Source organism: Klenkia sp. AC732 (assembly GCF_979256525.1).
In genome coordinates this window covers 1-55,189 of record NZ_CEEDOS010000013.1, presented here as the reverse complement: position 1 = coordinate 55,189, position 55,189 = coordinate 1, and the positions used below count along the sequence as shown (strand labels likewise).

The 55,189-nt window shown below is 76.1% G+C and carries 61 protein-coding genes, 2 pseudogenes and 2 riboswitches (1 of these 65 cut by a window edge); of the genes and pseudogenes, 31 read left to right on the top strand and 32 right to left on the bottom strand.

The window, feature by feature from the left end; translation table 11 throughout:
• From cobN to AC0IVP_RS08250, 5 genes are all read right to left on the bottom strand, one after another.
• Positions 1-1,368, bottom strand: the beginning of a protein-coding gene (gene cobN, locus AC0IVP_RS08270) for a cobaltochelatase subunit CobN (RefSeq protein WP_471755832.1). Its footprint begins 2,289 nt before the window's first position; the window shows 1,368 of its 3,657 coding nt (coding positions 1-1,368); its start codon is at positions 1,366-1,368; its stop codon lies off the left edge, out of view.
• A gap of 53 nt (positions 1,369-1,421) precedes the next feature.
• Positions 1,422-1,488: riboswitch (cobalamin riboswitch) on the bottom strand.
• A 90-nt stretch (positions 1,489-1,578) separates the two neighbouring features.
• Complete coding sequence (locus AC0IVP_RS08265) at positions 1,579-3,240, bottom strand: class I adenylate-forming enzyme family protein (RefSeq protein ID WP_056293683.1); 1,662 nt, start codon at positions 3,238-3,240, stop codon at positions 1,579-1,581.
• 7 nt (positions 3,241-3,247) lie between these two features.
• Positions 3,248-4,216, bottom strand: a complete 969-nt coding sequence (locus AC0IVP_RS08260; RefSeq protein WP_471755830.1) for a cyclase family protein — start codon at positions 4,214-4,216, stop codon at positions 3,248-3,250.
• Between the two features lie 100 nt (positions 4,217-4,316).
• Positions 4,317-5,228 (bottom strand): TetR family transcriptional regulator, encoded by a 912-nt coding sequence (locus AC0IVP_RS08255; RefSeq protein WP_471755828.1) that lies wholly within the window; start codon positions 5,226-5,228, stop codon positions 4,317-4,319.
• Between the two features lie 100 nt (positions 5,229-5,328).
• The gene (locus AC0IVP_RS08250) at positions 5,329-6,333 is read right to left on the bottom strand and encodes a phosphotransferase family protein (RefSeq protein WP_056293697.1); all 1,005 of its coding nucleotides are present in this window, start codon (positions 6,331-6,333) and stop codon (positions 5,329-5,331) included.
• Between the two features lie 158 nt (positions 6,334-6,491).
• On the opposite strand from AC0IVP_RS08250, the gene AC0IVP_RS08245 reads away from it, so the two are divergent.
• The 3 genes from AC0IVP_RS08245 to AC0IVP_RS08235 all read left to right on the top strand — a co-directional run bounded on the left by AC0IVP_RS08245 (position 6,492) and on the right by AC0IVP_RS08235 (position 9,634).
• Positions 6,492-7,727, top strand: a complete 1,236-nt coding sequence (locus tag AC0IVP_RS08245) for an acyl-CoA dehydrogenase family protein (RefSeq protein WP_471755826.1) — start codon at positions 6,492-6,494, stop codon at positions 7,725-7,727.
• Positions 7,728-7,731: 4 nt separating this feature from the next.
• Positions 7,732-9,264 (top strand): acyl-CoA synthetase, encoded by a 1,533-nt coding sequence (locus AC0IVP_RS08240; RefSeq protein WP_471755824.1) that lies wholly within the window; start codon positions 7,732-7,734, stop codon positions 9,262-9,264.
• 79 nt (positions 9,265-9,343) lie between these two features.
• Positions 9,344-9,634, top strand: a complete 291-nt coding sequence (locus AC0IVP_RS08235; RefSeq protein ID WP_056293706.1) for a hypothetical protein — start codon at positions 9,344-9,346, stop codon at positions 9,632-9,634.
• Between the two features lie 6 nt (positions 9,635-9,640).
• Here the strand turns inward: AC0IVP_RS08235 and AC0IVP_RS08230 are convergent, their stop codons facing one another.
• The 3 genes from AC0IVP_RS08230 to AC0IVP_RS08220 are packed head-to-tail and all read right to left on the bottom strand — an operon-like array spanning position 9,641 to position 10,859.
• Positions 9,641-10,183: a TetR/AcrR family transcriptional regulator gene (locus AC0IVP_RS08230; RefSeq protein ID WP_056293708.1), complete on the bottom strand. Its 543-nt coding sequence runs from the start codon at positions 10,181-10,183 to the stop codon at positions 9,641-9,643.
• Positions 10,180-10,506, bottom strand: coding sequence for a DMT family transporter (locus AC0IVP_RS08225; protein ID WP_082556776.1), 327 nt, complete (start codon positions 10,504-10,506; stop codon positions 10,180-10,182). The genes AC0IVP_RS08230 and AC0IVP_RS08225 overlap by 4 nt, the downstream gene beginning before the upstream one ends.
• Entirely contained in the window at positions 10,503-10,859 is a 357-nt protein-coding gene (locus tag AC0IVP_RS08220) for a DMT family transporter (protein ID WP_162245551.1), read from the bottom strand. The genes AC0IVP_RS08225 and AC0IVP_RS08220 overlap by 4 nt, the downstream gene beginning before the upstream one ends.
• 112 nt (positions 10,860-10,971) lie before the next feature.
• Here AC0IVP_RS08220 and AC0IVP_RS08215 point away from each other — a divergent pair, with 112 nt between their 5' ends.
• Positions 10,972-11,937 (top strand): NAD(P)/FAD-dependent oxidoreductase, encoded by a 966-nt coding sequence (locus AC0IVP_RS08215; protein WP_471755822.1) that lies wholly within the window; start codon positions 10,972-10,974, stop codon positions 11,935-11,937.
• Between the two features lie 85 nt (positions 11,938-12,022).
• Positions 12,023-12,247 (top strand): hypothetical protein, encoded by a 225-nt coding sequence (locus tag AC0IVP_RS08210; protein WP_471755820.1) that lies wholly within the window; start codon positions 12,023-12,025, stop codon positions 12,245-12,247.
• 22 nt (positions 12,248-12,269) lie between these two features.
• On the opposite strand, the gene AC0IVP_RS08205 is transcribed toward AC0IVP_RS08210, so the two are convergent.
• From AC0IVP_RS08205 to AC0IVP_RS08195, 3 genes are all read right to left on the bottom strand, one after another.
• Complete coding sequence (locus tag AC0IVP_RS08205) at positions 12,270-12,644, bottom strand: STAS domain-containing protein (protein WP_056293720.1); 375 nt, start codon at positions 12,642-12,644, stop codon at positions 12,270-12,272.
• Positions 12,645-12,831: 187 nt separating this feature from the next.
• Positions 12,832-13,668, bottom strand: a complete 837-nt coding sequence (locus AC0IVP_RS08200) for a putative protein N(5)-glutamine methyltransferase (protein ID WP_471755818.1) — start codon at positions 13,666-13,668, stop codon at positions 12,832-12,834.
• Positions 13,665-14,054 (bottom strand): DUF1801 domain-containing protein, encoded by a 390-nt coding sequence (locus AC0IVP_RS08195; protein WP_471755816.1) that lies wholly within the window; start codon positions 14,052-14,054, stop codon positions 13,665-13,667. Before AC0IVP_RS08195 ends, AC0IVP_RS08200 begins: the two co-directional genes overlap by 4 nt.
• 62 nt (positions 14,055-14,116) lie before the next feature.
• Between AC0IVP_RS08195 and AC0IVP_RS08190 the strand changes: the two genes are divergently transcribed.
• The 4 genes and pseudogenes from AC0IVP_RS08190 to AC0IVP_RS08175 all read left to right on the top strand — a co-directional run bounded on the left by AC0IVP_RS08190 (position 14,117) and on the right by AC0IVP_RS08175 (position 18,828).
• Entirely contained in the window at positions 14,117-15,862 is a 1,746-nt protein-coding gene (locus tag AC0IVP_RS08190; protein ID WP_471755814.1) for an RNA polymerase sigma factor, read from the top strand.
• Positions 15,859-16,596, top strand: a complete 738-nt coding sequence (locus tag AC0IVP_RS08185) for an IclR family transcriptional regulator (protein ID WP_471755812.1) — start codon at positions 15,859-15,861, stop codon at positions 16,594-16,596. Before AC0IVP_RS08190 ends, AC0IVP_RS08185 begins: the two co-directional genes overlap by 4 nt.
• 100 nt (positions 16,597-16,696) lie before the next feature.
• A pseudogene (locus tag AC0IVP_RS08180) lies at positions 16,697-17,614 on the top strand (PDR/VanB family oxidoreductase); the annotation flags it as partial.
• Positions 17,615-17,625: 11 nt separating this feature from the next.
• Positions 17,626-18,828, top strand: coding sequence for a cytochrome P450 (locus tag AC0IVP_RS08175; RefSeq protein WP_471755810.1), 1,203 nt, complete (start codon positions 17,626-17,628; stop codon positions 18,826-18,828).
• A 67-nt stretch (positions 18,829-18,895) separates the two neighbouring features.
• Here AC0IVP_RS08175 and AC0IVP_RS08170 read toward each other — a convergent pair whose 3' ends face one another.
• Positions 18,896-19,720: a helix-turn-helix domain-containing protein gene (locus AC0IVP_RS08170; protein WP_471755808.1), complete on the bottom strand. Its 825-nt coding sequence runs from the start codon at positions 19,718-19,720 to the stop codon at positions 18,896-18,898.
• Positions 19,721-19,757: 37 nt separating this feature from the next.
• On the opposite strand from AC0IVP_RS08170, the gene AC0IVP_RS08165 reads away from it, so the two are divergent.
• Positions 19,758-20,300 carry a TIGR03086 family metal-binding protein gene (locus AC0IVP_RS08165; protein WP_471755806.1) on the top strand — a complete coding sequence of 181 codons (543 nt, stop codon included), beginning with the start codon at positions 19,758-19,760 and terminating at the stop codon, positions 20,298-20,300.
• Between the two features lie 2 nt (positions 20,301-20,302).
• On the opposite strand, the gene AC0IVP_RS08160 is transcribed toward AC0IVP_RS08165, so the two are convergent.
• A complete protein-coding gene (locus AC0IVP_RS08160) occupies positions 20,303-20,626 on the bottom strand; it encodes a tetratricopeptide repeat protein (RefSeq protein ID WP_056293743.1) in 324 nt (107 codons plus the stop codon).
• An 80-nt stretch (positions 20,627-20,706) separates the two neighbouring features.
• Between AC0IVP_RS08160 and AC0IVP_RS08155 the strand changes: the two genes are divergently transcribed.
• The 5 genes from AC0IVP_RS08155 (at position 20,707) to AC0IVP_RS08135 (ending at position 26,596) form a co-directional block, all read left to right on the top strand.
• Entirely contained in the window at positions 20,707-21,942 is a 1,236-nt protein-coding gene (locus tag AC0IVP_RS08155; RefSeq protein WP_471755804.1) for an MFS transporter, read from the top strand.
• A gap of 13 nt (positions 21,943-21,955) precedes the next feature.
• Entirely contained in the window at positions 21,956-23,104 is a 1,149-nt protein-coding gene (cobG, locus tag AC0IVP_RS08150) for a precorrin-3B synthase (protein WP_471755802.1), read from the top strand.
• Positions 23,101-23,730, top strand: coding sequence for a precorrin-8X methylmutase (locus AC0IVP_RS08145; protein WP_471755800.1), 630 nt, complete (start codon positions 23,101-23,103; stop codon positions 23,728-23,730). Before cobG ends, AC0IVP_RS08145 begins: the two co-directional genes overlap by 4 nt.
• On the top strand, positions 23,727-25,262 hold the full coding sequence (locus AC0IVP_RS08140) for a precorrin-2 C(20)-methyltransferase (protein ID WP_471755798.1): 1,536 nt from the start codon (positions 23,727-23,729) through the stop codon (positions 25,260-25,262). Before AC0IVP_RS08145 ends, AC0IVP_RS08140 begins: the two co-directional genes overlap by 4 nt.
• Before the next feature lie 107 nt (positions 25,263-25,369).
• On the top strand, positions 25,370-26,596 hold the full coding sequence (locus AC0IVP_RS08135) for an MFS transporter (RefSeq protein ID WP_471755796.1): 1,227 nt from the start codon (positions 25,370-25,372) through the stop codon (positions 26,594-26,596).
• On the opposite strand, the gene AC0IVP_RS08130 is transcribed toward AC0IVP_RS08135, so the two are convergent.
• From AC0IVP_RS08130 to AC0IVP_RS08120, 3 genes are all read right to left on the bottom strand, one after another.
• The gene (locus tag AC0IVP_RS08130) at positions 26,583-27,197 is read right to left on the bottom strand and encodes a PilZ domain-containing protein (protein WP_157519264.1); all 615 of its coding nucleotides are present in this window, start codon (positions 27,195-27,197) and stop codon (positions 26,583-26,585) included. The genes AC0IVP_RS08135 and AC0IVP_RS08130 overlap by 14 nt on opposite strands.
• Positions 27,198-27,316: 119 nt before the next feature.
• Positions 27,317-27,952: an HAD hydrolase-like protein gene (locus AC0IVP_RS08125; RefSeq protein WP_235564718.1), complete on the bottom strand. Its 636-nt coding sequence runs from the start codon at positions 27,950-27,952 to the stop codon at positions 27,317-27,319.
• Positions 27,949-28,668, bottom strand: coding sequence for a cobalt-precorrin-6A reductase (locus AC0IVP_RS08120; protein WP_200938826.1), 720 nt, complete (start codon positions 28,666-28,668; stop codon positions 27,949-27,951). Before AC0IVP_RS08120 ends, AC0IVP_RS08125 begins: the two co-directional genes overlap by 4 nt.
• Positions 28,669-28,688: 20 nt before the next feature.
• Here AC0IVP_RS08120 and AC0IVP_RS08115 point away from each other — a divergent pair, with 20 nt between their 5' ends.
• The gene (locus AC0IVP_RS08115; protein WP_056293765.1) at positions 28,689-29,780 is read left to right on the top strand and encodes a cobalt-precorrin-5B (C(1))-methyltransferase; all 1,092 of its coding nucleotides are present in this window, start codon (positions 28,689-28,691) and stop codon (positions 29,778-29,780) included.
• A 44-nt stretch (positions 29,781-29,824) separates the two neighbouring features.
• On the opposite strand, the gene cobM is transcribed toward AC0IVP_RS08115, so the two are convergent.
• From cobM to def, 3 genes are read right to left on the bottom strand one after another with little or no spacing between them, the layout of a single operon-like run.
• Positions 29,825-30,565 carry a precorrin-4 C(11)-methyltransferase gene (gene cobM, locus AC0IVP_RS08110; protein ID WP_056293769.1) on the bottom strand — a complete coding sequence of 247 codons (741 nt, stop codon included), beginning with the start codon at positions 30,563-30,565 and terminating at the stop codon, positions 29,825-29,827.
• Positions 30,562-31,755 (bottom strand): precorrin-6y C5,15-methyltransferase (decarboxylating) subunit CbiE, encoded by a 1,194-nt coding sequence (gene cbiE / locus AC0IVP_RS08105; RefSeq protein WP_471755794.1) that lies wholly within the window; start codon positions 31,753-31,755, stop codon positions 30,562-30,564. The genes cobM and cbiE overlap by 4 nt, the downstream gene beginning before the upstream one ends.
• Positions 31,752-32,309: a peptide deformylase gene (gene def / locus AC0IVP_RS08100; protein ID WP_056293777.1), complete on the bottom strand. Its 558-nt coding sequence runs from the start codon at positions 32,307-32,309 to the stop codon at positions 31,752-31,754. Before def ends, cbiE begins: the two co-directional genes overlap by 4 nt.
• A 33-nt stretch (positions 32,310-32,342) precedes the next feature.
• Between def and AC0IVP_RS08095 the strand changes: the two genes are divergently transcribed.
• Positions 32,343-33,311 (top strand): cobalamin biosynthesis protein, encoded by a 969-nt coding sequence (locus AC0IVP_RS08095; protein ID WP_471755792.1) that lies wholly within the window; start codon positions 32,343-32,345, stop codon positions 33,309-33,311.
• Here the strand turns inward: AC0IVP_RS08095 and AC0IVP_RS08090 are convergent.
• The 4 genes from AC0IVP_RS08090 to AC0IVP_RS08075 form a co-directional block, all read right to left on the bottom strand.
• Positions 33,265-33,939 carry a pyridoxamine 5'-phosphate oxidase family protein gene (locus AC0IVP_RS08090; RefSeq protein WP_056293782.1) on the bottom strand — a complete coding sequence of 225 codons (675 nt, stop codon included), beginning with the start codon at positions 33,937-33,939 and terminating at the stop codon, positions 33,265-33,267. The two genes, AC0IVP_RS08095 and AC0IVP_RS08090, sit on opposite strands and share 47 nt — an antisense overlap.
• A gap of 4 nt (positions 33,940-33,943) precedes the next feature.
• Complete coding sequence (locus AC0IVP_RS08085; protein ID WP_056293785.1) at positions 33,944-34,939, bottom strand: carbon-nitrogen hydrolase family protein; 996 nt, start codon at positions 34,937-34,939, stop codon at positions 33,944-33,946.
• Positions 34,940-35,021: 82 nt separating this feature from the next.
• A complete protein-coding gene (locus tag AC0IVP_RS08080; RefSeq protein ID WP_056293787.1) occupies positions 35,022-35,996 on the bottom strand; it encodes an AraC-like ligand-binding domain-containing protein in 975 nt (324 codons plus the stop codon).
• Positions 35,997-36,050: 54 nt separating this feature from the next.
• On the bottom strand, positions 36,051-36,317 hold the full coding sequence (locus AC0IVP_RS08075; protein ID WP_471755790.1) for a hypothetical protein: 267 nt from the start codon (positions 36,315-36,317) through the stop codon (positions 36,051-36,053).
• Between the two features lie 61 nt (positions 36,318-36,378).
• Between AC0IVP_RS08075 and yczR the strand changes: the two genes are divergently transcribed.
• The 6 genes from yczR (at position 36,379) to AC0IVP_RS08045 (ending at position 41,905) form a co-directional block, all read left to right on the top strand.
• Positions 36,379-37,827 carry a MocR-like transcription factor YczR gene (yczR, locus tag AC0IVP_RS08070; RefSeq protein ID WP_471755788.1) on the top strand — a complete coding sequence of 483 codons (1,449 nt, stop codon included), beginning with the start codon at positions 36,379-36,381 and terminating at the stop codon, positions 37,825-37,827.
• A gap of 166 nt (positions 37,828-37,993) precedes the next feature.
• A complete protein-coding gene (locus tag AC0IVP_RS08065) occupies positions 37,994-38,788 on the top strand; it encodes an ANTAR domain-containing protein (protein WP_056293793.1) in 795 nt (264 codons plus the stop codon).
• 89 nt (positions 38,789-38,877) lie between these two features.
• Positions 38,878-39,261 carry a hypothetical protein gene (locus AC0IVP_RS08060; protein WP_471755786.1) on the top strand — a complete coding sequence of 128 codons (384 nt, stop codon included), beginning with the start codon at positions 38,878-38,880 and terminating at the stop codon, positions 39,259-39,261.
• A 106-nt stretch (positions 39,262-39,367) separates the two neighbouring features.
• On the top strand, positions 39,368-40,012 hold the full coding sequence (locus AC0IVP_RS08055) for a lysophospholipid acyltransferase family protein (protein WP_056293799.1): 645 nt from the start codon (positions 39,368-39,370) through the stop codon (positions 40,010-40,012).
• A complete protein-coding gene (locus AC0IVP_RS08050) occupies positions 40,009-41,508 on the top strand; it encodes a cobyric acid synthase (RefSeq protein WP_056293803.1) in 1,500 nt (499 codons plus the stop codon). The genes AC0IVP_RS08055 and AC0IVP_RS08050 overlap by 4 nt, the downstream gene beginning before the upstream one ends.
• Positions 41,498-41,905, top strand: coding sequence for a DUF1810 domain-containing protein (locus AC0IVP_RS08045; protein ID WP_471755784.1), 408 nt, complete (start codon positions 41,498-41,500; stop codon positions 41,903-41,905). Before AC0IVP_RS08050 ends, AC0IVP_RS08045 begins: the two co-directional genes overlap by 11 nt.
• On the opposite strand, the gene AC0IVP_RS08040 is transcribed toward AC0IVP_RS08045, so the two are convergent.
• The gene (locus tag AC0IVP_RS08040; RefSeq protein WP_471755782.1) at positions 41,892-42,281 is read right to left on the bottom strand and encodes an acyl-CoA thioesterase; all 390 of its coding nucleotides are present in this window, start codon (positions 42,279-42,281) and stop codon (positions 41,892-41,894) included. The two genes, AC0IVP_RS08045 and AC0IVP_RS08040, sit on opposite strands and share 14 nt — an antisense overlap.
• A gap of 77 nt (positions 42,282-42,358) precedes the next feature.
• Between AC0IVP_RS08040 and AC0IVP_RS08035 the strand changes: the two genes are divergently transcribed.
• Positions 42,359-42,952, top strand: coding sequence for an MSMEG_1061 family FMN-dependent PPOX-type flavoprotein (locus AC0IVP_RS08035; RefSeq protein WP_471755780.1), 594 nt, complete (start codon positions 42,359-42,361; stop codon positions 42,950-42,952).
• Positions 42,953-42,995: 43 nt separating this feature from the next.
• Here AC0IVP_RS08035 and AC0IVP_RS08030 read toward each other — a convergent pair whose 3' ends face one another.
• Both AC0IVP_RS08030 and AC0IVP_RS08025 read right to left on the bottom strand, forming a co-directional pair.
• Positions 42,996-43,505, bottom strand: a complete 510-nt coding sequence (locus tag AC0IVP_RS08030; RefSeq protein ID WP_471755778.1) for a class I SAM-dependent methyltransferase — start codon at positions 43,503-43,505, stop codon at positions 42,996-42,998.
• 53 nt (positions 43,506-43,558) lie between these two features.
• Positions 43,559-43,768, bottom strand: coding sequence for a hypothetical protein (locus AC0IVP_RS08025; protein ID WP_056293821.1), 210 nt, complete (start codon positions 43,766-43,768; stop codon positions 43,559-43,561).
• A gap of 244 nt (positions 43,769-44,012) precedes the next feature.
• On the opposite strand from AC0IVP_RS08025, the gene AC0IVP_RS08020 reads away from it, so the two are divergent.
• Positions 44,013-44,603: a type II toxin-antitoxin system PemK/MazF family toxin gene (locus AC0IVP_RS08020; RefSeq protein ID WP_471755776.1), complete on the top strand. Its 591-nt coding sequence runs from the start codon at positions 44,013-44,015 to the stop codon at positions 44,601-44,603.
• Between the two features lie 57 nt (positions 44,604-44,660).
• On the opposite strand, the pseudogene AC0IVP_RS08015 reads toward AC0IVP_RS08020, so the two are convergent.
• The 6 genes and pseudogenes from AC0IVP_RS08015 to AC0IVP_RS07990 form a co-directional block, all read right to left on the bottom strand.
• A pseudogene (locus tag AC0IVP_RS08015) lies at positions 44,661-45,299 on the bottom strand (cytochrome c oxidase assembly protein); the annotation flags it as partial.
• 35 nt (positions 45,300-45,334) lie between these two features.
• Positions 45,335-45,799 (bottom strand): DUF2243 domain-containing protein, encoded by a 465-nt coding sequence (locus AC0IVP_RS08010; protein ID WP_471755774.1) that lies wholly within the window; start codon positions 45,797-45,799, stop codon positions 45,335-45,337.
• An 85-nt stretch (positions 45,800-45,884) separates the two neighbouring features.
• On the bottom strand, positions 45,885-46,949 hold the full coding sequence (locus tag AC0IVP_RS08005) for an AbrB family transcriptional regulator (RefSeq protein ID WP_471755772.1): 1,065 nt from the start codon (positions 46,947-46,949) through the stop codon (positions 45,885-45,887).
• A gap of 83 nt (positions 46,950-47,032) precedes the next feature.
• Entirely contained in the window at positions 47,033-47,326 is a 294-nt protein-coding gene (locus AC0IVP_RS08000) for a transcriptional regulator (protein WP_056293834.1), read from the bottom strand.
• Positions 47,323-47,754, bottom strand: coding sequence for a hypothetical protein (locus AC0IVP_RS07995; protein ID WP_471755770.1), 432 nt, complete (start codon positions 47,752-47,754; stop codon positions 47,323-47,325). The genes AC0IVP_RS08000 and AC0IVP_RS07995 overlap by 4 nt, the downstream gene beginning before the upstream one ends.
• Positions 47,751-48,215: a hypothetical protein gene (locus AC0IVP_RS07990; protein WP_471755768.1), complete on the bottom strand. Its 465-nt coding sequence runs from the start codon at positions 48,213-48,215 to the stop codon at positions 47,751-47,753. The genes AC0IVP_RS07995 and AC0IVP_RS07990 overlap by 4 nt, the downstream gene beginning before the upstream one ends.
• A 77-nt stretch (positions 48,216-48,292) precedes the next feature.
• A riboswitch (cobalamin riboswitch) is annotated at positions 48,293-48,417 on the top strand.
• 36 nt (positions 48,418-48,453) lie between these two features.
• Between AC0IVP_RS07990 and AC0IVP_RS07985 the strand changes: the two genes are divergently transcribed.
• From AC0IVP_RS07985 to AC0IVP_RS07960, 6 genes are all read left to right on the top strand, one after another.
• Positions 48,454-50,517 carry a putative cobaltochelatase gene (locus tag AC0IVP_RS07985; RefSeq protein ID WP_471755766.1) on the top strand — a complete coding sequence of 688 codons (2,064 nt, stop codon included), beginning with the start codon at positions 48,454-48,456 and terminating at the stop codon, positions 50,515-50,517.
• A 1-nt stretch (position 50,518) separates the two neighbouring features.
• Positions 50,519-51,133, top strand: a complete 615-nt coding sequence (cobO, locus tag AC0IVP_RS07980; protein ID WP_056293849.1) for a cob(I)yrinic acid a,c-diamide adenosyltransferase — start codon at positions 50,519-50,521, stop codon at positions 51,131-51,133.
• A 65-nt stretch (positions 51,134-51,198) separates the two neighbouring features.
• Positions 51,199-52,593, top strand: a complete 1,395-nt coding sequence (locus AC0IVP_RS07975) for a cobyrinate a,c-diamide synthase (protein ID WP_056293850.1) — start codon at positions 51,199-51,201, stop codon at positions 52,591-52,593.
• A complete protein-coding gene (locus AC0IVP_RS07970) occupies positions 52,580-53,662 on the top strand; it encodes an energy-coupling factor ABC transporter permease (protein WP_471755764.1) in 1,083 nt (360 codons plus the stop codon). Before AC0IVP_RS07975 ends, AC0IVP_RS07970 begins: the two co-directional genes overlap by 14 nt.
• Positions 53,659-54,396 carry a cobalt ECF transporter T component CbiQ gene (gene cbiQ, locus AC0IVP_RS07965; protein WP_471755762.1) on the top strand — a complete coding sequence of 246 codons (738 nt, stop codon included), beginning with the start codon at positions 53,659-53,661 and terminating at the stop codon, positions 54,394-54,396. The genes AC0IVP_RS07970 and cbiQ overlap by 4 nt, the downstream gene beginning before the upstream one ends.
• The coding region (locus AC0IVP_RS07960) for an energy-coupling factor ABC transporter ATP-binding protein (protein ID WP_471755760.1) at positions 54,393-55,189 on the top strand (797 nt) is incomplete at its 3' end. The genes cbiQ and AC0IVP_RS07960, both read left to right, overlap by 4 nt.

The following is a 55,189-nucleotide window of genomic DNA, read 5'->3' as shown; positions in this document are numbered from 1 at the left end:
CGGCGGGCCCCAGTGCTCGACCATCCGGTCGGTCAGCTCGGTGGGCAGCGAGTCGAAGAAGGTTCGGTAGGCGGCGGCCGGGATGCGCACCGGGTTGCCGCTCAGCTGCTCCTGGGTGAGCCAGTCCGGGTCCTGGCCGCCGGCCTCGATGAGGGCGTGCACCAGCCGGTCGCCGTCCAGCTCGGCGACGCCGGGCAGCGAGCCCTCGCCGTCGAAGGGGCCGATGTCGTAGCCCTGCCCGGCCATCGCGGCCAGCAGCCGGACCACCGACGCCGGGGTGTCCAGGCCGACCGCGTTGCCGATCCGGGAGTGCTTGGTCGGGTAGGCCGACAGCATCACCACGATCTTGCGGTCGGCCGGGGCGGTGTGCCGGAGCCGGGCGTGCGCCACGGCGATGCCCGCGACCCGGGCCGAGCGCTCCAGGTCGGGCACGTAGGAGGTCAGGCCCTCGTCGTCGACCTCCTTGAAGGAGAACGGCACGGTGATGATGCGGCCGTCGAACTCCGGGATGGCGACCTGGTTGCCGACGTCCAGCGGGGACAGCCCGTCGTCGTTGGCCGCCCACGTCTCCCGGGGGGTGCCCAGCACCAGGCCCTGGATGACCGGGATGTCCAGGCGGGCGAGCTCGCCGACGTCCCAGGCGCCGTCGTCCCCACCGGCCTGGGCCGTGGCCGGGCGGGAGCCGCCGGCCGCGAGCACCGTGACGACCATGGCGTCGACGGTGCGCAGCACGTCGAGCATCTCCGGGGCCACCGAGCGCAGCGAGGCGCAGTAGACCGGCACCGGCACGCCGCCGGCGGTCTCGACGGCCTCGCACAGCGTGTGCACGAAGGCGGTGTTCCCGGCCAGGTGGTGCGCCCGGTAGTAGAGGACGGCGATCCGCGGGCCGGTGGCCGTGGACTCCCGGCCCAGCAGGCCCCAGTCCGGGGCGACCGACGGGCGCTCGAAGCCCTCGCCGTCCAGCAGCACGGTGTCGGCCAGGAAGCGGTGCAGCTCGACGATGTTGTCCGGTCCGCCCTGCGCCAGGTAGGCGTGTGCGTCGGTGGCCACGCCCATCGGGACGGTGGACAGCGCCATCAGCTCGGCGTCGGGCAGCTGCTCCCCGCCCAGGACGACGACCGGCAGCCCGCTGTCCAGCAGTGGCCGCAGCATGTCCTCGTACTTGCGGGCCGCCCCCAGGATCCGGACCACGACCAGGTCGGTGCCGGCGGCGAACCCGGCGAGGTCGCCGGTGCCGACCCGGTAGGGGTTGCCCAGCTTCCAGTCCGAGTCGCTGGCCCGGGCCGACAGCAGGTCGGTGTCGGAGGTGGACAGCAGCGTGAAGGTGCGCTGGGTGCTCTGCGCGTTCTGGGTGCTCTGGGTGCTCATGGGGTGAGGCCTTCCCTCGGGGTCCGCGCCCCGGTCGTCGGGCACGGCAGCCGGAGTGTCTGGCTCACCCCGAGGGGCTCACAGTGGCGGGACCGCGCCGGCGTCGCACCGGACTTCCTCGCTGCACTGCCGTGATCGGGCCCGACGCTACCGGGCCGCACCGGCGGACCCCCTCCACCGCCTGCCCGGCACGGTGGAGGGGGTCGACGATCAGTTCCGGGCGCGCAGCTCCCGGCGCAGGATCTTGCCGGTGGTGGTCTTGGGCAGCTCGTCCACGACCTCCACGTACCGGGGGTACTTGTAGGCCGCCATCCGCTCCCTGGACCAGGCGATGACCTCCTCGGGGTCGATCGTGGCGCCGGGCTTGGGCGAGACGTAGGCCTTCACCGTCTCCCCCCGCACCTCGTCGGGGATGCCGACGACCGCGACCTCACGCACCGCGGGGTGGCCGTAGAGCACGTCCTCCACCTCGCGGGGCCAGACCTTGTAGCCGGCCGCGTTGATCATGTCCTTCTTGCGGTCGACCAGGAAGAACCAGCCCTGGGCGTCCATGAAGCCGACGTCGCCGGTCCGCAGCTCCCCGCCGGGGATCTGCTCCGCGGTGGCGTCGGGCCGCTCCCAGTACCCGGGCACGACCTGCGGCCCGGACGTGGCGAACTCCCCGACCTCGCCGACCGGCAGCTCCTCGCCGTCCTCACCGAGGACCCGGACGACGGTGTCGTAGACCGGCACCCCGACGCTCAGCGCGCCGGAGTTCTCGTCGACCGGTGCCCGCACGCCCATCGGCACCCCGTGCGACGGGCTGTTGGTCTCGGTCAGCCCGTAGATGTTGTGCACGTAGACGCCGAGCTCCTCCTCCAGCCGGTCGGTGACCGCCGGGGCGATCGGGGCGCCACCGGAGTAGACCGCCCGCAGGGAGGTGAAGTCCTCCCGGGAGGCGCCGGTGGCGTTGCCCAGCGCGATGAAGACCGCGATCGCCCCGACGGTGAACGTCGGCCGGTGTTCCCGGATCGCCTCCAGCACCACGTCGGGCTGGAAGCGGTGGGCCAGCACCAGCGGGCAGCCGACCAGCATCGCGATCGCGACGTGGCCGATCAGCCCGGTGATGTGGAACAGCGGCGCGACGCCCAGGACGGAGTCCTCGGGGCCCAGCCGCATCCACTCGCGGTAGGTGTAGGCGTTGAACGTCATCGAGGAGTGGGTGTTCATGGCGCCCTTGGGGCGCCCCGTCGTCCCCGAGGTGTAGGTCAGCACGCCGATGTCGTCCCCGGACAGCGAGACCGGCGGCGGCTGCTGCCCGGCGTGGGTCTCCAGCAGGTCACCCAGGTCCAGGGTGCCCTCGGGCCGGCTCTTGACCGTGCCCTCGAACAGCCGCGGGTCGGCTCGGGTCTGGTGGTCCAGCCCCGAGCAGGTGACGACGGTCTGCACCCGGGTCTCCCCGGCGGCGATGACGTCGCGCGCCACCGTCTCGTACAGCTCGTCCAGGCACAGCAGCGCGGTCGCCCCGGAGTCGGCGAGCAGGTAGGTCAGCTCACCGGCCTTGTTCATGGGGTTGATCGCGACCGCCGCACCGCCGGCCTTCCACGCGCCGAGCAGCCCGATGACGAACGCCGGGTCGTTCTGCACGTAGAGGCCCATCCGGTCACCGGCGGCGAACCCGGCGTCCAGCAGCCCCACGGCCAGGGCGTCGGAGGCCGCGTCCAGGTCGCGGTAGGTGAGCGTGCCGTCGAAGTAGCGGATCGCCACCGCGTCCGGGGTGCCCGCCACGGTCGCCTGGAAGACCGCGAGCAGGGTGTCGTGCTCCGGGGTGATCGAGGCCGGCTGGCCCTCGCCGTAGAGGGCCAGCCACGGCTTGTCGGTGTAGACGCTCATGCCGCGGTCAGCGGATCGCGACCGGGTTGACCGGGGCGCCGGTGCCGTTGACGACCTTGAGCGGGGCGGCCACGTAGAGGAAGGTCCAGCGGCCGTCGGCGGCGCAGGCGTCGGCCAGGTCGTCGAGCCAGGCGATCTCGGTCAGCGTCACGCCCAGGTTGCGCATCAACGCGCAGTGCAGCGGCAGCGCGACACCGCTGACCGGGTCGTAGGTGACCTCGTTGGCGATGGTGTCGGTGACCAGGTTGGGGATCTCGTTGGACTGGAACCACTCGACGAGCTCGCGGGAGTAGGTCAGGCCGGGCTCGGCGAAGCCGTCGTAGAACTTCTCCGGGTCGTTGAGGTCGTACCAGTACTTCATCCAGCCGGTCCGGATCACCAGGATGTCGTGCGGCAGGATCTCCACGCCCTGGGCGGCCGCGGCGGCCTCGAGGTCGGTGTGGTCGAAGGTCTCGCCCTTGTCCAGCCACTCCTTGCCGCGGTGGCGGGCCATGTCGATGAGCACGCCACGCCCGACGATGCCCTTCTCCGCGATCGGCAGCACCGAGGCCTTCTGCATCGCATCGACGGTGGAGCGGGCGTCGTAGCCGTTCCAGAGCTTGCCGTCGTACCAGACGTGGCCCAGTGCGTCGTACTGCGTGGAGCCCTGCAGGAACATCAGCGCGGTGTCGTCGGCGTAGTGCAGGCCGCCGGGGAACTGCGGGGCGGCGTCGGTGTCCCAGGTGGACTCGTCGAGCTCGTTCTTGCGCTCGATCCCGCGACGGCCGGGCCACAGCGGGTCGCCGGGGGACTCGGCGCGGCCCATCTGGATCTGCAGCGTGAAGGTCTCACCGCTCTTGATGTGCTGGGCGCCGCGGAGGACCTCGGCGGCGTCCAGGTAGTTCAGCGAGCCGAGCTCGTCGTCGGGGCCCCACTTGCCCCAGTTGGACGGGGCGTCGTCGCCCAGGACCTCGCGCATGGCAGGAACGTCGGACACAGTCGTCTCCTCGCTGAGTGACCTCTGGACCCGTGCGGCAGGACCGAACGCTCGCACGGGACGTGTGCGACCGGATGATGCAGGTCACACGACCCGGGGGTCAAGGGCGGGGAGCTGTGCGTCCCAGCAGGTCCAGGGCGAAGCCGACGTACTGGGCGGCCAGCTGCTCCGGGGACGTCGGCCCGCCGGGCCGGTACCACTGCGGGATCGCGGTGCACATGGTCACCACGGCGCGGGCGGCGTCCCCGGGGGCGGCGGTGGTCAGCTGCCCGGCGGCGACCGCGGCGACCACCTCGTCGTCCAGGGCCTGCTGCTGGGCCCGCCGGACGGCGGCCAGCCGGGCGTAGTCCGGCGGGGCGAGGCTGCGCATCTCGCTGGCGCCCAGGAACCCGGTCTGCCGCCGGTGGCTGTGGTTGAGGGCCAGGCACTCCACGACCAGCCCGACCCGCTCCAGGGGGTCGACCCCCTCCGCGCGGGCGGCCCGGACCCGGGCGTCCAGGTCGCGCATCGTGAGGTCCAGCAGCGCGACGAGCATGTCGTACTTGCTCTCGTAGTAGTGGTACAGCCCGGAGACCGAGAGCCCGGCGCGGGCGGCGATCGTCCGGATGGTCGAGCCGTGGTAGCCGACCTCGACGAAGGCGGCCAGCGCCGCGGCGAGCGCCGGGTCCAGCTGGAGGGGGCCGTACCGCCGCCAGTCCCCGGCCACGAAGACCCCGTCGGGACCGGTCGGTCGGGTGCCGGGGGTGGTGGTCACCTCGGTCCGGTCGACGACGCCGGGGGCCAGCCGGCTGCCCCCGGGCCGGAACACCCGCTCGACCGGGACGTCGAGCAGCTCGGCGATCCGGGCCACCCGGGCGGCACTGACCCCGGTGTGCCCGTTCTCGATGGCGCTCAGCGTCCCGGGGCTGACCTGCAGCTGCTCGGCCAGGCGGCGCAGACTGAGCCCGCGCGCGGTCCGCAGCCGGCGGATCGACTCCCCCAGCCCCGGGGAGGGTGCGGCGGGCGTGCTCACGGGACCACCTCGGGACGGTGTTCAGCTCAGCTGGACGTTCAGCGTGCCTGAGCGTAGGCCGGGCACGCACGCAGAGCCAGCGACGCACCCTCGACGGGGCTCAGGACGCTGCGTGCCCGCGCTCCACCAGCGCCGGGACGACCGCGCCCAGCCGGTCGAAGCCCTCCCCCACGGTCAGCCCGGCGACCGACCGGGAGTGGATCTGCTCGAAGATCACCGCGATCTTGAAGAAGGCCAGCCCCAGGTACCAGGGCAGCTCGGCCAGGTCGGCGCCCGCGGCCCGGCCGTAGGCGGCGGCCAGCGACCCGCCGTCCGGCCAGCCGGGCACGTCGCCGGGGACGGCGGCGACCGGGCTGTCCAGGCCGGCCATGCCGTCCCACCAGACCAGGGTGGAGGCGAGGTCGGCGAGCGGGTCGCCGAGGGTGGCCATCTCCCAGTCCAGCACCGCGACGACGTCGGGCCGCCGGTCCGCGGTGACGACGACGTTGTCCAACCGGTAGTCCCCGTGCACGACCGCCGCGGGTCCCCCGACCGGCACCCGGGCCCCGAGCCGGCGTCCCAGCTCGGCCAGCCCGGGCACCTCGCGCAGGTCCCCGGCCTCCAGCTGCCCCGACCACCGGGCGACCTGCCGCTCCAGGTAGCCGGCGGGCCGGCCCAGGTCACCCAGCCCGACCGCCTCGGGGTCCACCCGGTGCAGCGCGACGAGCACGTCGACCAGGGCGCCGGCGGCCGCGTCGCCGTCCACGGCGTGCAGCTGGTCGGCCTCGCGCAGCACCACGCCGTCGGCGAACTCCATGACGTAGCAGGGCGCGCCGAGCACCTCGGGCCCGGCGAGGGCGACCGGGCGGGGCACCGGCACGGCGGTGCCGGCGAGCGCGCCGAGCACCCGGTGCTCGCGGGCGACGTCGTGCGCGGTGGCCCGGACGTGGCCCAGCGGCGGCCGGCGCAGCACCCACCGGCCGACGCCGTCGGTGAGGGCGTAGGTCAGGTTGGACCGGCCGCCGGCCAGCAGCGTGACCCGCAGCGGTCCCTGCAGCAGGCCGGGCACCGCGGCGTCCAGCCAGCGCTGCAGGGCGGCGACGTCGACGCCGGGCGGGTCCTGCACGGTGGGCCCCCTCACAGTCCGGACACCGTGCGTTTGCACGGTGCCCGTCGAACCTGCCCGCCAGGTGCCAGGGTGTCAACCACGCCTTGACGGGCCAGGACGGGGACCCTAGCGTCGCGGCGATCGTGCGACGGCGCACGTGTTCAGGAAGGCTGATCATGACGCAGACCCTCGCGACCCCCTCCCGCACCGCCGGGGACCTCTACGCGCGGATGGTGGACTTCCTCCGCGACGAGGTGCTGCCCGCCGAGCCCGAGTACGAGGCCGCCCGGCGCCTGGCCGGCCCCGACGGGCACGACGCGCCGCCGGTCGTCGAGCGGCTCAAGGCCAGCGCCCGCGCCCAGGGCCTGTGGAACCTGTTCCTGCCGAGCGAGTCCGGGCTGACCCAGCTGGAGTACGCCCCGATCGCGGAGCTGTCGGGCTGGAGCCTGGAGCTGGCCCCCGAGGCGATCAACTGCGCGGCCCCGGACACCGGCAACATGGAGCTGCTGCACCTGCTGGGCACCACCGAGCAGAAGCAGCAGTGGCTCGAGCCGCTGCTGGCCGGGGAGATCCGCTCGGCGTTCGCGATGACCGAGCCGGCCGTGGCCAGCAGCGACGCCACCAACATCGAGACCCGCATCGAGCGCGACGGCGACGACTACGTCATCAGCGGGCGCAAGTGGTGGACCTCCGGCGTGCTGGACCCGCGCTGCGCCGTCCTGGTGGTCATGGGCAAGACCGACCCGCAGGCCCAGAAGCACCGCCAGCAGACGATGGTCGTCGTCCCCCGGGACACCCCCGGCGTCGTCGTCGAGCGGGACCTGCCGGTGTTCGGCCAGCACGACCAGCACGGCCACGGCGTGGTCCGCTTCGACCGGGTGCGCGTCCCGGTCAGCAGCGTGATCGGCGAGGAGGGCGGCGGGTTCGCCGCCGCCCAGGCCCGACTGGGCCCCGGACGCATCCACCACTGCATGCGCGCCCTGGGTGCCGCCGAGCGGGCGCTGGCGATGATGGTCGCCCGCACCCAGGAGCGGGTCGCCTTCGGCCGGCCGCTGGCCGAGCAGGGCGTGGTCCAGCAGCAGATCGCCGAGTCCCGGATCGACATCGACCAGGCCCGGCTGATCTGCCACCAGGCCTGCCAGGTCATCGACACCCAGGGCAACAAGGCCGCCAAGGACCTCATCGCCATCGCCAAGGTCGCCGTCCCCCGCGCGGCCGGGCGGGTCATCGACCGGGCCATCCAGGTGCACGGCGGGGCCGGCGTGACCGACGTGACCCCGCTGGCCGCGATGTACGGCTGGCACCGGGCGATGCGGCTGTTCGACGGCCCGGACGAGGTGCACCTGCGCTCGCTGGCGAAGTCCGAGCTGGGCCGGACGCCGGTCGTGCCCGTCCCCTCGATCACGGTCTGACCCGGTGTACCCGGGCGCGCACGACCCCGGGCACGCCGCCGTCGTGATGAGCGACAGCGGTGCGACCCTCACCTACGGCGAGCTGGAGGAGCGGTCGGTCCGGCTGGCCCACGTCCTGTGGGACGCCGGCCTGCGCCCGGGGGACGACGTCGCGCTGCTGGCGGACAACTCGCTGCACACCTACGAGGTGTTCTGGGCGGCGATGCGCAGCGGGCTGTACCTGACCGCGATCAACCAGCACCTCAAGCCCGGGGAGACCAGCTACATCCTGGGCGACTGCGACGCGAAGGCGATCGTGGTGTCGGCGTCCCAGTCCGGGTTGGCGCAGGCCGTCGTCGCCGACACCCCGGGCATCGGCCTGCGACTGGCGTTCGAGGGCGCGGTCCCCGGGCACCAGGACTACGAGGCGGCGCTGGCCGCGGCGTCCCCGGTGCCCTTCGCCGACCAGCCCCGCGGGCGGGACATGCTCTACAGCTCCGGGACGACGGGGCGGCCCAAGGGCGTGAAGTCCCCGCTGCCCGGGGTGCAGGTGAGCGAGGGCGGCGAGGCGCTGCTGGGGGTCTTCGGGCCGCTCTACGGTTTCGGGGCGGACACCGTGTACCTCTCCCCCGCCCCGCTGTACCACGCGGCGCCGCTGAGGTTCGGCGGGATGGTGCACATGGTCGGCGGCACCGTCGTCGTCATGCCCGGGTTCGACGCCGCGGCCGCGCTGGCCGCGATCGAGCGGTACCGGGTCACGCACAGCCAGTGGGTGCCGACGATGTTCGTCCGGATGCTCAAGCTGGACGAGGCGGAGCGGACCCGGCACGACCTGTCCTCGCACCGGGTGGCCGTGCACGCGGCCGCACCGATGCCGGTCGACGTCAAGGCGGCGATGATCGAGTGGTGGGGGCCGGTCCTGGCCGAGTACTACGCGGCCACCGAGGCCGTCGGGGTCACCCTCATCGACTCCGCCACCTGGCTGCGCAAGCCCGGGTCGGTCGGGAAGGCCGGGCTCGGCGTGCTGCACGTGTGCGCCGACGACGGCACCGAGCTGCCCCCGGGCGAGGTCGGGCTCGTGTACTTCGAGCGCGAGGTGCTGCCCTTCAGCTACCACAACGACCCGGAGAAGACCGCCCGCGCGCAGCACCCCCAGCACCCCAACTGGGGGACGACGGGGGACCTGGGCCGCCTCGACGAGGACGGCTTCCTCTACCTGACCGACCGGCAGGCGTTCATGGTCATCACCGGCGGGGTGAACGTGTACCCGCAGGAGATCGAGGACGCCCTCACCCTGCACCCCGACGTCGCGGACCTGGCGGTGATCGGCGTCCCGGACGAGGAGATGGGCGAGGCCGTGCAGGCCGTCGTCCAGGCCGCGCCGCACGCGACGCCGGGTCCGGAGCTGGAGGCCGAGCTGCTGGGGTACCTGCGCGAGCGGATCGCGCACTTCAAGGTGCCCCGCGGGGTGCTCTTCGTGGAGGACCTGCCCCGCACGCTGACCGGGAAGCTGCGCAAGCACGAGATCCGGGACCTCTACCTGGCCCGCACCCGCTGACCCGACCACCCGGAACACGCCGGTTCGGAACACGCCGAGGAGCTGGACAACCACGGTGCGTCATCGACAGGGTGACCGGATGAACGCTCACGGGGCCCACCTGTCCGCCGGTCACCCCCTGGGTGGCTCGCAGCTGGCCACCACGTGCCTGCGGGCGCTCGCCGACATCGGCCGGCCGGTGCAGCTGCGCGAGCTGCTGGCCCGACTGAACCCCCGGCCCGCGCAGGGCGACCGGGCTGCCTGGGCGGGCCGGCACGAGGAGCTCCAGGCCGCGGTGGACGAGCTCGCGGCTGCCGGGCTGGTGGTCGTGCACGGGGGCAGGGTCCAGCTCAGCGGCCGGGCCGACGTGCAGGCCCGCGCCACCGGCTGATCGGCCTCAGCCGGCCAGGACGAGGGACAGCAGGCGGGTCAGGTCGGCGGCCACCGGGGTGGTGCCGCCGACCAGGTGCTGCACGAACCAGCCGTCCACCAGCGCGACGGCCGCGGCCACCCGGTCGGGGTCGCTCGTGTGCGCCCGGGCCAGCCCGGTCAACAGGTCCAGCCACGGGCCGGCGGCCGTGCGCAGCCCGGGACGGCGGGCGGCCAGCAGGTAGAGCTCGTAGCCGGCCAGCACCTGGTCCCGGTCGGCGGTGAACAGCGCGACCAGCCGGTCGGCCAGCCCACCGGGGTCCGCGCCGCCGGGGACGGCGGGCAGGGCAGCCACCAGCGCCTCGGTCTGCGCACCCAGCGCGGCGGCGAGCAGCCCCTCGGTGTCGGTGAAGTGGTAGGCCACCGAGCTCTTGGGCACTCCCGCCTCGGCCGCGACCGACCGGTGCGAGACGGCGGCCACGCCCTCGCGCGCGATCAACCGGCGGGTCGCGGTGAGCAGCTCCGTGCGGCGGACCAGGCCGCGGGCGACCCGGCCGTCGGTGTCGCTCACGCGCCGGCGTGCACGACGAGGACACCGGCCACGATCAGCGCGACCCCGGCCAGCTGCCCGCGGGACATCCGGTCGCCGAAGACCGCCGCCCCGCCCAGGGCCGCCAGCGCGATGCCCGACCCGGACCAGATCCCGTAGCCCACCGCCAGCGGCAGCCCGGCGTCCAGCGCCCGTGCCATCAACGCCACGGACGCCCCGATGCCCAGCAGGGTGAGCACGGCGAAGCCGGTCCGGCGGAAGCCCGCCGAGGCACGCAGGGAACCGATGCCGACCACCTGGGCGGCGATGGCGCCGAGCAGCCAGGCCAGCTGGACGCCGCTCACGAGGGCTCCCCGGCCGCGGCCGGTCCGGTGGTCTGCACGACGACGACCCCGGCACCCAGCACCAGCAGCCCGACCAGCTGCACCGCGGTGAGCGGGTCGCCGAAGACGAAGGTGCTGGCCGCGGTGGCGGCCGCCAGCCCGAGACCGGTCAGCGTGGCGTACGCGACGCCCAACGTGAGGCCACCACCGTCCAGGGCGCGGGCGAAGAGCCACAGCGAGACGCCGTACCCCACCAGCGTCCCCAGCGTGGGCAGCGGAGCGGTGAAGCCCTCGGACACCCGCAGTGCCAGGGTGCCCGCCACCTCGGTCACGACGGCGCCCAGCAGCAGCCAGGCCGATCTGCTGGGACGCATGTCCCACATCTTTCCACGTGCTGTTCCGGCAAAGGAAGGTGCTGACCCGGCTCGCCCTGGTGCACGGTGGCGGAGCGGCCGGAGGGGTCGCGAGGACCCGAGGAGGCAGACCGTGAGCGAGACCGTGGACGTGCTGGTGGTGGGCGGTGGCCCCGCGGGGCTGGCGGGGGCGCTGGCGCTGGGCCGCGCCCGGCGGTCGGTCCTGGTCGTCGACGCGGGCCAGCCGCGCAACGCCCCGGCGGCACACGCGCACAACGTGCTGGGCCAGGACGGCAGCTCCCCGCGGGAGATCCTGGCGCGCGGCCGCGCCGAGGTGGGCGAGGTCGGCGTCCGGGTGCAGGACGGGCGGGTCGTCTCCGCCACGGCGCAGCCCGGCGGCGGGTTCGCGGCCCGGTTGGCCGACGGCACCGAGGTGCACGCCCGCCGCCTGCTCGTCGCCACCGGCGGGGTGGACCAGCTGCCCACCGTGCCCGGGGTGCGCGAACGCTGGGGCCGGGACGTCGCGCACTGCCCGTACTGCCACGGCTGGGAGGTCCGCGACCAGGCCGTCGGCGTGCTCGCCACCTCTCCGTTGGCGGTGCACCAGGCCCTGATGTGGCGACAGTGGACCGCCGACGTCGTGCTCTTCGTGCACGAGCAGCAGCTCCCCGGCGCCGACGAGCTCGAGCAGCTCGCCGCCCGCGGGATCCGGCTGGTCGAGGGCGTCGTGGCGTCGCTGGAGGTGACCGACGACGCGCTGAGCGGCGTCCGGCTGGTCGGCGGCGAGGTGGTGCCGCGGGCCGTCGTGGTCGCCGCCGGGCCCGTCGTCGCGCAGGACGACGTCCTGGTCTCCCTCGGCCTGGTCACCGAGGACGTCCTGATGGCCGGGCAGGTGCTGGGCCGGGCCGTACCAGCGTCGGACACCGGCGCGACCGCCGTCCCCGGCGTGTGGGTGGCCGGCAACGTCACCGCGGTCAACGCCCAGGTGGTCACCTCGATGGCCGCGGGGCTGTGGGCCGGCGCCCAGGTCAACGCCGACCTGATCGGGGAGGACACCCGGCTGGCCGTCGAGGCCGCGCGGGCGGCGCGGGCCGCCTGACCGGGCACCCCGCCCGCCCGCGGGGGAGGATCAGCGGGAGATCGGTCGACCGGCCGGACCCACAGCTCCCAGACCTGGAGTCCCCGTGTCCGCCGACCACCGGCTGCCCGTCGTCACCGCCCTCGACCCGTCGCGGACGGTGCTGACCTCGCTCCCCCGCGGCCGCGACGCGGGCCACCGGCTGCTGTGCGGGTCCTGCGGGGCCGAGCTCGCGCACGCCCGGCGCCCGATGGACGCCGACGCCCCCCTGCTCCGGTGCGTCGCCTGCGGTGCGGTCAACGACGCCGCAGCGGTGGCCACCGGAGCCTGACCCCGCGGCCGGGCGGGGCCGGTCAGCCGGCCGGGTCGTCCTCGTGCACGTCGAACAGGGCCAGCAGGCCGGTGATCTGCAGCGGACGGAGGACCACGCGGCTGGTGGTCCACAGCGGGAGCCGTTCGGAGCGCCCCTGGGCCAGACCGGCCAGCAGCGACAGGCCCGGACTGCCCAGGAAGGTGACCCGGCGGGCGTCCACGGCCTGCACCTCGAGGCCGGCCGGGCGCTGGGCGGCCCACACCTGGCACAGCTGGGTGTCGACGTCCCCGACCAGCACCAGGACGCCGTCCTCCACCGTGATGGACCCCTGCGGCACCGAGGTGCCGAAGACCGTCTCGCCGGTCACCGGGGTGGTGAGCCGGGCCGGGTCGCGTTCCTCGGGGCGGACGGACACTGCTGCTCCTGGGGTCGTGGGGGCACGGGGCACCCGGGGTCGGACGACGTTCGACACGACGGCCGCGAACGGATGGGCCGTGTGCCACCGCATCCCGTACAACGCGCCCTACGGTGTAAGCCGCGCTGATGGGAGAGGTGTACACCGCCGGACGCGCCGCCAAACACACCCGTCGACCCTGGTGTCGTCAGCCCGGCGGTCGGGTCCCCACGACGACCGTGGCGCCCCGCTCGTCGTCGGCCACCACCTCGACGGCGAACCCGCCTGCGGCGACCGCGGCCGCCGTCCCGGCGGCCTGCCGGTCGCTGGTCTCCAGCAGCAGGTGCCCCCCGGGGGCGACCCAGGCCGCAGCCCCGGCGGCGACCCGGCGGTGCAGGTCCAGGCCGTCGGGACCGCCGTCCAGGGCGACCGGGGGCTCGTGGTCGCGGGCCTCGGGGGGCATGCCGGCGATGGCGGCCGTGGGCACGTAGGGCGCGTTGACGCAGAGCAGGTCGACCCGACCGCGCAGGTCGGCCGGCAACGCGTCGAACAGGTCGCCGGCGACAACCCGCCCGCCGGCGGGCTCGACGTTGCGCCGGGCACAGGCCACCGCGGCGGGGTCCAGGTCGGCGGCGGTGAGCCGGGCCCCGGGCAGCCCGGCGGCCACCGCCAACCCCACCGCTCCCGAGCCGCAGCACAGGTCCACCACGACCGCCCCGGCCCGGCCGCGGGCCACCGCCAGCTCCACCAACAGGGCGGTGCGCTGGCGGGGCACGAACACCCCGGGGTCTTGCCGGACCCGCAGGCCACAGAACGCCACCCAGCCCAGCAGCTGCTCCAGGGGCTCACCGGCCACCCGGCGGGCCACCAGCTCCGCCAGCTCGGGCCCCCGCGCCGCGCCGGTCAGCAGCGCCGCCTCGTCCTCGGCGAAGACGCAGCCGGCGGCGCGCAACCGGGCCACCACCGCCTCGTCCACCGCCTCGTCCACCGCCTCGTCCACCGCCTCGTCCACGGCGTCGACCGGCCCCGCGTGGTCCCCGCTCACCCCGCCGTCCAGGCCGCCGCGAGCGCGACGACGTCGGGCTGCCGCGCGGTCAGGTCCGCGGGGGTCGCGAAGCCGATGACGCCGCGGTCGGGGGTGCGCATGACCAGCAGCCCCAGCGGGTCGGCGACCACCGGCGGGGCCTGCTCGCGCGGCCGGACCCCGCAGTGCAGCACGAGCTGGCAGACCTGGCGGGGGTGCAGCCGGAACGTCACCCGGTCCACGCCGTCCCGGGCGAAGCTCGGCGCGTTCCAGGCGATCCGCTCGGTGAGGCCCGGCGCGGCGGCCAGGAACTCCGCACGGAAGGCCACCACGGCGTCCCGGAAGGGGTGGTCCAGGGCGGCCAGCCAGGCGTCGACCTCGGTCGTCCCGGCCTCGGAGGAAGGCACCCGCGCACCCTCGCACGCGTCGGTGCCTCGCCGGCACCCCGCGGCGGGGGTTCACTGTGCGCGTGCCCAGCCCGGACCGGTTCGTCGTCGAGCAGTGGCGCGCCCTCCTCCCGACCGCGTACCTGCTGACCGGGTCCGACGGCGCCGCCCGTGAGCTGCTGGCCCGCGGGCTGGCCCGACCCGGGCCCGGCGAGGACGACCGCTCCCGCGCGGTGGCCGGGCTCGTCCGGGCGCACCTGCGCCGGAGGGTGCGCGGCGAGGGCACCGTCACCGGCACGTCGGCCACGCCCTGGTGGTCCTCACCCGCCGACGTCGAGTCCGCCCGCGCGACGGCGGCGGCGCTGGACCGGCTCACTCCGGCGGAGCGCACGGCGGTCGTGCTGCGCCGGCACGAGGGGCTGCCCGCCGACCGGGTCACCGCGCTGGTCCCGGGCGTCGACCCCGACGCCGCGGAGGCCGGGCTGGGCGGGGACCTGCCGGCCCGGCTCGACGTGCTGGCCGGCCAGTGCGACACCTCGGTGCTGACCGACGGGACCGCGGCGCTCGAGGTGGCCGGGGTGCGCTCCCGGCGGTGGCGGCGGGCCGGACTGGCGGTCGCGGTCGCCGCGGCCCTGGCGGTGGGCACCGTCGTGCTGCCCGACGTCCTCCCGGACCCCGCGCCCGCCCCGGAGCCGGCGGCCGGGCTGACGACCACCGTGCGCGGCTCGCTCGCCGGGGACGCCGACCTCCTCGCCGCCGCGCTGGAGGACACCGGTCCGCCCTCGGTCGACCTGGGCCGGGACCCCGCTCCTCCCGAGGTGGTCTACGCCGGGGACGTCGACGGCGTCCGGGCGGTCGTGCTGCTCCAGCAGGGCGACGGCGGAGCCGCCGTCATCGTGCGCACCGGCCAGGCCGGGACCCCCGTCCAGCAGCTCGCCACCACGACGTCGGCGGACTCCGGCGTCCCGGCCGTCATCGCCGTCGGCCTCACCGCGGACCCGACCGGCCCGGCCGACACCGTCCTGGTGCTCACCACCCCCGGCGACGAGATCGAGGTCTCCCCCGGCCTGGACGTGCTCCCCGACGGGACCGCGGCGCGCACGTTCACCCCCGTCGAGCTGGACGAGGAGGGCGTCGGCGTCGTCCCGGTCCGGTCCGACGCCCGGGCGGCCCGGGTCCGGGTGGTGCGCGACGACGAGGTCCTGCGGACCGCGCCGCCCGTCGCGAACGGCGGGCCGCTCGTCGAGCTCGACGCGGTCGACGGCGCCGAGACCGCCCCGCCCGACGGCCCGGACTCACGGTCCGGGGACCCCGCGGTCTCCGCGGTCGAGGTCGACCTGGCCCTGGACCCGGTCACCGCCGCCACCGGCTGGCTCCCCACCGAGCTCGCCGTCACCGTGCTCGGCGCCGGCACCTATCCGCAGGCCGGCGGCACGACGGCCGACGCGGTCACCCTCGCCGCCGTGCTGCCCGGCGGTGCCGTCGTGACGACGACGGCCTGGGCGACCTTCGGGGCCGGGTCGATCAGCACGGGCCGCTGCGGCAGCACCGGCCACCCGCCGGGCACCGACCCGGCGACGCTGACCGTCGCCGCCCGGTGCTCGGCCTACGCCGGCGACGGGTCGACGTTCGGGGTCACCGTGCTGGTGGCCGCACCGCCGGGCGTCGCCGTGCAGCTGTCGCCCGCCGCAGGCGGGGCCACGGTCGACGTCGGGCTGACCCGGGGCTGGGGCTACGTCATCGCCGACGCCGAGGCGCTGACCGGGTTCGCCGCCGACGGTGCCCTGGGCGCCGTGTCCCGCGAGGGCGCGGACCTCCTCAGCTCGTGACCGGCGAGTCCGTCGTCAGCCGCGCGGTGCGGGTGGTGGACGCCTTCCGGCCCGGGGAGACGACGCTGGGGGTCTCCGAGATCGCCCGGCGGGCCGGGCTGCACGTGGCCACGGCGTCCCGGCTGGTCGCCGAGCTGGTCGAGCTGGGGCTGCTGCGCCGGGACACCGACCGGCGGGTCGGGCTGGGTCTGCGGTTGTGGGAGCTGGGCGCCCGGGCCTCGCCGGCGCTGTCGCTGCGCGAGGTGGCCATGCCGCTGATGGAGGACCTGCACGCCGTCGTCGGCCAGCACACCCAGCTCGGCGTGCTGGACGGCGCCGAGGTGCTCTTCCTGGAGCGGCTGTCCGCGCCGGGCGCGGTGGTCAACCACACCCGGATCGCCGGCCGGCTGCCGCTGCACGCCTCCTCCTCGGGCCTGGTGCTGCTCGCCCACGCCTCGGCCGAGCTGCAGGAACGCACCCTGGCCGGACCGCTGCGCGCGTTCACCCGGGAGACGATCACCACCGCGGCGCGGCTGCGCGCGACCCTGGACCAGGTGCGCCGTGAGGGCGTGGTGTCCTGCCCCGGGCACATCCACCGCGACGCCTGCGGGATCGCCGTCCCCGTGCGGTCGCCGTCCGGGGCGGTCGTGGCCGCCCTCGCGGTGGTGGTGCCCAACGACGCCGAGGCGCGGACCCAGGTGCCCGCGCTGCGGGCCGCCGCCCGCGGCATCGGGCGACAGCTGCCCTCTCACTGAGCGAGAACGGCATGTCCGCGGTCACGTGATCCCGGTCATGCTCCCCGCCATGACCGCCCCCGCCCCCGCCCGCACCGCCGACCGGCACGCGGTGGCCCTGCGGGTCGCCGACAAGACCGTCGTCGCCGACGGCGTCGTGACGCTGACCCTGGTGCACCCCGACGGCGGCCGGCTCCCGGACTGGACGCCGGGATCCCACGTGGACCTGGTGCTGCCCACCGGGGACACCCGGCAGTACTCGCTGTGCGGGGACCGCCGGGACGCCCACCACCACCGGGTGGGCGTGCTCCGCGAGCCGGCCGGCCGTGGCGGGTCGGCCTGGGTGCACGACGAGCTGGCCGTCGGCGACCTGGTCGGCGTCGGCGGTCCGCGCAACGCCTTCCCGCTGCGCCCCGCGCAGCGCTACCTCTTCGTGGCCGGCGGCATCGGCATCACCCCGCTGCTGACCATGGTCGCGGCCGCCGGAGCACAGGGCATCGACTGGCAGCTGGTCTACGGCGGCCGCACCCGGGCCTCCATGGCGTTCCTCGACGAGCTGGCCCGGTACGGCGACCGGGTCTCGGTGCTCCCCCAGGACGAGGTCGGCCTGCTCCCCCTGCGCGACCTGGTCGACGGGCTCCACCCCGACACCCGGGTCTACGCCTGCGGCCCCCCGCCGCTGCTGGACGCACTGGCCGGGTGCGGCCTCCCGCCGCACGTGCTGCGCACCGAGCGCTTCGTGGCCCGGGAGCAGGGCGCCCCCGTGCGGGACACCCCGTTCACCGTGGTCCTGGACCGCACCGGCACCGAGGTCGTCGTGACGCCGGGGGTGAGCGTGCTGGAGGCGGTGCGGTCGGTCGGCGTCGACGTGCTGTCCTCCTGCCGGGAGGGCACCTGCGGGACCTGCGAGACCGCCGTCCTGGCCGGCGAGCCCGACCACCGCGACTCCCTCCTCGACGACGCCGACCGGGCCGCCGGGGACTGCATGTACGTCTGCGTCTCCCGCTCCCGCGGGGACCGCCTGGTGCTGGACCTGTGAGAGGACCCGCCGTGACCGCCGTCGCGACCCCGCCCGAGCTCGACCTGGACCCCTTCGCCGACGACGTGCTGCGCGACCCGCTGCCGGCGCACGCCGCACTCCGGGACGCCGGGGCGCTGGTCCGGCTGCCGCGGCACGACACCTTCGCCGTGGCCCGGTACGTCGACGTCCGGGCGCTGCTGTCGGACTGGCAGTCCTTCGAGTCCGCCGCCGGGGTGGGGCTGACCAACTTCCGGCGGGAGACGCCGTGGCGCCCGCCGTCCCTGCTGCTGGAGGCCGACCCGCCCGCGCACGACGCCCCACGCACCGTCCTGGCCGGGATCCTGGGCCCGCGCGCCCTGCGCCGGCTGCGCGCGGACTGGGCCGCCGACGCCGACCGGCTGGTCGAGGACCTGCTCGCCGGGGGCAGCGTCGAGGTCGACGCCGTCCCCACGCTGGCCGAGGCCTTCCCGCTGCGGGTCTTCCCCGACGCCGTGGGGCTGGGCCGGGAGGGCCGGGAGCACCTGCTGCCCTACGGCGACCACGCCTTCAACGCCTTCGGCCCCACGGACAACCCACGGGTGCTGGCCGGCAACGAGCGGATGGCCGAGCACGCCGGCTGGGTCGGGCAGCAGTGCCTGCGCGAGAACCTGTCCCCGGTCGGGTTCGGCGCCGACGTCTGGGCCGCCGCGGACCGCGGCGACCTCACCCACGCCCAGGCCCCGCTCGTCGTCCGGTCGCTGCTGACGGCCGGCGTGGACACCACCGTGCACGGCATCGGGGCGCTGCTGCACGCCCTGGCCGTCACCCCCGGCGCCTGGGAGGCGCTGCGCGCCCGGCCCGAGCTGGTCCGGGTCGCCTTCGACGAGGCGGTCCGCTGGGAGTCCCCCGTGCAGGCGTTCTTCCGGACGGCGGTGCGCGACGTGCCGGTCGGGGACGGCGTCGTCCCGGCCGGGGAGAAGGTGCTGGTGTTCTTCGCCGCGGCCAACCGGGACCCCCGGCACTGGGCCGACCCGGACCGCTTCGACCTCACCCGGGACCCCTCCGGGCACGTCGGCTTCGGGATGGGGATCCACCAGTGCGTGGGGCAGCACGTGGCCCGGCTGGAGGCCGAGTCGCTGCTGACCGCGCTGCTGGCCCGGGTGACCCGGCTGGAGCTCACCGGCGCCCCGGTGCGGCACCTGAACAACACGCTGCGCGCCTGGGAGTCGCTGCCGGTGCGCCTCACCGTCTGATGGCATGGGATCCCCCGCATACGGCAGAGGGCTCACGCCGTATGCGGGGGATCCCATGCCGGGGCGGTCAGCGGTAGCGGGCGGCGAAGCGGCCGGGCGTGGTGCCGGTGACCCGGGAGAAGTCCCGCACGAAGTGGGCCTGGTCGGCGTACCCGAGCACCGCCGCGGTCTCGGCCAGCGGGGCGTCCCCGGAGCGCAGCCGCTCGGCGGCCTCCTGCAGCCGGCGGCGCTGCACCAGCCACTTCGGGGTCAGGCCCAGCCGGCGGTGCAGCAGCCGCTGCAGGGCCCGCTCGGACAGCCCCGTCTCCTCGCACAGCTGGGCGACCCGCAGCAGGTCCGGGCGGCTCTCCACCAGGGCGACGACCCGGTCGACCAGCTCCCCCTCGGCGTCGACCGGCAGCAGTGGGCGCAGCACGTCGCCGAAGGCCGCCATCGCGGTCCGGTGCGCGCCCTCGGCGTGCGGGTCGGGCGCCATCGCGGCCCGGACCCGCGCGGTCAGCTCGATGCCCGCACCACCCAGCACCGTCGACATGTCGACACGTCGATCCGTGTGCCCGTGCATCGGGCCGCCGGCGACCAGGGCGCCCGCGGCCGGCGTCAGCATCACCCCGACCGCCCACCCGTCGCCGGTGAGCGTCGTCGTCGACAGGCCGGTGACCACGCCGTAGAACCGCGCGTAGTCCGGCGCCACGACGAGCAGCCCGACCGGGTACTGCAGCACCTGCTGGACGGACTCCGCACCGGCCGGGACCGACCAGACCGGCACCCAGAACCGCTGCACCAGCGGCGCCAGGCCGGCGTCGGGGGCGTAGCGGTACATCGCGTGCGAGCGGTCGTCGGGCGCGCGCAGGTGCGCCCGCTCGATCGCGTCGGGCGACCTGTCGGGTTCCATCAAGACCCAGCCTGCCGCAGTCGGCCAGGGTGGTCACGTGACCGACACCGCCGCCTCCTACGAGGCCACCGCCCGCGCCCTGTCCGCCGTCCTGGACGCCGTCCCCGCCGATGCCTGGTCGCGGCCCTCACCGTGCGAGGGCTGGACCGCCCGCGACGTCGTCGCCCACGTGGTGGACACCCAGCGCGAGCTCCTGACCACGCACGGCGCCGACGTGGGGCCGGCACCTGCTGCCGACGACCCGGCCGCGGCCTTCCGCGCCCACTCCGCCCGCGTGCGGGAGCTGCTCACCGACGAGCTGGTGGGCCGGGGCTACGACGGGTTCTTCGGCCCCACCACGGTCGGCGCCACGCTGGAGCAGTTCTACGTGTGGGACATGGTCGTGCACCGCTGGGACGTCGCCCGCGCCACCGGTGGGGACGACGCGCTCACCGAGGCCGAGCTGGACCGCACCGAGAGCGGCGCGGACTCCTTCGGCGAGGCCCTGCACATGGACGGCATCTGCGCACCGGCCCTGCCGGCCGACGCGGACGCCGACCGGCAGACCCGGGTGCTGGCCCGGCTGGGACGCCGGGCCTGAGCTCAGCTCGCGGCGCCCAGGGCGTCGGCGACCCGGTGGTGGGTGGCCGCCTCGGCGCCCCGGTGCTGGCGCTCCAGGGTGCGGGCCAGCGCGCGGCGGGCCCAGCCGTCGGCCGGGGCCAGCTCGACGAGCTGCCCGAAGGCCTGCTCGGCGCGGGCCAGCTGGGCGGACTCGAAGCAGGACCGCCCGAGGAGCTCGAGGACGGCGACGTCCTCGGGGTACTCGGCCACGACCGGGGCCAGGATGGCCACCGCCTCGGTGGGCTGGCCGCTGGTCAGGAACAGCTCGGCGCGGAGGTACTCGGAGTGCAGGTCGATGGTGGTCATCGGTGGCCTCCTCTCAGGCGGTCGGTGCAACACGACGACGCCCGCCGCATTCCCGGCCGCTCAGGAGCAGGATCCCCCTCGTGACCCGCACCGTCGAGACCCCGCCCACCGAGCGCGAACGGGCCCGGCGACGTGCCGTCCCGGTGCTCGTGGGCAGCCAGGTGCTGGGCGGCGTGGGGGTGGCCAGCGGCATCGCCGTGGGCGGCCTGCTGGCCGAGCAGGTGTCCGGGTCGACCGCGCTGTCCGGGCTGGCGCAGACCGCCACGGTCCTGGGTGCGGCCGGGCTCGCGGTGCCGATGGCCCGGCTCGCGGCCGCCCGCGGCCGGCGTCCCGCGCTGGCCGCCGGCTACGGCCTGGGCCTGGCCGGGGCCGGGCTGGTGGTGCTGGCCGCGGTGATCGGCTCGTTCGTGCTGCTGGTCACCGGGCTGCTGCTCTTCGGCGGGGCGACCGCCTCGGGCCTGCAGGCCCGCTACGCCGCCACCGACGCCGCCACCGCGCAGACCCGTGGCCGCGCGCTGTCGGTCGTGGTCTGGGCGACGACGGCCGGCGCGGTGCTCGGCCCCAACCTGTCCGGGCTGGGCGGCCGGGTCGGCACCACCCTCGGGCTGCCCGCCCTGGCCGGGCCCTACCTGTTCTCGGCCGTGTCCTTCGCCGCCGGCGCCCTGGTCGTGTGGCTGCTGCTGCGCCCGGACCCGCTCGTCGTCGCGGGACCCGGCGCACCCGCACCGGCCCGGACGTCGGTGCTGGCCACGCTGCGGGTGGTGCTCGCCGTCCCCCGGGCCCGGCTCGGGCTCGCCGCCGTCGCCACCGGGCACGCGGTGATGGTCGGCGTCATGGTGATGACGCCGGTGCACCTGGGCCACGGCGGTGCCTCGCTGCAGGTCGTCGGGCTGGTGATCAGCGTGCACATCGCCGGCATGTACGCCGCCTCCCCGCTGATGGGCTGGCTGGCCGACCGGGCCGGCCGGATCGCGACCATCTCCCTCGGGGTGGGCCTGCTGGCCGCCGCGCTGCTGGTCGGCGGGCTGGCCGACGCCGCCGCCCGCGGCTGGGTCACCGTCTCGATGCTGCTGCTGGGGTTGGGCTGGTCGGCCGCGCTGGTCGCCGGCTCGACGCTGCTGTCGGAGTCGGTGCCGGCCGACGTCCGGACGTCGGTGCAGGGCACGTCGGACCTGGTCATGGGCCTGGCCGGCGCCGGTGCCGGTGCGCTGGCCGGGCCGGTGCTGTCCGCCGGTGGCTTCGTCTCCGTCGCCGGGGCGGCCGCGGTGCTGCTGGTGCCGGTGGTCGTGCTGCTGGCCCGCCGCCCCCGCACGTAGCCTGGCGGGGGTCATGAGCACCCCGCACCGCGACCGTCCCGACGCCTGCCCCGGCGCCCTGCAGACCCACACCGCCGCCGACGGCGAGCTGGCCCGGGTCCGGGTCCCCGGCGGGCTGCTGTCCGCCCCCCAGCTGCGCGCGCTGGCCGCCGCCGCCCGCGAGCTGGGCGACGGTCACCTGGAGATGACCAGCCGCGGCAACCTGCAGCTGCGCGGCCTCGCCGTCGACACCGACCTCGGCGACCGGCTGGCCGCCGTCGGGCTGCTGCCCTCCACCACGCACGAGCGGGTCCGCAACGTGCTGGCCAGCGCGGTCACCGGCCGCTCCCCCGGGGGCCACCTCGACGCCCGGCCGTGGGTCCGCGAGCTCGACTCCGGGCTGCTCGGCGCCCCCGCGCTGGCCGACCTGCCCGGCCGCTTCCTGGTCACCCTGGACGACGGCCGCGGCGACGTCGTCGGCCTCGGTGGGGACGTCGGCCTCCTCGCCCTGTCCCCCGACGACGTCGCCCTCACCCTGGCCGGCGCCGACTCCGGCCTGCGCGCCACCCCCGCCGACGCCGTCGCCCTGCTGCTGGCCGCCGCCCACGCCCTGCTCGCCGAGCTGGCCGCCCAGGGCGGGCAGGCCTGGCGGATCACCGAGCTCGCCGACGGCCCGTCCCGGGTCGCCGCCCGGGTCGGCACCCCCGGCCCCGTGGTCGCGGTGCCCGGGGCGCCGCCGACCGGTCCGGTCGGCGCCGCCACCCAGCCCGACGGCCGGACGGCGCTCATCGGCGTCCTGCCCCTGGGCCTGATGGGCGCGGACCAGGCCGACCTGCTCGCCCGGCTGGCCGAGGAGGTCCAGCTGACCCCGTGGCGCAGCGTCGTCGTCCCCGACCTGGCCGAGGACGCCGTCGACGACGCCGCGGTCGACCTGTACCGCACCGGCTTCGTCTTCGACGCCGACAGCCCGTGGCTGCAGGTCACCGCCTGTGCCGGGCGGCCGGGGTGCGCGAAGTCGAGGGCCGACGTCCGGGCGGATGCGGCGGCCGCGGTCGCTGCGGGCACACTGCCGGGAGACGGTGCGCGCCAGCACTGGGCCGGCTGCGAGCGTCGCTGCGGGCGACCTGCCGGCGCGCTGGACGTGGTCGCCACCGGTGACGGCTACACGATCGGAGCGGTGTGACCCAGCAGTACGAGTACGAGCACGACGGCGCCGAGATCTACCGGCAGTCCTTCGCGACCATCCGGGCCGAGGCCGACCTGGCCTCGCTGCCGGCCGACGTCGCCCGGGTGACGGTGCGGATGATCCACGCCTGCGGGCAGGTCGACCTGGTCTCCGACGTCGCCTGGTCCGAGGGCGTCGTGGGCAAGGCCCGGGCCGCCCTGGACCTGGGCGCACCGGTGCTGTGCGACGCCCAGATGGTGGCCGCCGGGGTGACCCGCAAACGGCTGCCGGCCTTCAACGAGGTCGTCTGCACCCTCAACGACCCGCGCACCCCGGACCTGGCCCGCGAGATGGGCACCACCCGGACCGCCGCGGCCCTGCACCTGTGGGGCGAGAAGCTCGAGGGCGCCGTCGTCGCCATCGGCAACGCCCCCACCGCGCTGTTCCACCTGCTGGAGATGGTCGCCGCCGGCGGCCCCCGCCCGGCCGCCGTCGTCGGCATCCCGGTCGGCTTCATCGGCGCCGTGGAGAGCAAGGAGGCCCTCGCCGCCTCCGACCTGGACTTCCTCGTCGTCCGCGGCCGGCGTGGTGGCTCGGCGATGACCGCCGCCGCGGTCAACGCGCTGGCGAGCACCGCCGAATGACCGGCCGCCTCTACGGCGTCGGCCTGGGCCCCGGCGACCCCGAGCTGGTCACCGTCAAGGCGGCCCGGCTGATCGGTGCCGCCGACGTCGTCGCCTTCCACTCCGCGCGGCACGGCCGCTCGGTGGCCCGCGGGCTGGCCGAGCCCCACCTGCGCGAGGGCCAGATCGAGGAGCTGCTGGTCTACCCGGTCACCACCGAGACCACCGACCACCCCGGCGGCTACCAGGGCGCGATCGACGAGTTCTACGAGACCGCCGCCGCCCGGCTGGCCGCCCACCTGGACGCCGGCCGCGACGTCGTCGTCCTCGCCGAGGGCGACCCGTTCTTCTACGGCTCCTACATGCACATGCACAAGCGCCTCGCGCACCGGTACCCGACCGAGGTGGTGCCCGGGGTGACCAGCGTCAGCGGCGCCTCCGCGGTGCTGGGCCGCCCGCTGGTCGAGCGCGACGAGGTGCTCACCGTGCTGCCCGGCACGCTGCCCGCCGACGAGCTGGCCGAGTGGCTGGCCACCACCGACTCCGCCGCGGTGATGAAGCTGGGCCGCACCTTCCCCGCCGTCCGGGAGGCCTTCGAGGCCGCCGGCGTGCTGGACCGGGCCTTCTACGTCGAGCGGGCCACCACCGACCGGCAGCGCGTGCTGCCGCTGGCCGACGTCGACCCGGACACGGTGCCCTACTTCTCCCTGGCGCTGCTGCCCTCGGAGCTGCTCGGCCCGGGCAACGACGCCGTCCCCGCGGCGGAGGCCCTCCCCCTGGTCGCCGACCGGGACGTCGAGCTCCCGTCGCCGCCGGCGGGGGGCGGGGCGCTGACCGTCGTCGGGCTCGGCCCCGGGGCCCGGTACTGGCTCACGCCCGAGGCCGCCGCCGCGCTCGCCGAGGCCGACGACCTGGTCGGCTACGGCCCCTACCTGGACCGGGTGGCGGCCAACCCGCGGCAGGTCAAGCACCCCAGCGACAACCGGGTCGAGGCCGAGCGCGCCGCCGCCGCACTGGCCATGGCGCGCTCCGGCCGCCGGGTGGCCGTGGTCTCCTCCGGTGACCCCGGCGTGTTCGCGATGGCCGCCGCGGTGCTCGAGGTGGCCGCCGCGGACTTCCCCGACGTCCCGGTGCGGGTGCTGCCCGGCATCACCGCCGCCCAGGCCGTCGCCTCCCGCGTGGGCGCCCCGCTCGGGCACGACTTCTGCGTCCTGTCGCTGTCCGACGTCCTCAAGCCCTGGGACGTCGTGCTGGACCGGCTGCGCCACGCGGCCCAGGCCGACCTGGTCATCGCGCTGTACAACCCGCGCTCCAAGGCCCGCCCGCAGCAGCTCTTCGACGCCCGCGAGGCCCTGCTGGAGGTCCGCTCCCCCGACACCGTGGTCGTCGTCGGCCGCGACGTCGGCGGCCCCGAGGAGTCCCTGACCGTGACCACCCTGGGCGCCCTGGACCCCGGCACCGTCGACATGCGCTGCCTGGTCATGATCGGCAGCACCCAGACCAGGGTGACCGCCAGCGGCCAGGTCTACACCAGCCGCCACTACCCCGACTGACCCCTCGAGTGCGCGGTGCGTCTGGTCTCGCAGGCCCGGAGACCAGACCCAGCGCCCACTCGGTGACGGCGGGAACACATCGCACCCACCCCCGCTTGGTGCTTGCTGTGCGCAACCAGCAGCTCTCCCGCCCTGCGGCGTTCTGGTCGGTGGCGGTGCTGCTGGTCCTGGTGCTCGCGGCCTCCGGGGTGCCCTCGCCGCTCTACCGGGTGTACGCCGAGGAGTTCGGGTTCTCCTCCGGCGTGATCACCGTGGTGTTCGGCGTGTACGCGTTCGCGCTGCTCGTGGCGCTGCTGACGGTGGGCGCGCTCAGCGACCACGTCGGACGGCGGCCGGTGCTGGCCGCAGCGCTGGTGCTGGAGGCGGCGGCGATGGGGCTGTTCCTCGCCGCGGACGGCGTGGGCTGGCTGCTGGCCGCCCGGGTGGTGCAGGGCCTGGCCACCGGGGCGATGACCGGCGCGTTCGGCGCGGCGCTGCTGGACCTGCAGCGCCCCGAGCGGCCGCTGGGCCCGCTGGTGAACTCGGCGTCCCCGGGCTTCGGGTTGTCGGCGGGCGCGGTCGGGGCCGGGGTGGCCGTGCAGTTCCTGGCCTCGCCCACCGAGTGGGTGTTCGGCGTCCTGGCGGTGCTCTTCCTGGTGGCCGCGGTGGCGGTGTGGGTGGCGCTGCCGGAGTCCTCGCCGCGGGCCCCGGGGGCCTGGGCGTCGCTGCGCCCCAGCGTGCACGTGCCGCGGGAGAACCGGCGGGCGTTCGTCGTGGTGCTGCCCTGCCTGGCCGCGACCTGGGCGCTCGGCGGGCTCTACGCCTCGCTGGGCCCGTCGCTGGTCGCCGGGGTCTACGGGGTGGAGGACCACGTCGTGGGCAGCCTGGTGATCCTGGCGCTCAACGGCACCGGTCTGGTGGGGTCGCTGGCCACCCAGCGCCTGGAGCCCACCCGCGGGATGGTCTCGGGGGCGCTGGTCTTCGCCGTCGGGGTCGCCGGCACGGTGGCGGCCCTGGCCACCGGGTCGCTGGCCGCGTTCTTCGTCGCCGCGGTGGTCTCCGGGTTCGGCTTCGGGTCGGCCTTCCTGGGCGCCATGGCCACCGTGACCCGCGGTGTCGCCCCGGCCCAGCGCGCCGGCCTCCTGTCGGCGGTGTTCACGGTCAGCTACCTGGCCTTCAGCATCCCGGCCATCGTCGCGGGCGTGGCCGCCACCCACGTCGGCCTGACGACGACGGCGCAGGTCTACGGCGCGGCGGTGATCGTGCTGGCGCTCAGCGCGGTCGTCGGGCTGGTGCTGCACAGCCGGTCGGCACCGGTGGCCGTGCCGGTGCCCGAGCGCGTCACGGCAGGCTGAGCCGCCACTGCTCGCGCAGGGCAGCGGACACCTGGGCGCGGAGCAGCTCCGCCAGGCTGGGGCACAGCTCGTCGAAGGCGACGACGACGTCCCACCCGCCCTCGGCGGGCAGCACCCGGTGCAGCCGCCCCGGGAGCGGGAAGACGGTGCCGCGCAGGGTGAGCCCCACGTCGACGGCGGCACCGGCGCGGGGTGCCCGGTCGGCCGGGGCGAGCAGGCAGCGCAGGCCGGTCTCGCTGAGGTCCGTCGTCCGGCCGCTGGTGGCGGCGCCGGTGTCCCGGTCAGTGACCCGGACCCGCAGCCGCAGGGGCGCGCGGACGGCGTCACCGCCCTCCACGGGCCGGGAGGGGCCGTCGGGCACCAGCTGCCACCGGACGCCGGTGCGGGTCGCCCAGCGCACGCCCCGCCGGGCCCGCACGACGCGCAACCCGGCCGGTTCGGGCCAGGACAGCTCGACGGAGCCGTCGCCGGGCAGGTCGGCAGCCAGTTCGACGACCAGGCCGGTGGGACGCAGCTGCTCCACCCGGCCGGTCACGACCCGTCCGTCGACGACGACGTCGACCGACGTCCCCGGCATCGGCAGGTCGGCACCTGACAGCACGCGCACACCTCCTGACCCATTCCGGAACGTGTCGTCCCGCTGGTCAGGTCATCGGCGTCGGAGGGGGCCGGGAACAGTCGCCGGACGGGTGATCACCCAGGGGGGTCACAGCCTCGGGGTCAGAGCCCGGCCAGCGCCGCCGGGACGTCGGCCGGGGTGGCGCAGACGACGGCCGCGCCGGCCTGGACGAGCTCGCCCGGACGAGCGGGTCCCCAGCCGGCGCCGATGCAGGGCAGGCCGTGCACCCGGGCGCCGACGACGTCCTGCGCGCGGTCGCCGACGAGCACCGGCCGCTCCCCCTCGGGGTGGGCGGCCAGGGCGAGGCCGACGACCTGCTGCTTGTGCCGGACCCGGCCGTCCATGGTCGCCCCGTGCACGCCGGCGAAGGCGTCGGCGAGCCCGACGTGGTCCAGGATCCGCCGGGCGAAGGCCTCGGGCTTGCTGGTGGCGACGGCGAGGACGGCGTCGCCCAGCGACCCGAGCAGCTCGGCGATCCCCGGGTAGACCGGGGCCTCGAGCATCGCCCCGGCCGTGTAGTGCGCCCGGTAGGCCTCCACCGCGCGGTCGACGTCGGTGCCGGTGAGCCCGAAGACGGCGGCGAAGCCGTCCTGCAGGGGCGGGCCGACCATCGCGGTGAGCTGGTCGGCGGTCGGCTCGGGCAGGCCGAGTCCGGCGGCGGCGACCCGGATGCTGGCGTGGATGCCGGGCGAGGAGTCCACCAGCGTGCCGTCGAGGTCGAACAGCACGAGCCTCACCGGGACGCCACCCACTCCCGTGCCGCGGCCACGGTGTGCACGACCGCGACGCCGGCCGGCAGCGCGGGCCGGCGGACCAGAACCACCGGGATGCCCAGCTGCCTCGCCGCGGTCAGCTTCGCCTCGGTCATGTGCCCTCCGGAGTCCTTGGTGACGACGACGTCCACGCCGTGCCCGGTCATCAGGGCCACCTCGTCGGTGACGCTGAACGGCCCGCGGGCCAGCAGCAGCGTGGCCCCCGCCGGCAGCGGCTCGGTGGGCGGGTCCACCGAGCGGACCAGCACCCGCCCCGGCAGCGCGGCGAACGCGCCGACGCCCTGCCGGCCGGTGGTGAGGAAGACGGTGCCGTGCACCATCGTGGCGGCCTCGGCCAGCGAGGCGGCCCAGCGCCAGTCGTCGCCGGGCTGCGCGCTCCAGCCGGGGCGCTGCAGGCGCAGCAGTGGCACGTCGACCTCGGCGCAGGCCGCGGCGGCGTTGGCGGTGATGGTCGCGGCGAAGGGGTGCGTGGCGTCGACGACGGCACTGGTCCCGGCCTCGCGGAGGAAGGCGGCCAGCCCGTCGGCGCCGCCGAAGCCACCCACCCGGACGTCGCCGACCGGCAGCACCGGTTCGGCCACCCGTCCGGCCAGCGAGGACGTCACCGGCACCCCGTCCGCGGTGAGCGCGGCGGCCAGCGCCCGGGCCTCACCGGTGCCGCCCAGCACGAGCACGGTCACCGAGGGGGCACCATGGAGCGGTGACCAGCGCGGGGACGGAGGGCAGCACGGGCCTGCGGCACGGCTGGACGACCGGCGCCTGCGCGACCGCGGCGACCACCGCCGCCTACACCGCACTGCTGACCGGCGCGTTCCCCGACCCGGTCACCATCGACCTGCCCCGCGACCGGCACCCGGCGTTCGCGCTGGCCCGCGAGGAGCTGACCGGCGCCGGCGCCACCGCCGCGGTGGTCAAGGACGCCGGCGACGACCCCGACGTCACCCACGGCGCGCTGGTCGGGGTGACGGTCACCCACGGCGCGCCCGGCAGCGGTGTGGTGTTCCGGGCCGGCGAGGGCGTGGGCACGGTGACCAAGCCGGGCCTGCCGCTGGCCGTCGGCGAGCCGGCGGTCAACCCGGTGCCCCGCCGGCTGATGCGCGAGCACGTGGCCGCGGTGGCCCAGCGGCACGGCGGCACCGGCGACGTCGTCCTCACGGTGTGGGTGGAGGGCGGCGCGGAGCTGGCCACGCAGACCTGGAACCCGCGGCTGGGCATCCTGGGCGGGCTGTCCATCCTGGGGACGACGGGCGTGGTCGTGCCCTACTCGTGCGCCTCCTGGATCGACTCGATCCGCCGCGGCATCGACGTCGCCCGGGCCGCCGGGCACACCCACGTCGCCGGCTGCACCGGCTCGACCAGCGAGAACACCGTGACCGCGCTGTACGGGCTGCCCGAGGACGCCCTGCTGGACATGGGCGACTTCGCCGGCGCCGTGCTGAAGTACCTGCGCACCCACCCGGTGCCCCGGCTGACGATCGCCGGCGGGATCGGCAAGCTGGCCAAGCTCGCCGACGGCCACCTGGACCTGCACTCCGCGCGCTCCCAGGTGTCCACCGACGCGCTCGCCGAGCTGGTGGCGCAGGCCGGCGGGTCGGCCGGCCTGGTCGCCGGTGTGCGGGCGGCGAACACCGCGCTGGACGCGCTGCAGCAGTGCCAGGCGGCCGGCCTGCCGCTGGGCGACCTGGTCGCCGCGGGCGCCCGGGAGACCTGCCGCCGCACGCTGGGCGACGCCCCGGTCGAGGTGGACGTGGTCGTCATCGACCGTGGCGGCACGGTCGTGGGCCGCGCCTGAGTGGAGTGTGGGCAGCGAGAGACCCTGCGCCCCCACACTCCACATCAGCGGGACCGGGTCGTGGAGTACAGGTGGCTGTCGGGGAACTCACCGGCGGTGAGCACCGGGCCGACCACCACCACCGCCGTCCGGACGACGCCCGCGGCGCGCACCTGCTCGGCGATGTCGCCCAGCGTGCCGCGCAGCACCAGCTCGTCGTCCCGGCTGGCCCGGGCGACGACGGCGACCGGGCCGTCGGCGCCGTAGTGCTCGGCCAGCTGGGGGGCCAGCACGTCCAGGCGCTGGACGGCCAGGTGCAGCACCAGCGTCGCGCCGGTGGCGGCGTAGGCGGCCAGCTCCTCCCCCGGCGGCATCGGCGTGGAGCGGGCCGAGGTGCGGGTGAGCACCACGGTCTGCCCGACGCCGGGCACGGTCAGCTCGCGCTTGAGCGAGGCCGCCGCGGCGGCGAACGCCGGCACCCCGGGGACGACGTCGTAGGGCACCCCGGCGGCGTCCAACCGGCGCATCTGCTCGGCCATCGCCGACCACACCGACGGGTCACCGGAGTGCAGCCGGGCGACGTCGAGGCCGGCCTCGTGCGCGGCGACCAGCTCGGCGGTGATCTGGTCCAGGTCGAGGTCGGCGGTGTCGACCAGCCGGGCGCCGGCCGGGGCGGTGTCCAGCAGCTCGCGGGGCACCAGGGCGCCGGCGTACAGGCACACCGGGGCGGCGGCGATCAGCCGGGCCGCGCGCAGCGTGACGAGATCGGCGGCGCCGGGTCCGGCACCGATGAAGTGGACGGTCATCGCGTACAGCTCCAGATGGTCACGGGCATGGCGGCCTTCCAGCCGGTGAAGCCGCCGACGGGCACGCCGCGGGAGACGGCGAGCCGGACCAGCTCGCCGCCGACGCGGCCGTGCCACTCGGCCAGCACGGCCTCGCTCTGCACGGTGACCGCGTTGACCACCAGCCGCCCGCCGGGGCGCAGCGCGGCCCAGCAGGCGTCCAGCAGCAGCGGGGTGGTGGCGCCCCCGCCGACGAAGACGGCGTCCGGGGCATCGAGCCCGGCCAGCGCGTCCGGCGCCCGGCCGACGACGACCTGCAGCCCCGGGACCCCGAGCCGCACGGCGTTGCGCCCGGCCCGCTCGGCCCGCTCGGGGGCGGCCTCGACGGCGACCGCGCGGCAGGCGGGGTGGCTGCGCATCCACTCGATGCCGATCGACCCGGCACCGGCGCCGACGTCCCAGAGCAGCTGGCCGGGGACGGGGGCGAGCCGGGCCAGGGTGACGGCGCGGACCTCGGACTTGGTGAGCTGGCCGTCGTGCTCGTAGGCGTCGTCGGGCAGCCCGGGGGTGGTGGGCAGCGGCACGGTGCCGGGGTCGGCGAGGCACTCGACGGCGGTGACCACGAGCGAGTCGGTGGTGGCCGGCGGGGCGGCGGCGGTGCCGGTGCTCACCGACTCGTCCGGACCACCCAGGGAGCCCAGCACGGTGACGGTCGAGCGGCCGTAGCCACGGGCGGTGAGCAGCGCAGCGACCGCGGCCGGGGTGCCGCCGTCCGAGCCGAGCACCAGCAGCCGGCGGCCGGGCTGGACGCGGGGGTGCAGCAGCTCCAGCGGACGGCCGACCAGGGTGAGCACCTCGGTGTCCTCGACCGGCCAGCCCAGCCGGGCGCAGGCCAGCGACACCGACGAGGGGGCCGGCAGCACACGCACGGCGTCCGCGCCCAGCAGCCGGACCAGCGTGCTGCCCACGCCGGAGAGCATCGGGTCACCCGAGGCCAGCACCACGACGGCCCGGTCGGCGAGGGAGTCCAGCAGCCCGGGCAGCGCCGGGAGCATCGGCGAGGGCCACGGCCGATGCTCGACGTCACCGGGCACCAGGTCCAGCTGGCGGGCGCTGCCGACCAGCACGTCGGCGGCCTGCACCGCGGCGCGGGAGGCGGGCGGGAGCCCGTCCCAGCCGTCGGCGCCCAGGCCGACCACGACGACCCTCACGCGGGCAGCTGGCCCTCGGGCCCGGCGGCCTCGGCGAGCAGCAGCTCGCGCTGCTCGGCGGGCAGCAGGTCGACGTAGACGGTGCCGTCGAGGTGGTCGCACTCGTGCTGCAGGCAGCGGGCCGCCATGCCGGTGGCCTCGATGGAGGTGGGCTTGCCGTTGGCGTCCAGGCCGTCGACCCGGGCCCGGAAGGCGCGGTCCAGCTCGGCGTAGGGGCCGGGCACCGACAGGCAACCCTCCTCCGTGCGCTCGATCTCCGGCTCGCCCTCGACCGGCTCCAGCACGGTGAGCACCGGGTTCACCACGTAGCCGACGACGTCCTGACCGGCGGCGTCGGGGCAGTCGATGACGAACACCCGGGCGTCGACGCCGATCTGGTTGGCCGCCAGGCCCACCCCGTCGGCCTCCTCCATGGAGGCGAACATGTCCAGCAGCAGGTGCCGCAGCTCCCGGCCGAACTCGGTCACCGGGGTGCACGGTGCGTGCAGCACCGGGTTCGTGCCGTAGGTGACGATCGGCCGGGCGACGCCGTCGTAACGGCCGGGCAAGCGCATGGGGGTCGATCGTAGTTGGCACCATCGCTCCTCGTGGACCTCCCGACCGCTGCCGGACTCGCCCTGGGCGCTGCCGCCGACCTGGCGCTCGGCGACCCGCGCCGCCGGCACCCCGTCGCGGGCTTCGGCCAGGCCGCCGCCGCGCTCGAACCGCGGCTGTGGCGGGACTCCCGGGCGGCGGGGTCGGCGTACTGGCTGGCCTGCGTGGCACCGGTCGCCGCGCTGGGCCTGGCCGCGGACCGGGCCACCCGCCGGGCCCCCGTCGTCCGCACGCTGGTCACCGCGGCCGCCACCTGGGCGGCGCTCGGCGGCACCTCGCTGGGCCGGGCCGGCACCACGATGGCCGGCCACCTGGAGGCCGGGGACCTGCCCGCGGCCCGCGCGCACCTGTCCTCCCTGGCGGGGCGGGACCCCTCGACGCTGGGTGAGGCCGAGCTGGTCCGGGCCACCGTCGAGTCGGTCGCGGAGAACACCTCCGACGCCGCGGTCGCCCCGCTGGTCTGGGGCGCGGTCGCCGGACTGCCCGGCCTCGTGGCCTACCGGGCGGTCAACACCCTGGACGCGATGGTCGGCCACCGGTCGGAGCGGTACGCCCGGTTCGGCTGGGCCTCCGCCCGCGCGGACGACGTCGCCAACTGGGTGCCGGCCCGGCTGACCGCCGCGGTGACCGTGGCGGTGGCGCCGCTGGTCGGCGGCTCGGCCCGCGAGGCGCTGCGGGTCTGGCGTCGGGACGGCGCCGCGCACCCCAGCCCGAACTCCGGTCGCTGCGAGGCCGCCGCGGCCGGGGCGCTGGGCGTCCGGCTGGGCGGCACGAACGTGTACGGCGCCCGCGTCGAGCACCGGCCCACGATGGGCGACGGCGCTCCCCCGGTGCGCGCCGACGTGGCCCGGGCGGTCGCCCTGTCCCGGGCCGTGTGGACGGCGACGGCCGCGCTGGCCGTCGCCGTCCGGCTGCTCAGGAGCTCCCGGCCAGCAGCTTCCCCACGTAGTCCTCGAAGGTGATCGTGCCGCCCTCGGCCGTCGTCGCTCGGCGGTCGTCGTCGGTCAGCACGTCCTGGACGACGTCGATCCGCTTCCAGGCCGGCACCGGCTGGGAACCGTCGGCGGCCGGGACGTAGCGGCTGTCGGCGACCCGCTGGTGCGGGTGGATGTAGCGCCCGCAGTTGTGGAAGACCGTCTCGACCCGCGCGACGGTGACCAGCTGCGCCCCGGGCCAGCGGGCCAGCAGGACCGGGTCGTCGGTCACCCGCTCGACGTCGGCCTGCAACCGGATCCGGTTGGGCGTCTCCAGGTCGATGAAGAGCAGTCCGATCCTGCCGGTGTCCTCGGCGTTGCCGACCGAGAGGTACATCCCGTTGCCGTCGAAGTGCGGGAAGGCGATCGTCGTCGGGTCCACGACGGCGACCACGCCCGGCGCCCCGCCCTTGTAGGACACGGTCGGGCGGCCCTCGGAGTCGACGGTGGAGAGGAAGAAGAAGTCCCGGGAGCTGATGAAGCCGCCGTAGAAGTCGTCGATCTCGTCGTGCACGATCGCGTCCACGACCCGGTCGGCCAACGGCCGGGCACCGGCGCGCTCCTGGGCCCGGCGGTGCGCCGGGGTGTAGAAGGCGTCCTTGTCGGGGGTGGCCACCGGCTCAGACCTCGGCCGGCGTCGGGAGCTCGTCGAGCACCGCGAGCGGTGCCCGGTCCACGACCACGGGTGACGGCGAGCGGTTCAGCAGCAGCCGGACGACGTCGGGCCGGGAGTAGTGGCCCACCGGGTCGGCGGCGGACTTGGCGATCGCGATGAGCGAGAAGTCCAGGTCCGCGTACAGGATGCCCTCCTCGTGCTCGTCCAGCGGCTGGGCCAGGACGCTGCCCTCGGGGCCGTAGACCTGGGTGAACCCGCCGCCCTGCAGCAGCAGCTGCTTCTTGGTGTCGGTGTCGCAGAACAGGTCGTGGGCCGCCTGCCCGACGACGCCGCAGGGCGCCAGCACGAACGCCTGGCCCTCGACCGCGTAGGTCAGGCTGGCGGCGTTGTTCACCGCGGCGCCCAGGGCGTGCGCGGCGCCCCGGTAGACCGAGAAGCTGGGCCACGAGCCGACGTGGATCTGCTCGCCCAGGGAGTACATCGCGTACTTGGTGAGCGGCTGGAAGTGCTCCCAGCAGTTGAGCGCGCCGATCTTGCCCAGCGCGGTGTCGTGCACCTGGATGTCGCTGCCGTCGCCCTCGCCGAACACCGCGCGCTCGACGGAGGTGGGCTTGAGCTTGCGGCGCACCGCGATGACCTGGCCGGCGTCGTCGATGAAGGCCTGGGACATGTAGAGGCTGCCGCCGGCGCGCTCGCTGAAACCGAAGACGACGTGCACCCGGTGCTGCGCGGCCGCGGCGGCGATCCGCTGCATCTCGGCGCCGTCCCGGGTCATCGAGGCCTCGGCGTAGCGGGCGACGAACTGCATGCCCCAGGCCGGGGAGTCCAGCCAGATCCACCAGGGGTAGCCGGGGATGAACGTCTCCGGGAAGGTGACGAGCTGGGCGCCGTTGCCGGCGGCCTCGCCGATCAGGTCGATCATCGCGGCGACGCCGGCGTCGAGGTCCAGCCACTTCGGCTCGGCCTGGACGGCGGCGGCGCGGACCACTCGTGCGGTCATCTGGGGCTCCCTGGGGTGGTGTGTGCGGGCTCACCCACCCTGCGCCGCCCGGGACCCGCCGGGACTCACCCTGCGGGCCGGCTCACTGACGCCGCGTGCCACCCCGGTGCTCGGCCGGCGTCCGGCCGGTGACGGCCCGGAACGCGCGGTGGAACTGGGCCTCCCCGGCGAAACCGCACGCCGTGCCGACGGCGGCCACCGACCGGTCGGGCCGGGCGACCAGCAGGGCCGCGGCACGCTCGACCCGCAGGGCCCGCAGGGTGTCGGCGAAGGAGTCCGCCCGGCCCTCGAAGAGCCGGAACAGCGCCCGCCGGGACAGGTGGCAGGCCCGGGCCACCGCATCGGCGTCCAGGCCCGGGTCGGCGGCGTGCGCACGCAGGTGGGCGAGCACGCGCTCCCGGTCCAGGGCGGCGCCGTCGGCGCCGACCGGCCGGTCCCCGGCGGCCAGCCGCAGCGCGGAGGCCAGCAGCCCCGGGGCGTGGGCACTGAGCTGGCGGGCGCCGACCGGGTCCCGGTCGTGCAGCAGGCTCAGCGAGGCGAAGAACCCGGCCAGCACCGACCCCGGGCCCTCCGCGTGCAGCGCGATCGCGGTGACGTGCACGGCGTCGTCGCCGATGCCGGCCGCGGCCAGCAGCGGCCGGCGGGGCAGCTGGACGACCAGTTGCTCGAAGGCGTCGTCGAAGTGCAGCGTGTAGGGCCGGGTGCTGTCGTAGAAGCTCATCGCCCCGGGCGTGAGCTCCGCCGTCCGGCCGTCCTGCTCGACCCGGCCCCGCCCGCCGAGCTGGATGCTGGCCAGCAGGTAGTCCTCGGAGCTGCCGGCGATCAGCGAGCGGGTGCGCCGCACGTGCTGCCCGGCGGCACGGACCTCGGTCAACTGGACCGCCGGGTGCGTGACCACCCGCAGCTCGCCGCGGAAGGGCCGGCCGCTCGTCGGGGTCGCCGTCAGCGGGACGAACGTGTCCGAGATGAGGTCCCGCCAGTGGTCGAACGCCTCGACCGGGGGCACCCCGGCGGTCGAGCAGGTGAGCACCTGCGCGTCCGCTCCCGGGGTGCCCACGCGCCGATGATGGCAGCGGGGGACGCCGTTGCCCATCCCCCGCTGCCGGGCAGGTCAGTGCCGCGCGACCGCCGGTGCACCCACGCGCACCGCCGGGGACGACGGCCGGGCCGGCGCGGTCACCGGCGTCCGCGGCCCCCGCCCGTGCAGGGCGCCACGTGGCGCGGGCGGCACCGGGAACCCGGCCGGGTCCACCCGCAGGTGGCTGGCCGGCGGGTCGGCCGGGCCCCGGCCACCGCGGACGGCGATCACCAGGGTGGCCAGCGCGAGGGCGCCACACCCGAGGAGGAACAGCAGCACGAGGACTCCACCTGTGGTCATGGGACGACAGTGGCACCGTCGTCGTTGACCGATCACAGTCCACTGCGGCATGGTGGACTGCATGCCAGTCGCCAGTGAGGAGTCCACTCCGGTCCGCGAGCTGGCCACCCTGCTCGGCGACGTCGACCGGCTGCCCCCGCCGCGGTACGCCGCGCTGGCCCGCCGGGTGCGCGAGCTGCTGGTCACCGGGGAGCTGCCGGTGGGCAGCCGGCTGCCGGCCGAGCGCGACCTGGCCACGGCCCTCGCCGTCAGCCGGGTGACGGTGGCCAGCGCCTACCGGACGTTGCGCGAGGAGGGCTACGCCCGCACCCGGCACGGGTCGGGCACCGTCACCGAGCTCCCCGACGACCGGCCGGAGTGGGTCTGGCAGTCCGGGGAGACCCCGGGCGTGCTGGACCTGGCGCACGCGGCGCCCTCGGCCTCGCCGCTGCTGGCCCCGGCCTACGCCCAGGCGCTCACCGACCTGGCCGGGCACTACGCGGGCAGCGGTTACGTGCCCGGCGGGCTGCCCGAGCTGCGCGCCGCCCTCGCCGACCGGTTCACCGCGCGGGGCCTGCCGACCACCCCGGACCAGGTGCTGGTCACCTCCGGTGCCGGCGACGCCGCGGCGCTGGTCTGGGAGACGCTCCTGGAGACCGGTGACCGGGTGCTGGTCGAGCACCCCAGCTACCCCGGTGCCATCCGCTCGATCGAGCTGGCCGGCGGCCGCTGCGTCCCGGTGCCGGTGGACGTGGAGGACCCCGACGCCCTGGTCGAGGCGGCCCGGCTGGCCGCCCGGCAGAGCGGGCCGCGCCTGGCCTTCCTGATGCCCGACCACGCCAACCCGACCGGTGCGTCGGTGTCGGCGACGGGGCGCCGCCGGCTGGCCGCGACGCTGTGGCAGCAGGGTGTGCTGACCGTCGTCGACGAGGTGGCCGCGGACCTGGTGCTCGAGGGCGAGCAGCCCCCGCACTTCGCCGCCGGGCTGCCGGACGCCGCGACCATCACCGTCGGCGCGCTGTCCAAGTCGGTGTGGGGCGGTCTGCGGGTGGGCTGGCTGCGCACCGACGCCGCCCTGGTCGACCGGCTGTCCACCGTGCTGGGCCACCGGCAGCTGTCGGTCGGCCTGCTGGACCAGCTGGCCGCCACCACCCTGGTGCGCCGGCTGGACGAGGTGCTCGACCACCGCCGGGGCCAGCTGCGCGAGCAGCGCGACGCGCTGGTCGCCGACCTGGCCGCCCGGCTGCCCGACTGGCAGGTCACCGTGCCCACCGGCGGGCTGTCGCTGTGGGCCCGGCTCCCGGTCGGGCTGAGCTCCGCCGCGCTCACCGCGGCCGCGGCGCCGGCCGGGGTGCTGCTGGCCGAGGGCCGGGTCTTCGGCACCGGGTCGGCCTTCGACGACCGCCTGCGGCTGCCCTTCACCCGGCCGCCCGCGGAGCTGGCGGCGGCGGTCGACGTCCTGGTGCGGCTGGACGGGCAGCTGCGCGGTCGACCGGTCCCCCGGCCCGTACCTGCCGCGACGGTCGTCTGACCTGCGGCGTCGAGAACAGCCTCCCCGACAGCGTGCAGGGAGCGTTCCGGATCGGTAGGTTCTGTGCATCGGATGCGGTCGGCCTGGAGCCGACGGTGCCCTCGTCGAGAGGACGGCGGGGGACCCCCGACCCCAGGTCGGTGCGCTGGAAACACCGGGAACCGCCGTGAGCTCAGCCGTCTCCTCCCACACCGCCGCCACCACCACCGAGCACCCGGCCGTCCCCGGGCCCCGGGTGGTCGCCTCCCCCCTGCCCGACGGGCCCGCGCGTGCAGGCGCACACGCGGGTCCCACCTCCCTGCAGACCCCGGTCGGCGAGTGGACCTGGCAGCCCGGCTCGGGCTCCTGGTGGTACTCCGCCGGCCTGCTGTCCATGCTCGCCCTGCCCCGCACCGCGCTCGCCGAGAGCCGGTCGGGACGCCGGGGGACGCTCGCCGGCCTGCGTCTGCCGCACGTGCACGCCGACGACCGGCCCCGCCTGCGGGCCGCCCTGGAGGCGGCCGCGCTGGAGGGCCGGACCTTCGCCGTCGACGTCCGGTTCCTGCGCGGGGACGGCAGGGTCTGCGCCACCACCGTCACCGGCGGTCCGGGCAGCGCGGCCGCCGACGGCGGGTACCCCGCGGTCACCGGCCTCGTCGTCGACGTGACCGAGGACCGCACCCAGACGGCCCCCGACGACGACCGCGAGGCCGCCCTGCGGCGCGAGGTCGAGCAGCTGCGCACCGCGATGGCCAGCCGGGCCGTCATCGAGCAGGCCAAGGGCGTGCTCATGGTGCTCGTGGGCTGCAGCGACCAGGTCGCCTTCGAGCTGCTGGGCCACCTGTCCAACCACACGCACCGCAAGGTCCGTGAGGTGGCCGGGCTGGTCGTCGGTTCGGCGTCGGGTGACGGGCAGCTGCCCGAGGACGTGCGGCAGATCCTCCGGGACGCCTGCCCGCCCTCGGCGCCGACCCGGCCGTGACCAGCTGCCGGGCGCACGCCCCGAGCCGGACGGCGCCCACGGCCACCTGTCCGCGGCGCACCCCGGTCCCGGCGCCGGCCCTGACGGTCGTGGTCGACCGGGACCGGACCCCGGCCCGGGTGACCGTCAGCGGCCGGGTCGGTCCCGGCGGCGGCCCGGCCCTGACCCGACTGCTCGGGACCGCGCTGGGCACGCCGGGGGCGGAGCTGCACGTGGACCTGTCCCGGCTCCGCCTGGGCGACGACGACGCGCGGGCCGCCCTGCGGGCCGTCGTGCTGTCCCGGCCGGCCGGGCCCCGGGTGACCCTGCTCGCCGACGGCGAGACCGTCGACCCGGTCCGCGACCTGCTGGGGCTCCAGCTGGCCTGGTGCCCGGTCGAGGTGCGACGACGGTGGCGGCTCCAGCGTCCCGGCGCGCACGCCGGGCTGCCGGCCGTCGCGCGGCGCCGCCTGCCGCACCCCCCGGCGGCCTGAGCGCCGGCCGGCCGACGGGCCGGGGCGGGGGGCGGCCGGGAGCGTCGGGGATGATGCCCCGGTCGCCCGGACGTCGTGGTCGGGGACGCGATGGAGGGAGTGCCGGGTGTTCTACCTCATCGCCCGCTTCGTGCTGAGGCCGCTGTTCATCCTCACCTGCCGGCCCACCGTGGTCGGCCGCGAGCGGATGCCGCTGACCGGTCCGCTGCTGCTGGCCAGCAACCACCTGTCCTTCATCGACAGCATCGCCATCCCGCTCATGGCCCCCCGCAAGGTGGGCTACCTGGCCAAGGCCGAGTACTTCACCGGCACCGGGGTGAAGGGCTGGCTGTCCAAGACCGTCTTCACCGCGCTGGGCGCCCGACCGGTCGAGCGGCAGACCCACCGCGCTGCCCAGGCCGCGCTGGACACCGTCCTGCACGCGCTGCAGGACGGGGAGGCGTTCGGCATCTACCCCGAGGGCACCCGCTCCCGCGACGGGAAGCTCGCCCGTGGCAAGACCGGGGTGGCCTGGCTGGCGCTCACCGCGGACTGCCCCGTCGTCCCGGTCGCCGTGCACGGCACCGACCAGGTGCAGCCCATCGGAGCCCGCTACCCCCGCCCGCACAAGGTGACGATCACCTTCGGCGAGCCGATCACCTTCCCCGAGCAGCGCGGCCTGGCCGGCAACGGCCGGGCCCGCCGGGTCGTCACCGACCGGGTCATGGAGGGCATCGCGGAGCTCTCGGGCCAGGAGAAGTCCGGCTGGTGAGCGGCGCGCTGCTGGTCGCGGGGACGACGTCGGACGCCGGCAAGTCCGTCGTCACCGCCGGGATCTGCCGGTGGCTGGTGCGCCAGGGCGTGTCCGTGGCGCCGTTCAAGGCGCAGAACATGAGCAACAACTCGATGGTCACCACCGACGGCGCGGAGATCGGCCGGGCGCAGGTGTTCCAGGCCGCGGCCGCCCGGGTCGAGCCCGAGGCGGCGATGAACCCGGTGCTGCTCAAGCCGGGAGGTGAGCTGAGCAGCCAGGTCGTCGTGCTGGGCCGGGCGGTCACCGACGTGACGGCGATGAGCTACCGCGGTCTCAAGGCCCAGCTCTTCGAGCAGGTGCTGGCCAGCCTGGCGCAGCTCCGGGCCCGGTTCGACGTGGTGGTCTGCGAGGGTGCCGGGTCGCCCACCGAGATCAACCTGCGCGACACCGACATCGCCAACATGGGCCTGGCGACGGCGGCCGGGCTGCCCGTGGTCGTCGTCGGCGACATCGACCGGGGCGGGCTGTTCCCCGCCCTCTACGGCACGGTCGCGCTGATGCCGCCGGCCGACCAGGCGCTGGTGGCCGGGTTCCTGGTCAACAAGTTCCGCGGCGACGTCCGGCTGCTGGCCCCGGGCCTGGACACCCTGCGCGAGCTCACCGGCCGCCCCACCCTGGGCGTGCTGCCCTGGCTGCCGGGCCTGTGGCTGGACGTCGAGGACTCCCTGGACCTCACCGGTGACCGCGGCCCCGCGCTGCCACCGCTGGGCGAGGACGTGCTGCGGGTGTCGGTGGTCAAGCTGCCCCGGCTGTCGAACTTCACCGACCTGGACGCCCTGGCCGCCGAGCCCGGCGTGCTGGTCCGCTACGCCACCCGCCCCGAGGAGCTCGCCGACGCCGACCTCGTCGTCCTGCCCGGCACCCGCTCGACGGTGTCGGACCTGGGCTGGCTGCGCGAGCGCGGACTGGACGCCGCGATCGCCCGGCGGGCCGCGGCCGGGGCGCCGGTGCTGGGCGTCTGCGGTGGGCACCAGATGCTGGCACGCACGATCCGCGACGACGTCGAGTCCCGCTCCGGGGAGGTCGCCGGACTGGGGCTGCTGCCCACCGACGTCGTCTTCGCCCGGGAGAAGACGCTGGGCCGCCCGGTCGGGTCCTGGCGCGGCGAACCCGTCGCGGCCTACGAGATCCACCACGGCGTGGTGAGCGTCGACGGCGGCGAGCCGTTCCTGGACGGCACCCGGGTCGGCGCCGTCTTCGGCACCACCTGGCACGGCGCGCTGGAGAGCGACGGCTTCCGGCGGGCCTTCCTCACCGAGGTGGCCGCGCTCACCGGCCGCCGGTTCGTCGTCGCCACCGACACCGACTTCGCCGCCGTCCGGGAGGCCCGGCTCGACGCCCTGGGCGACCTGGTCGCCGACCACGCCGACACCGATGCCCTGTGGCGCCTCATCGAGTCCGGCCCGCCGGCCGGTCTCCCCCTGCTGCCCCCGGGAGCCCCCGTTGGACGCTGACCTCTTCGTGGCCGCGCAGGACCCGCTGTGGGACGACGTCCTCACGCAGCTGCGTGCCGGTGCCAAGCGGACCCACTGGATGTGGTTCGTCTTCCCGCAGGTCGCCGGGCTGGGCCGCTCGGCGATGGCGCAGCGCTACGCCCTGACCGGGCTGGCGGAGGCCCACGAGTACCTGGCCCACCCGGTGCTGGGGCCCCGGCTGCGGGAGTGCACCGAGCTGCTCACCGCGCACGCCGACCGGTCGGCGCTCCAGGTCATGGGCCCCCCGGACGACGTGAAGCTCCGCTCGTCGATGACGCTCTTCGCCCGGGCCGACCCCGACGAGCCGCTGTTCGGCCGGGTGCTGGAGCAGTGGTACCGCGGCGAGCCGGACCCGGAGACCCTCAGCCGGCTGTGACGGCCGACCGCACCCGGTCCGGCCAGGGCACGGACACGCCGTCCAGGGTGGCGACGTAGGTCGAGCGCACCACGCAGCACAGCCGGTCACCCACCGAGACGGTGAAGCGCAGCGTCAGGCTGGTGCGGCCCAGCGCGTCCAGCTCGCAGGCCACGTCGACAGTGTCGCCCCAGCGGGCGCTGGAGGACCACTCCAGCGCGGTGGCCTTGACCAGGGGCTGGACGCCGGCCACGCCGTCGGGGTCCCAGGTCAGGCCCACCGAGGGCCACCAGGCGTTGGAGGCCTCGTCGGCCCAGACCAGGTAGTTGGCGTTGAAGACCACCCGCTGGTCGTCGCACTCGCTGTACCGGACCGGCGCGCTCCAGGTGACTGCCACGGGACCCGACCGTAGGCGTGTGACACCGGGCACCGGGGGCAACCCGGTCGTGACCTCGAGATGGGATGGTGACCCGCGTGAGCGACTCAGTGGTGGACGACTACCCGGACGCGTCGGCCCGTGCGGTGGAGAAGGTGATCGACCGCGTCGACCACCACTGCGCCCGCTTCATCGAGCTGTCGCCCTTCGCGACGCTGGGGACGGTGGACGCCGAGGGCTTCCCCGACGTCTCCCCGCGCGGCGGCGGGCCCGGCTTCGTGCGGGTGCTGGACGAGAAGACCCTGCTGCTGCCCGACCGGCAGGGCAACAACCGGGTCGACAGCCTGCGGAACCTGGCGGCCAACCCGCGCGCGGCGCTGATGTTCTTCGTGCCCGGCATCGAGGAGACGCTGCGGGTCTACGGCCGCTGCCGGCTGGTCCCGGCCGGCGAGGTGGTCGCCGACCTGACCGAGTTCGGCAAGCAGCCGCTGTCGGTCCTGGTGATGGACGTCGAGCGGGCCTACTTCCACTGCGCGAAGGCGGTCATGCGCTCCAGGCTGTGGGATCCGGGCGCCCAGGTGCACCGCTCGGTCTTCCCGCCCATGGGCCAGGTGTGGCGGGAGCACACCCGCGGGGTGTCCCCCGACCAGGCCGACTCCGAGATGCGCGCCGAGCTCGCCCTGGAGCTCTGAGTGGAGTGCCAGGGCGCGGGGAACCTGCGCCGTGGCACTCCGCTCAGTCGGTGCGGCGCTCGTAGACCCCGACGACCTCGCCGCGGAAGGAGTCGGTGATGCCGGGGAACGCGGCCATGACCTTGTCGTGGTCCCAGTCGTCGACCACGTGCACCTCGTGGTGGTTGTGCTCCAGCTCGCCCTGCGGGTAGTGCACGATCGGGATCGACATGTAGACCGCCCGCCCGGCGGCTTCGCCGGCCCGGGCCCACAGGTCCTGGGCCTCCTCGACCGTCATGTGCTCGGCGACGTCACCCAGGACGACGACGTCGGCCGCGGGCAGCGGCGTGGTCCGGGCATCGCCCAGCAGCACCTCGTCGTAGAGCTCGCGCAGCGCGTACTTCTCCACGTAGGGCTCGAAGACCTCCAGCGCGGTCAGCCGGGCCGGGCGGTCGTCGGCCAGCAGCTTGGCGTACGTGCCCGCCCCCGCCCCGACGTCCAGCAGCGACTCGGGTGCGAGGTCGCGGATCTTCGAGCGGGTCCAGTCCTTGCCCTCGGGCGAGCTGATCGGCACGCGCAGAGGCTACGGGCGCTCCGCCGGGTCCGCTGCCCGAGGACCGTCGGGGGTCACTCGCGCTCGAACTCGCGGGCCACCAGGCGGGCGGCCACCGCCTGCTCGGCACGGAAGCGGGCCCGCTGGCGCTTGCGGACGTGGTCGGGGGTCCGGTAGCGGGCGTCCTCGACGAGCTGGAAGCTGGCGAGGACGCTGGCCTGCACGCGACTGGTGCCGAACACCCCGGTGGTGACTGCCGGGCGGACCGGTTCTGCGGTGGTCATGGTGCCTCTTCCCCGAACGGGCCCCGCCACCGTGGCCGGGTGGTGTGTGGCCCTGGGCCAGTAGATGACCCGTTCGGGGCACGGTCAACCACGGGTGTGACCGGTTCGTCCCATCGGGTCACACCGACCCCGCGAGTCCCACGTCGGACGGCGTGTCGCGGTGGCGCGCCGTGACCGTCCCGGACGATCTCGTGACGGATCCCCGGGGCGCGCCCACCCCCGTCGTCCCCTAGCGTCGTCGGGCATGGCGTCTGGCTGGAAGTCCGTGCTCGACCGCGTCGTCCGCACCCTGGTCCGCGAGGGCGGGGCGGAGCTGCGCCGGCGGTCCTCCGCGCGCCCCGGCCGGGCCCCGGGCCCCTCCGCCGACCGCCCCCGGGCCACCCTGCGGGACCGGCCCAGCGACGCCGACCTGGCCCGCCCGGCCGCGCGCGGCGCCGGCGACTTCACCGGCCGCGGCGAGATCGCCTACGCCCCCCGCGACGACGGCCGGCCCGACCCGGGCGAGGTCGTCTGGGCGTGGGTCCCCTACGAGGAGGGCGACGGCCGGGGCAAGGACCGCCCGGTGCTCGTCGTGGGCCGGACCGGGTCGGACCTGCTCGGGCTCATGCTGACCAGCAAGGACCACGACCGGGACGCCGCCGACGAGGCCCGGCACGGCCGGCACTGGCTCGACGTCGGGACCGGCGGCTGGGACCGGCAGGGCCGGCCCAGCGAGGTGCGGCTGGACCGGGTGCTGCGGATCGGCCCTGACGACGTCCGCCGGGAGGGCGCCACCCTGGACCGCCGGCGCTTCGACACGGTCGCCACCGAGGCCCGCCGCGTCCTGGGCTGGTGACGCAGCCCGGCGGCGCTCCGCGGCGGCCAGCCGCCGCCCGGCCCGCCGGTACCAGGCGCTGACCACGACCAGGGCGAGCGCGGCGTCCAGCAGGTGACCGCCGGTGGCCAGCAGCTCCGCGGCCGCCCGCGCCTCGTCCCCGGTGGACCCCAGCGGCGCCCGGGCCCACGCCAGCCGGGCCACCACGTCGTGCGCGGCGCCGGTGACCACCACGACCACGAGCCGGGCCGGCGTGGACAGGTCCCGGCGCACCGGGTCGACCCCGGTGACGACGACGGCCAGCAGCACACCCCCGAGCACCATGTGCAGGTGCAGCAGCCCGTGCAGGCCGTGGGGCACCGGGGCCAGCCAGGCCGCGGCGACCGAGGCCGCGACGAGCACGGTGACGACCGGTGCCCGCACCAGCAGCCGCGCCGGTGCGGTGTGCAGGGCCGCGAGCACGCCCCGGGCCGGACGGCGGGGCAGCGCCCGCAGGGCCAGCGTCACCGGCGCCCCGAGGGCGACGAGCAGCGGCCCGGCCATCGTGGCCAGCAGGTGACCGACCACGGCGGCCCGGGTGGGCGGCCCGTGGCCGGTGAGGGCCGGGAGCGACCCGACGACCACCAGCGCGCCCCCGAGCACGAGGGCCAGCACCCGGCCGGCGGGCCAGTCCACGCCGCTCCGGGTCAGCCGGAGCACCCCGGCCCCGTAGCCCACGACCGCGAGCACGACGCCGGCGAGGACGACGACCGTCACCGGGCCGCCGGGGACCGCGCGGGCCGACGCAGCAGCAGGGCCGCACCGACGACGGCCAGCAGCGCGCCGGTGCCGTTCCACACCAGGTCGTAGGGCAGCAGCTCGACGCCGTAGCGGATCTGGTGCAGGCCCAGCGCCTTGTGCTGGACGAGCCCGTCGTAGACCTGGAACACCCCCGAGCCCAGCAGCACCCCGGCCCAGGCCCGCACCCGGACGACGTCCCCACGGCGGCGCAGGTCGGCCAGCAGGAAGACCCCGGCGACGAGCGCGACGGTGCCGAAGGCGTGGAAGACGCCGTCGGAGACCAGTCCGGCGGCGCTGGACGCGCGGTCGTAGAAGTGGTGCCAGTGCAGCAGCTGGTGGAACACGACCTCGTCGACCGTGGCGGCCAGGCCGACCCCGACGAGCAGCCCACCGCCCAGCGAGCGGCCGGTGGGTGACGAGCGGGGGTCGGCGGACACGGGTGCTCCCGGGGGTCGACCGCCGGCCCGGGGTCGGGGCTGGACCCGCCGGTGGTCGCTCCCGGGCTACCCGGCCGGGCCGGGCTCAGTCGCCGCGGTGCCCGCGCAGCAGCAGCCGGGAGACCAGCGGCGCGGTCAGCAGCATGACGAACAGCCGCAGCACCTGGACGGCGAGCACGAACGTGGCGTCGGCGCCGCTGTCGCTGGCGGTGGCCAGGACGGCGTAGAGGCCGCCGGGCGTCGTCGCCAGGTAGGCGGTGAGCGGGTCGACGTCGGCGGTGGCGGTCAGCGCCCAGCCCAGCCCCGCGCAGGCCAGCACGACGGCGACGATGATCGCCAGGGCCAGCGGGAGCGCGCGGCCGACCACCCGCAGGCTGTCCCGGGTGAAGGACAGCCCGACCTGCAGGCCGATGACCAGGAACCCGGCGCCCTCCAGGACGGCGGGCACGTCGGCGCCGCGGGAGAGACCGGTCAGGTCCAGGGTGGCCGCGACCAGCATCGGGCCCAGCAGCGAGGCGACCGGGACCCGGGTCAGCCGGCCCAGCGGGATGCCGACCGCGATGCAGACGACGGTGAGGAGCAGCCCGGCCCAGGGACCGGGTCCCTCGGCCGCGGCCGGGCCGGCGTCGGCACCTGAGGCACCGAAGGCCACGGCCGCGACCACCGGCATGGCGACGACGATCAGCAGCACCCGCAGGTACTGCAGCACCGCGACCATCCGCTCGTCGGCGCCCAGCTCGCGGGCCATCACGGTGATCCCGGAGGCGCCGCCGGCGATCATCGAGAAGGCGCCGGTGACCCGGCTGACCCCACGCTGCAGGGCCATCACCTGGCCGGCCACCAGGCTGATCAGCAGCGTGCCGACGGTGACCAGCAGGACCGGCAGCCAGTCCGCGGCGATGGTGCGCAGCGTGGAGACCGAGACCAGCGCGCCGATCGAGACACCGATGACGGCCTGCGCCCCGGTCATCGAGTGCCTGGGCAGCGCGAGCCGCCGGCGGACCAGCAACGCCCGGGCGAGCCCGGTGGCCAGGCCGGCGAACAGCGTCGCCGAGGGCACCGACAGCAGCTCCAGGACCGCGGCCAGCCCGAGCGCGACGGCGAGGACGGCCGCCCAGTCCAGCAGCGTCGCGCCCCTCCCCCGGTCCACGCCCCCACTCTGCCCGCGCGGGGGCCGTCGGCCCCCGCGCCCGGGAGTGCCGTCCGACACCACCGTGGCCCGGCTGGGCGGGATCAGCCCCCGGTGATCCGCCGCAGCTCGGCGACGTGGGCGGTGAACGCCGTCCGGCCGGGGCGGGTGAGCTCCAGGCTGGTGCGCTGCCGGGACGCCACGGTGGCCTTGCGGACCCGGACGTAGCCGGCCTCCTCGAGCTGCTTGACGTGCTTGGACAGCACCGAGTCGCTGACCCCCACGGCGTCCCGGACGGCGGCGAAGTCCATCGAGTCGACCGCGGCGAGCAGGCCGCAGACCTGCAGCCGGGGTGGGGCGTGCACCACCTGGTCGAAGCGCGGCTCGACGGTCGTCACACGCCCTCCCGCAGCTCGCGCTGCCACGCGCGGGTCCACCGGGCGGACAGGACCGCGACCGCCACGCCCAGCACCGCGCCGGCGACGACGAACACCCACGGTCGCTCGTCGCCCAGCAGGTACGCCGGCACCAGCACGGCGACGACGAGGACCGCCCAGCCCGCCAGCACCCGCGGCGGGGTGTGCACCCAGACGCCGGTGGACCGCCGGTAGACCGCGACCAGCAGCCCGGTGCCCAGCCCGAACAGCAGCACGGCCGGTGCGGTCACCCAGGGGGAGTCCAGCGCGTTCGAGGAGATGAAGGCGAACAGCAGCAGCCCGAGCGCGGGCCCGAACCAGGGTGGCGGCACCACCCGTTCGGCGAGCGCGGCCCGGTCGGCGTCGAGGGCGGCGAGGTCGGCGGCCGCCCGGTCCCGGTCCGCGGTCACAGCTCGCCCCGCAGCTCGCGCTGGTAGACCGTCGTCCAGCGGCGGCTGACGAGGGCAGCGGCGACCCCGAGGACGACGCCGGCCACGACCATCGCGTAGCGGACGTCGAGGGCGAACTCGGCCAGCAGTCCGATCGCGAACACGACCAGGCACGCCGCACCCCAGGCCCGGACCACCGGCTTGGTCGACGGGCCGCCGTTGAAGCCGTTGACCCACAGCCCGGTGTGCCTCCGGTACCCGGCGACGAGCAGCGCGACGGCGGCGCCGAACACGGGCAGCGCCGCGAGCGTCAGCCACGGGTAGGCGAAGGAGTACGTGGACAGCAGCGCCGCGACCAGGATGCCGAGCGCCGGGTCGTACCAGCCGGGTTGGCGGAGCCGGTCGGCCATCGCCGTCCGTCCGGTCTGCAGGGCTGCCAGGTCGGCCGCCGCACGGTCCCTCGACACCTCGTCACTTTCCATGTCGGAAAGTCTGCCTGGTCGCTTTCCGATCCGTCAAGTGACGGGGGCTGTCGCCGACGTGGTGGCGCGTGGTCTGATGGGCTCCGAACTGCGACGGCAGTGGAGGAAGCCGGTGTGAACCCGGCGCGGTCCCGCCACTGTGATCCGCCCCCGCTCCCGGGGACGGTCAGTCAGGAACTCCCGCCGTCGCTTCCTGCCACCTCCGGGCGTGGACACCCGGGGAGAGGACGCACCTGTGGTGTACCCGTTCAGCGCTGTCGTCGGGATGGACGACATGCGGCTGGCCCTGCTGCTCAACGCCGTCTCCCCGGCGGTCGGCGGCGTGCTCGTCCGCGGGGAGAAGGGCACGGCCAAGTCGACCGCCGTGCGCGCCCTGGCGGCCGTGCTGCCCCCGGTCGCCGTCGTCGCCGGTTGCCGGTTCGGCTGCGACCCGGCCGCCCCGGACCCTGCCTGCCCCGACGGCCCGCACCCCACCGACTCCCCCGCCGCCACCCGTGCGGCGCGCCTGGTCGAGCTGCCGGTCGGCGCCTCGGAGGACCGGCTGGTCGGCTCGCTGGACATCGAGCGCGCGCTCACCGAGGGCGTGAAGAGCTTCGAGCCCGGCCTGCTGGCCGCCGCACACCGCGGCGTGCTCTACGTCGACGAGGTCAACCTGCTGCACGACCACCTCGTCGACCTGCTGCTGGACGCCGCCGCGCTGGGCCGGGCCTACGTCGAGCGGGAGGGCGTCTCGGTGCAGCACGCCGCCCGGTTCCTGCTGGTCGGCACCATGAACCCCGAGGAGGGCGAGCTCCGGCCCCAGCTGCTGGACCGCTTCGGGCTCACCGTCGAGGTCGCCGCCCCGCGCGAGCCGGGCCTGCGCGCCGAGGTGGTCCGCCGCCGGTTCGCCGCCGACGCCGACCCGGACGGGTTCTCCGCCCGCTGGGCCGGCGAGGAGACCGCGCTCGCCGACCGGATCGCCGCCGCCCGCGAGCTGCTCCCCCGCGTCGTCCTCGGCGACGGCGCGCTCTCCCAGGTCACCGCGGTCTGCGCCGCCTTCGGCGTCGACGGGCTGCGCGCGGACATCGTCACCGCCCGCGCCGCCATCGCGCACGCCGCCTGGTCGGGCCGCACCGAGGTCACCGAGGACGACGTCCGGGTCGCCGCCCGCCTCGCCCTCCCGCACCGCCGTCGCCGCAACCCCTTCGACGCCCCCGGCCTGGACGAGGACACCCTGGAGCAGGCGCTGGACGACGCCCGCCCCGACGAGCCCGAACCCGACCCCGAGGACACACCCCCCGAGGGTGAGGGCGGCCCGGCTGACGGCAGCCCGGATGACGGCGGGACGCCCGAGCAGGGCGCCGGTGACGGTGCCGGTCCCGACGAGCAGGCGGGCCCTGCCGAGGGAGGTCCCGGCGGCGACCAGCAGCCGACGACCGCCCCCCGCGGGGACGCCGCCGACCCCGACGCCCCGCGCGCCGAGGCCGCGCCGGCCCCCGAGCAGCCCGCCGTCGCACCCGGCGAGGCGTTCCGGGCCCGCCGCCTGGAGGTCCCCGGCATCGGCGACGGCGTCGCCGGACGCCGGTCCAAGGCCCGCAGCGAGCGCGGCCGGGTGGTCGGCTCACGCCGTCCCGAGGGCACCGTGACCCGACTGCACCTGGTCGACACCGTGCTCGCCGCGGCCCCGCACCAGCTGGCCCGCGGGCGCTCGGGCCCCGGTCTGCGGCTGGCCCGGGAGGACCTGCGGCAGGCCGACCTGGAGGGCCGCGAGGGCAACCTGGTCCTCTTCGTCGTCGACGCGTCGGGCTCGATGGGCTCGCGCACCCGGATGGCCGCGGTGAAGGGCGCCGTCCTGTCGCTGCTGACCGACGCCTACCAGCGCCGGGACAAGGTCGGGCTGATCACCTTCCGCGGAGCCGACGCCGTCCTCGCGCTGCCCCCGACCTGGTCGGTGGAGGCCGCGGCGGCGCGACTGACCGACCTGCCCACGGGCGGGCGGTCCCCGATCGCCGCCGGGCTGCTGCGGGCGCACGAGACGCTGCGGGTCGAGCGGGTCCGCGACCCGCGCCGCCGTCCGCTGCTGGTCGTGGTCACCGACGGCCGGGCCACCGGCGAGCGCGGCACCGACCACCTGCGCCAGGCTCACCGCGCGGCCGGCCTGCTGCAGGCGGCCGGCACCGCCGGCGTCGTCGTCGACTGCGAGTCCGGGTACGTGCGGCTCGGCCTCGCGCAGACCCTGGGCGCCCACCTGGGCGCGCAGACGCTGCACCTGGAGGAACTGGGCGCCCAGCAACTCGTCTCCACCGTGAAGGCGGCTGCCTGAGATGCCCCAGGGACAGGTCACGGCGGTCCCCGTCGACGGGCTCACCACCCGGCAGCGCCGCAACCGGCCGCTGCTGGCGGTGCACACCGGGGAGATGAAGGGCAAGTCCACCGCCGCGTTCGGGATGGCGATGCGGGCGTGGAACCAGGGCTGGTCGATCGCGGTCTACCAGTTCGTCAAGAGCGCCAAGTGGAAGGTCGGCGAGGAGAACGCGCTGACCGCCCTGGGCGAGGTGCACACCCAGACCGGCCAGGGCGGCCCGGTGGTCTGGCACAAGATGGGCTCGGGCTGGTCCTGGTCGCGCCGCGCCGGGTCGGAGACCGACCACGCCGCCGACGCCGCCGAGGGCTGGGCGCAGATCAAGCGCGACCTGGCCGCCGAGGCGCACCGGTTCTACGTGCTCGACGAGTTCACCTACCCGATGAAGTGGGGCTGGGTCGACGTCGAGGACGTCGTGGAGACGATGCGCGCCCGGCCGGGCAACCAGCACGTCGTCATCACCGGGCGCACCGCGCACCCGGCGCTCGTCGAGGCCGCCGACCTGGTCGTGGAGATGACCAAGGTCAAGCACCCGATGGACGCCGGCCAGAAGGGCCAGCGGGGGATCGAGTGGTGACCGGCCGCCCCGGCATGGGATCCCACGCATACGGCGCAGAGCCCCCGCGATATGCAAGGGATCCCATGCCCAGCACCCGCATCCCGCGCATCGTGCTGGGGGCGCCGTCGTCGTCCTCGGGCAAGACGTCGATCGCCACCGGGCTGATCGCCGCGTTCACCGCCCGCGGGCTCACCGTCTCCCCGCACAAGGTCGGCCCCGACTACATCGACCCGGGCTACCACGGTCTGGCCGCCGGCCGCCCGGGCCGCAACCTGGACAACTGGCTGGTCGGCGGGGACCGGATCGTGCCGTTGTTCCTGCGCGGGGCGACCCACCCGACCCCGGCCGACGTCGCCGTCGTCGAGGGCGTGATGGGCCTGTTCGACGGCGCCAGCCACCCCTCGGTCGAGCCCGGCTACGGGTCGACCGCGCAGGTCGCGGCCCAGCTGCAGGCCCCGGTCGTGCTGGTCGTGGACGCCAGCGCGCAGGCCCGCAGCGTCGCCGCCGTCGTGCACGGCTTCGCCACCTTCGACCCCACCGTCCGGCTGGGCGGCGTGGTGCTCAACCGGGTCGGCTCCGACCGGCACGAGGCGATCCTGCGCGAGGCCCTGGGCTCCGCCGGGGTGCCGGTGCTGGGTGCGGTCCGGCGGATCGAGGCGCTGCAGACGCCGTCCCGGCACCTGGGCCTGGTGCCCGCCGCCGAGCGGAGTGCCGAGGCGATCAACACGGTGCGCGCGCTGGGTGCGGTGGTGGAGTCCAGCGTCGACCTGGACGCCGTCCTCCGGCTGGCCGCCACCGCCCCGGACCTCGACGCCGCCCCCTGGGACCCGGCCGCCGAGGTGGTCCGCACCGAGGGCCGCCCCGTCGTCGCCGTCGCCGGGGGCCCGGCGTTCACCTTCGGCTACGCCGAGACCGCCGAGCTGCTCAGCGCGGCCGGTGCCGAGGTGGTCGTCGTCGACCCGCTCCGGGACGACGACCTCCCGCCGGGCACCTGCGGCCTGGTCGTGGGCGGCGGCTTCCCCGAGGTGCACGCCTCCGCGCTGGCGGCCAACGTCGGCCTGCGGACGGCGATCTCCGCGCTGGCCTCCGCCGGCGCCCCGATCGCCGCCGAGTGCGCCGGGCTGCTCTACCTGGCCCGCGAGCTGGACGGCGAGCCGATGTGCGGCGTGCTGGACGCCGGCGCGGCCATGCACCCCCGGCTCACGCTGGGCTACCGCTCGGCGGTGGCGCTGACCGACAGCGTGCTGGCCGCGGCCGGCACCCGGGTCCGTGGGCACGAGTTCCACCGCACCCGCACCGACCCCGGCGCGGGTGCCACCCCGGCCTGGCAGTGGAACGCCGACGGCCCCGAGGGCTTCGTGCAGGGCTCGGTGCACGCCTCCTACCTGCACCTGAACTGGGCCGGCTCGCCGACCATGGCCACCCGCTTCGTCGCTGCCGCCGCCCGCGTCCAGGAGGTGGCCCGTGCACATCGCTGAGGGTTTCCTGCCCCCCGCCCACGCGATCGGCTGGACCATCGCCGCGGCGCCCTTCGTCGTCCACGGGGCGCGGGCGGTGGTGAAGGAGGTCCGGGAGAACCCCGAGTCCACGCTGCTGCTGGGCGCTGCCGGGGCGTTCACGTTCGTGCTGAGCGCCATCAAGCTGCCCTCGGTGACCGGGTCCTCCTCGCACCCGACCGGCACCGGGGTGGGCGCGATCCTCTTCCGGCCACCGGTGATGGCCCTGCTGGGCACGGTGGTCCTGCTGTTCCAAGCGCTGCTGCTGGCCCACGGCGGGCTCACCACGCTGGGCGCGAACGCCTTCTCCATGGCCATCGTCGGCCCGTGGGCCGGGTACGGCGCCTACCGGCTGGCCCGGAAGGCGTCGGGGAACCTGCTCGTCGGGGTGTTCGCCGGCATGGCGGTCGCGGACCTGGCGACCTACGTGACGACGTCGCTGCAGCTGGCGCTGGCCTTCCCGGACGCCTCCTCGGGCTTCGCCGGTGCCGCGGTGAAGTTCCTCGGCGTCTTCGCCGTCACCCAGGTGCCGCTGGCCATCGCCGAGGGCCTGCTCGGCGTGCTGCTGTTCCGGGCGCTGACGGTCAACGCCCGCCCGGAGCTGGAGCGCCTGGGGGTCCTGGAGCGACGGCCGGTCGACGAGGACGACGACCCGACCCCGACCCCGACCCCGACCCCTGGCCCCGACCCCAACCACCTCGACCGACGGCGAGTCGACCCGATGACCCGCCGCCGCTGGGTGACACTGGCCCTGGTGCTCGGCGTGGTCGCGCTGTTCGCCCTGCCGCTGCTGCTGGGCGCCCCCAGCGACTACGCGGGCACCGACAGCCTGGCCACCGAGGCGATCGAGCAGTCGAACCCGGACTACGTGCCCTGGTTCGACCACGTCTTCTCCCCCGGTTCCACCGAGATCGAGTCCGGGCTCTTCGCGTTGCAGGCCGCCATCGGCGGTGGCGTGCTGGGTTACGTGCTGGGCCGGCTCCGCGGCCGGCGCGCGCAGCGGGAGGCCGTCGCGGCCGCCACGGGCACCCGGGACGACGTCACCCCGTGACCGGCCTGGCCATCGACGACGCGGCCTGGGCCTCGGCCTGGCGCCCGCGCGCCGTCGGGGACAAGGTGCTGCTGTCGGTCGGCCTCGTCGTCTGCGCGCTCGTGCTGCCGGTCTGGCCAGGGTCGCTGCTGGTCGGGCTGGCGGCCGTCGTGCTGGCGCTGGGCCCGGCGCGGGTGCCGGCCCGGGTGTTCGGCCGCGCCGTCCGGCTGCCACTGGCCTTCGTCGTCCTGGGCGCCGTCACCGCCGTCGTGCAGGTCTCCGGCTCCGGCATCGGCTGGGCACCCGACGCCGCCGCCCGCGGCGGGGCGCTCGTCGGGCACGCGCTGGCCGGCGGGGCCGCGGTGCTGCTGCTGGCCACCACCACCCCGATGTCGGACCTGCTGCCCGCACTCCGCCGGGCCCGGGTGCCCGGGGCCGTGGTCGAGGTCGCCTCGGTGACCTACCGGCTGCTGTTCGTGCTGCTGGAGAGCCTGCGGACCATCCGCGAGGCGCAGACCTCCCGGATGGGCTACTCCACGGTCCGCCGCTCCTACCGGTCCTCCGGGGTGCTGGCCGCCGCCGTCCTCACCCGCTCCTGGGACCGCGCCCGCCGACTGCAGGAGGGCCTGGCCGGCCGGGGCATGGTCACCGACCTGCGGGTCCTGCCCGAGGTGCTGCCCTCTTCCCGGGTGTTCCTGGCCGCCACCGTCACCGGGCTCGCGGCCCTGTGCGCGCTGACGCTGGTGACCGCGTGAGCCACCAGCAGCTCGCCGCCGTCGACGTCGTCGTCGGCTACACCCGCGGCGCCCGGGTCCTGGACGGCGCCAGCCTGACCGTCCCCGAGGGTCGCCGGCTGGCCCTGCTCGGGGCCAACGGGTCGGGCAAGACCACCCTGCTGCGCTGCCTGTCCGGCGCGCTGGCGCCCACGAAGGGCCGGATCACCGTCGACGGCGCCACCCTGCAGCACACCCGCAAGGGCCTGCAGGCGCACCGCCAGGAGGTGCAGCTCGTGCTGCAGGACCCCGACGACCAGCTCTTCTCCGCCTCCGTCGCCCAGGACGTCTCCTTCGGCCCGATGAACCTGGGCCTGCCCGAGCCCGAGGTCCGCGCCCGCGTCGCCGAGGCCCTGGACCTGCTCGCCGTCACCCACCTGGCCGCCCGGCCCACCCACCAGCTGTCCTACGGCGAACGCAAGCGCGTCGCCATCGCCGGCGCCGTCGCCATGCGCCCCTGCGTGCTGCTGCTCGACGAGCCCACCGCCGGGCTGGACCCCTCCGCCGTCACCGAGGCCCTCGCCGCCCTCACCCGCCTCCAGGCGTCAGGGTCCACCGTGGTGATGAGCACCCACGACGTCGACCTGGCCCTCGGGTGGGCCGACGAGGTCGCCGTCGTCGTCGACGGCACGGTCACCCAGGGCGCCCCCGACGTCGTCCTCGGCGACGACGCCCTGCTCACCCGCGCCCGCCTGGACCGCCCCTGGACCCTCACCCTCGGCGCCCGCCTCCAGGCCCTGGGCCTCCTCCCGCCCGGCCCCCTCCCCCGCGACAC

What these genes read in the sequence shown, in the direction of transcription:
- AC0IVP_RS08265 (WP_056293683.1), bottom strand. Translation starts at nt 3,240, where the DNA reads ATGAGCGTCTACACCGACAAGCCGTGGCTGGCCCTCTACGGCGAGGGC.
- AC0IVP_RS08245 (WP_471755826.1), top strand. Translation starts at nt 6,492, where the DNA reads ATGACGCAGACCCTCGCGACCCCCTCCCGCACCGCCGGGGACCTCTAC.
- AC0IVP_RS08235 (WP_056293706.1), top strand. Translation starts at nt 9,344, where the DNA reads ATGAACGCTCACGGGGCCCACCTGTCCGCCGGTCACCCCCTGGGTGGC.
- AC0IVP_RS08220 (WP_162245551.1), bottom strand. Translation starts at nt 10,859, where the DNA reads ATGCGTCCCAGCAGATCGGCCTGGCTGCTGCTGGGCGCCGTCGTGACC.
- AC0IVP_RS08170 (WP_471755808.1), bottom strand. Translation starts at nt 19,720, where the DNA reads ATGGAACCCGACAGGTCGCCCGACGCGATCGAGCGGGCGCACCTGCGC.
- AC0IVP_RS08160 (WP_056293743.1), bottom strand. Translation starts at nt 20,626, where the DNA reads ATGACCACCATCGACCTGCACTCCGAGTACCTCCGCGCCGAGCTGTTC.
- cobG (WP_471755802.1), top strand. Translation starts at nt 21,956, where the DNA reads ATGAGCACCCCGCACCGCGACCGTCCCGACGCCTGCCCCGGCGCCCTG.
- AC0IVP_RS08140 (WP_471755798.1), top strand. Translation starts at nt 23,727, where the DNA reads ATGACCGGCCGCCTCTACGGCGTCGGCCTGGGCCCCGGCGACCCCGAG.
- cobM (WP_056293769.1), bottom strand. Translation starts at nt 30,565, where the DNA reads ATGACCGTCCACTTCATCGGTGCCGGACCCGGCGCCGCCGATCTCGTC.
- def (WP_056293777.1), bottom strand. Translation starts at nt 32,309, where the DNA reads ATGCGCTTGCCCGGCCGTTACGACGGCGTCGCCCGGCCGATCGTCACC.
- AC0IVP_RS08085 (WP_056293785.1), bottom strand. Translation starts at nt 34,939, where the DNA reads ATGACCGCACGAGTGGTCCGCGCCGCCGCCGTCCAGGCCGAGCCGAAG.
- AC0IVP_RS08075 (WP_471755790.1), bottom strand. Translation starts at nt 36,317, where the DNA reads ATGACCACAGGTGGAGTCCTCGTGCTGCTGTTCCTCCTCGGGTGTGGC.
- yczR (WP_471755788.1), top strand. Translation starts at nt 36,379, where the DNA reads ATGCCAGTCGCCAGTGAGGAGTCCACTCCGGTCCGCGAGCTGGCCACC.
- AC0IVP_RS08025 (WP_056293821.1), bottom strand. Translation starts at nt 43,768, where the DNA reads ATGACCACCGCAGAACCGGTCCGCCCGGCAGTCACCACCGGGGTGTTC.
- AC0IVP_RS08020 (WP_471755776.1), top strand. Translation starts at nt 44,013, where the DNA reads ATGGCGTCTGGCTGGAAGTCCGTGCTCGACCGCGTCGTCCGCACCCTG.
- AC0IVP_RS07990 (WP_471755768.1), bottom strand. Translation starts at nt 48,215, where the DNA reads ATGGAAAGTGACGAGGTGTCGAGGGACCGTGCGGCGGCCGACCTGGCA.
- cobO (WP_056293849.1), top strand. Translation starts at nt 50,519, where the DNA reads ATGCCCCAGGGACAGGTCACGGCGGTCCCCGTCGACGGGCTCACCACC.
- AC0IVP_RS07975 (WP_056293850.1), top strand. Translation starts at nt 51,199, where the DNA reads ATGCCCAGCACCCGCATCCCGCGCATCGTGCTGGGGGCGCCGTCGTCG.